Consider the following 47,303-nt stretch of genomic DNA (forward strand, 5'->3'; position numbering starts at 1 on the left):
CTTCTTCTTGAAGATAAAAGCGGCTTTCCCCGGAAAGCCGCGATGAACCTTTTTTTTGCCTTCAAACACACATCTTCTTTGTAATTGGTAAGTTTAGCCAACCTATCCATTCTTACCAATATTTATATACAATTCATAGCGATAGCGTGACTAAAACACAGCTCTCGTTCAATCTTATGGGTATTCATCCCACTGAGATTCATCGTTCTTCATCCTGCCCCTGTCTTTTATCACGATAGCGCTCCATTGCCATCATTATTTTTCTAGTTTCAACTATACGCTCAACGCTTGTTTATACTCGAAACACGTTAATGCACCAAAATTCGTCAATGGTTCGAGCGATGCCATTATTGCAATAATCGTATCAAGGCATAGAAACACACCAACCCTTTCAGGTGCTGAATTAGATCAACATTGCTGTATATGACAAACGTATTAATCTTGTTTAACGCCACCAAATATCCATACAATAATTGTGCAATTTTGAGAGTTCCAGTCACAGTTACGACGAAAAAAGCAAAAACTTGACCTAAAACAATAGCGGAACTGGATAACTTATTTTATAATGCGAATTAATGTTTCAGAACACTATAAAATTTTATTTCTAGGGGCAAAATCAATGAGACTTATTCCATTAAGCAACAAAGCTAAAGTAGGTAAATGGGCTGCTCGTCATATCGCAGATTCAATCAACAAGTTCGCTCCAACGGCTGAGCGTCCATTTGTACTAGGTCTTCCTACTGGTAGCACACCTCTAACTACTTACGCTGAGCTAATTGAACTTTACAAAGCTGGCGAAGTTAGCTTCAAGCACGTTGTAACATTCAACATGGATGAGTACGTTGGCATCGACCCTAACCACCCAGAGTCTTACCGCACATTCATGCACGAGAACTTCTTCAACCACGTTGATATCCAAGCAGAAAACATCAACCTGCTAGACGGCAAAGCTGAAGATATCGATGCTCACTGTGCAGCATACGAAGAGAAAATCCGTTCATACGGCAAAATCAACCTGTTCATGGGCGGCGTAGGCATCGACGGTCACATCGCATTCAACGAACCAGGTTCTTCTCTATCTTCACGCACTCGTATCAAAACGTTGACTGAAGACACTCGTATCGCGAACTCTCGTTTCTTCGATGGCGACATCAACCAAGTTCCTAAATACGCACTAACTATCGGTGTTGCGACTCTTCTAGATGCAGAAGAAGTGATGATCCTTTCTCTAGGCCACAACAAAGCTCAAGCGCTTCAAATGGCTATCGAAGGTTCTGTAAACCACATGTGGACTGTTACAGCTCTACAGATGCACCGTAAAGCTATCATCGTTGCTGATGAGCCAGCTCAACAAGAGCTAAAAGTTAAGACTCTACGCTACTTCCAAGAGCTAGAAGCTGAGAACATCCAAGACCTATAATTCCTATAGTCTTGAATAGCAGGGCGTTTTTATAAAGAGAGCGTCTTGAATAGAAAAAGCCACTGAATGTGGCTTTTTTTGTGCCTGCTGCTTTTGTATTTAATGGGAAGATATTTCGGATATTTTTTAGAAGCACAAAAACAACAAAGCGATTTCTCCAACGAGAGAAACCGCCATCATTTTAATCTTTGTATTGAAACGAACGAACAGCTACAAGTTATGTAGGATGTGAAACAAGATAAGCAGAGCTGCAAACTAGAGCTAAGAGCTCAGCGCGTTATCTCGGCATAGGGTAGTGATAATGTCAGTGATAGCTAATACGATCGTCGACTTCACCTTTTGATTATGTCGCCCCAAGAACATTTCAAGCATTGGGCCAGACATCGTTTCCACCATCTCCGCGTCATATTCGATAGGCATAATACGCTGAATCGCGTGCACCTTGTTGAGCTCAAATATCACATCAACTTCTGTAAAGCTGGTGTCTTCACCCTGTATTTTCGCCCACTCTTTCAAGGTAACGAAAACCTCTAGATCGTCGTAGAGTTCTTTACTGATCACGCCAAGTCCGAGTAGCAACTTAGCACGAATCATGATCTCGCCTAACGGCCCACCACTGTTGAGAAGTGGCTCGACAACGAACTTAATTGCAGTGTCGTCTTTCTTAAAGATGTTTTTTAATACGGCATCTACCGTGTCGTCCAATGCATCATAAGCAGCCATTAGGCAGGCGCTAGCACTCTCAGCTTCCGAAAGGGCTTCGAGTAATTCAGTTTCATGGCTTGTTTGTATTGGCATAACGGCTCGACAATAAGAAAGTGCCACTGGTGTGGCACTTTGATGGTTTATCATTTCAATGCTAGATAAGCTTCTTCCGCTAGTTTAACAACTTCTGAGTCACTATTCAGCTCAGAATAATGCGCTAATGTCTCAGCAAAGCCTTTTTCTGCGAACATTGCTTGAAGTTCAACCGCTTGTGGGTCGTCTTCGTTCTTGTAATGGAACGCAGCAGCGATTGCTTTTACTAGGTGAGCATTCGGTAGGCCGTACTCTAATGTACCGTTTAGAGGCTTAACTAGGCGGTCTTGCGGGCTCAGTTTACGAATTGGCTGACGACCAACGCGGTCTACTTCATCACGTAGGAACGGGTTAGCAAAACGACCTAGAATCTTTTGGATGTAAGCAGCGTGTGCTTCTGGATCAAAGCCGTAACGCTTAATCAGAACCGCACCACTCTCTTCCATCGTCGCTGTTACTTCAGCGCGGATTACGTCATCTTCGATAGAGTCTTTAATAGTCTCATGACCTGCAAGCACACCAAGGTATGCCGTTACCAAGTGACCTGTGTTTAGCGTGAACAGTTTACGCTCAACGAAAGCCATTAGGTTATCAGTGCATTCCATTCCTGGGATGTTTGGAATCTCACCTTTGAATTGTGTTTGATCTACGATCCACTCGCTGAACGTTTCAACCGTTACCGCTAGAGGATCTGTTTCGCCCGCTTCTGCCGGTGGAACAATACGGTCAACCGCAGAATCAACAAAGCCAATGTGCTCTTCAGTGAACGCTTTCATTTCATCAGAAAGGTGCTCTAACACGGCTGCTTTTAATTGGCTAGTACCGCGAACCATGTTCTCTGCCGCGATGATGTTCATTGGTGCAGTGTTGTTTGCTGCTGCACGCTTTTCAATGCCTTGAGCGATAGACTTAGAGATGATTTTAAGAACCGTAGGGCCCACTGCAGTCGTCACAAGATCAGACTCAGCAATGCAATCTACTACTGCGCTTGTCGCTGAGTTTACTGCTGTCACGTTCTTAACAACTTCGACAACACACTCTTCGCCAACAATCTTAACTGGGTATTCTTGGCGTTCAATTAACGCATTTACAACCGTTTCATTTACGTCAGCAAACGTAACCTTCATACCAGCATCAGAAAGAAGCTTACCAATGAAACCACGACCGATATTACCTGCACCAAAATGTAACGCTTTCATAATTTTGACCTTATAAATATTTGAATCTAGATAGCTAACTGCTCAACAACATGCCTTGACGATGTGCCCTAGGCATTAAGCAGTAAGCTATTCAGACTGAATCTTGTTAGAAAGATTAAGACCGAAAATGAGGCCAGTAGGGGGATACCGGCCTCCTTCACTCAGGAGCTTGACTAGAGCTTTTTAGTTTCCGTTGAGAATACGTAGAACATCAGCAGGGTTTGTTGTGTTCTGTAGGCATTCCACAGCTTCTTCATCATCGAGTGAATTGGTAATAGCCATCAGCACCATGTTGTGCTCATCGCCTTGTGCGGCAATACCGATAACCATCTTCGCGATATCATCTTCATCTTCGCCCCACTGAATACCTTCAGGGTACTGACAGAAAACGATGCCGGTTTTTTGTACGTACTGTTTCGCTTCGATTGTGCCGTGTGGTACTGCGATAGACTCACCTAGGTAAGTAGACACAAGCTCTTCACGAGCAAACATGCCATCTACGTATTCTGGTGATACGTTGCCAAGTTTTACTAATTGTTCGCCAGCAAACTTGATTGCGTCTTCTTTTTGAGTCGCTTTAAGGCCAAGGAAGATGCTGTCGTCAGTGAGTGCAAGCTTGTTGCCTTCTTGCGCTGGAGCTGCTGCAGGAGCCGGAGCTTCTACTTTCGCTTCACCACTTTGAGCATCGACAAGCTCGGCAACTAGTTGGTCGTATACGCCGCCGTCTAGGAAGTTGCTTAGAGACATATGCATCGCACCTGGCACAGTGCTACGAGCACGGTCTGTTAGGTCTTTATGCGTAATAACGATTTGCGAATCAGCCGGTAGGTTGTTGATTGCGTAGTTGGTTACTTCAATGTCTAGGCCAGCTGTTGCTACTTTCTTACGTAGTAGACCTGCACCCATTGCACTTGAACCCATACCCGCATCACACGCTACATAAACTGCTTTTACATCCGCTAGGTTTACGTTTGCTTCTGCTGCTGCACCTTTAGAAGACGCTTTCATGTCTTTCATTTGTGCAGAAGCTTTCTCTAGTGAATCTTCCTCATCATCTTGCGCTGATGTTTTAAGAAGGATTGACGCTACAACAAACGATACTGCCGTTGCTGCGATAACAGATAGAATCACGCCGATGTAAGAGCCTTTTGGCGTCATCAGTAAGACTGCGAAGATAGAACCTGGAGATGCTGGAGAGATAAGGCCAGAATCGAACATTACGTTAGTGAATACACCCGCCATACCACCTGCGATTACCGCAAGAATTAGACGTGGGTTCATTAGAACGTAAGGGAAGTAAATTTCGTGGATACCCCCTAGGAAGTGGATGATAGATGCACCAGCAGCAGATTGCTTCGCGCTACCTTTACCAAACACCATGTAAGCAAGTAGAAGACCAAAACCAGGACCTGGGTTTGCTTCGATTAAGAAGAAGATTGAACGACCAATCTCTTCAGATTGCTGGATACCTAGTGGAGAGAAGATACCGTGGTTGATTGCGTTATTTAGGAATAGAATTTTCGCAGGTTCAACAAAAATAGATGCTAGAGGTAATGCACCGGCTTCTACCATTGCGTTTACGCCAGCAGCAAGTCCGCCAGATAGAATCTTAACCGCAGGACCAATCACGATGAACGCGATGATCGCACAGATCATGCCGATGATACCCGCAGAGAAGTTATTCACTAGCATTTCGAAACCACTCTTCACTTTACCGTGAACAGCTTCATCGAATTTTTTAATTGCGATACCACCTAGTGGACCCACAATCATTGCACCCATGAACATTGGGATATCAGTACCAACGATAACACCCATTGTCGTGATGGCACCTACTACCGCACCGCGGTCACCACCAACCATTTTACCACCGGTGTAACCAATCAATAGTGGCAATAGGTATGTAATCATAGGGCCAACCATTGATGCTAACGTTTCGTTAGGCCACCAACCGGTTGGGATGAATAGTGCAGTAATGAAACCCCACGCAATAAATGCGCCGATGTTTGGCATTACCATATTGGATAAGAAACGACCAAAGTTTTGAACCTTAATCTTTGCTTCTGGTGATAACATAGGTAGAACCCCGTAATGTATTGGTTGGTCAAATGACCGAAAGTGTGTACTCAAAAGTCGATTAAAATGTATCACAACATTTCTAAAATGCACCTTAGCCCAACTTTCGTGACAACCATCACACACGAAAAACACTTTAGGGTTAACAAGAGCACTTTAGATCACAAAAATACCATGAATTAAAATTACAAAGCCAAATTAATGAGAATAAATATCATTAACGCAAGATCTAGATCACGCTTTATCTTGTAATACTTAAAAATAAATAGTGATCAAAATCACACTTAATAAAATATAGTATCTAAGATCTATATAAACCGTATAAAAGAACATCGTGTCACGTATAGAAAATATGCACCCAGATGAGCAGAATCGCTAATCATGTAATTTAATTACAGAAAGAACCACATTTCCCACAAAATCAAAATCAGACATGACTTTCTACTAAAAACATAGACCAGTGAGCAGCAGTTGGCATTAGTAGATGTGATATGGTACTCGCCTGTGCTATCACATCATGTATCTCACCAAAACCCATCAGCGGATCACTCTGCTATTTGAGAAAAGACTATGTCAGACAAAATTTCCACATCCGCACTCGCTAAACAAAAAGGCATAGAAGCTAAAACTTTATTTAGCGATCTAAAAACAGCGGGTTATATCGTGCGCTCACAAGAGCGTTGGATTCTCACAGAACGGGGAGAAAGCTTTGGTGGGGAATATGTCGAACACAAGAAGTTTGGTGTCTTTATTGTCTGGCCAGAGAAACTGCTTATCGATTTGGACTCATTCTCAGGAAAAACACTCACCGCCACCCAGCTTGGCAGTGCCTTTCAACTCAGCGCAAAGAAAATCAACTTACTGCTCAACGAGCTTGGTTGGATAACAAAAGAAGAAGACGGTTGGCATGTCACCTCTACAGGCTTAAAAGCCGGAGGTGAACAAAGAGAAGACAAAGCGACTCAAAACTTATTCGTGGTATGGCACGACTCATTGGTTCGCAATAAACGTTTAAAGCAGTCTGTTGTTGAATTCCTAGGGCATGATGCTGAAAGCCACTCGACCGATGTGTCATTCTCCAGTTTTCGTCAGAAATTTGAGGCGAAGCACCGAAGCTTAGACGGGCATTATGTTCGATCAAAGGGAGAGCTGATCATTGATAACTGGCTTTATATGGCAGGAGTGGTCCATGCGTACGAGCGTCCGCTTCCGATATCAAAAGAAGTGATCAGCGATTTTTATCTACCAAGTGGCAAAGTATACATCCAGTTCTGGGGAACTGATTCTGCGCCAATCGCCGAAAATAAACGTGAAGCTACGAGAAAAATCTATGAAGAGCATGGTTTTGGTTTAATCGAAATCACGCCAGAAGATATCCCCAACCTAGACAGCGTACTTCCGCCATTATTGCGCCAATATGGTATCAAAGCGTACTAAGCTACTGAATCTAGAGATTCCACCTCCATTAAGATCACACTTATTGAATCATTATGGACATTATTAACCATAGTGATTTGATATGTTCGCTATTTTTCCCGAGTCATTCTTCTATTATCTTACACCCATCGACTTGAGCTACCGCAGATACTCGATTTATTGGGGCATGTTCGATAACTATTTAGACGTTCAATCTATTGAGATTCGTTTAAATTGGTTATCCGTTTATTGTTGACGTAACTGAACATAAAACCCTACAACATTTATTATTGATAGATATTAGGATTCAACATGACTCATCCAATCATTACTGATCTAAACACTCGTTACACAGCTAAAAAATACGATGCAGAAAAACGCATCTCTGCGGAAGACATGGAAGTAATCAAAGAAGCACTTCGCTTGTCAGCTTCTTCTATCAACTCTCAGCCTTGGAAATTCATCATCATTGAGAGTGACGCAGCAAAACAACGCTTCCACAATACTTTCGAAAACATGTTCCAGTTTAACCAACCACATGCGAAAGAAGCGTCACACACGATCCTGTTTGCTCACGATCCTAAGTACACTAAAGAGAAATTCGCGAAGCGTGCTGATACAGAAGTAAGCTCTGGTCACTTACCAGCTGAAATGTACGAGCAATTCTTAGGTGCTTACGCATTCGCAGAAATGAACACAGACGAAACAGGTTTCAACGGTAACTGGACTAAGTCTCAAGTTTACATCGCACTAGGTAACACACTGCACACACTAGCTCGTCTAGGTATCGCTTCAACACCTATGGAAGGTGTAGATGCAGCTATGATCAGCGAAGAGTTTGCTGACGAACTAGAAGGTCACGTTGTTGATGTAGCGCTAGCTATCGGCTACCACAAAGACGGCGAAGACTACAACTACGGCAAACCAAAAGCGCGCCTAGCTCTTGATGAAGTCGTTACAACACTTTAGGGCGTGTTGACCTTTCGTGGTTAAATTTTGTTCGGATGGGGACGCCTAGTCAAAAGCGTTTTAATCGCGGCGAGGGAGAAGTAGCCTAGTCATTCTAAGCAAACCTCCCTCAACAAAGAGTAAAACGCTTTTTGCGGTGGCGCCCAGCCCGAACCCTTCGGGCAGCGTTTGCTGGTCATTTCTACTGCGTTATCGGCTTCTCATGTAGGCTAGCTACACATCGATGCCTCTGCCTTGTATAAATACCCAGCAACTCACTGCAAAAATCAGCTCGAAAGATCAACACGCCCTAGTTATTGATGTGACAGAGCCCTAACCGCAGGGGTATCAGGCAAGAAAACCTCGATAAACAAGAACAAAAAAAGCCAGTCAACAGACTGGCTTTCTTGTATTCATCTTAGTGCGATAAGCACATTGCGTTTAAGTAAAGGCGAACATTAACCGATAAACGAGATGTAACCCTGAAGGATAATCAGGTTAACGATATCGATAAAGAAGGCACCAACAATTGGCACCACCATGAACGCCTGTGGTGAAGGACCAAAACGGTTCACCAAAGAGCCCATGTTCATTACCGCTGTTGGTGTTGCACCTAGGCCGAAACCACAGTGACCACCTGCCATAACCGCTGCGTCGTAGTTAGAACCCATTACTTTGAACGTCACAAAGTAAGAGAAGATACCTAACACAACCGCCTGAACCGCCAGGATAACCAAGAACGGAATCGCAAGGTCAAATATGTTCCAAAGCTTAAGGCTCATTAGCGCCATTGCTAGGAACAGTGACAATGACACCGTACCAAGAATATCGACCGTTTCGCTGTCAGTCTTATGCAGCTTAGTCACTTCAAACACGTTAGTGATGAAAACACCGATAAACAACGCGTAAACGAAGTCAGGAATCATCAACCAAGAAATTTCAAAAGTCGCCACCCACTGCTCTAGGTACTTCGCACCCGTGATACAGATAAGAAGGATGAACAACACTTCAATCACCTTCTTCGCCGTCACTTTGTCTTCTTCATACTCGTTGTAAGTAACAAGTTCAGGGAAGCGTTCATGTGTTTGCGTGCCAGTGCCGTACTCAGATTCAAGCTGGTTTTTATCAATCAGCTTTTGCGCCACTGGGCTACCGATAATACCACCGATGATCAAACCAAAGGTCGCTGAAGCCATCGCGATTTCTAGCGTATTTGCAATGCCAAACGTGTCTGCAAAAGTTTGAGACCAAGCCGCGCCTGTGCCGTGACCGCCCGAAAGGGTGATAGAGCCAGCAATCAAACCCATCAAGGGTTCAAGGCCTAGTGCCGTAGCTAAGGTTACGCCTACACCGTTTTGGATAATGATGTAAACCGACGCTACCCCTAAGAATAGGAATACCTTAGCACCACCTTTTATCAGCTGCGTGTAGTTCGCCGCAAGACCGACCGTTGCAAAGAACATCAACATAAACGTGTTCTGCAGGGGCAAGGAAAACTCAAGATCAAGGCCGTTAAAGTGCAGGGCTGTAATAGCAAAAGCGACAATCAAGCCGCCAACAATGGGCTCTGGAATGTTGTACTTTTTGAGAATCGGAAGCTTTGCATTGACGAAATGACCTAGAAACAAAACACTAATCGCGATTAGGAAGGATTCTAGTGGTCCAATTGAAATTAATTGATTCATATAACCTCTATTTTTTTACGTTCTCATCTTCCCTAATGAGTCTAGTTTTATCTGTAATTATTTGTGCTGCTCTACCTATATTTATACAAACTGGAGAGAAAGTGTGGATTCGAAAAGCGAACACATTACTGCGATCGCTTAGTACCATGTTAGTAGCACGTTAACTTTTATAGGAGATAAAAGGATTTGTGACAACAGTCACCTCCTAAAAGTTGAAAACGGCGTGAGTATCTATGCCGCTGACTCTGCTTTCTTAATACCTAAAAAAGCAAAAGGAGCTATTTCTAGCTCCTCTTTCATCACCATCGCTGGTAATTAGAATTTTTTCGGTGCGTAACCAGTCATAACCTCAATGCGAAGTTCTTTACCGATCTTCGTCATTGGGTGAACAATTACGAGTCCTTTAACAGACTTTTTAAGTTTACCCATATCCGCTTGCTCAGCCTTAGTGATCTCACGGCTAAATGGCATATCAACCAGAGACTTACGCTCTTGGTTCACATCATAGCTTTCTTTGTGTTTAAGCTGGGCAATTTTCTTAGTTAGCTTCTTAATCTCTTCCTCGAACTGACGAACAACAGGACGATCATTACGAGTTTTAGCAGCATCTAACTTGTGGCGACACTTGTCTAGACGGTTGTTAATTTGTTGAAGTTCGTTTTTAACACTCATAATAATTTCCTAAGATTAAACAAGCCAATTCGGATTGGGGCGCGGAGTATAGCACAAGGGTTGTGTTGAACCGAAATTTATCTGTTAATTACCAATAGAAACGAATCACATCGACACCACTCATTCAGCTTACTTATTCTTTGTGGCGAATCTCTAAGCGGATTATTCATTGATAGGATAGCGCCTACTTCAAAAATTGCAGTCCTCGATGCATCAAAATTCCGTCTAAACTTATACTCTAACGCAATAACTAAATCAGGGTACACAGCTTGGAGTTGTTACCCCCAGCACGACTCTGAATCGCAACGTAATCACAAGGATAGCCGATGACATTATTGAAACGAACATTGACCTGCAGCCTAGCCCTGAGTGCAATGTTTGCCACAACTTATGCATCTAGTGAACAAGCCACCCAAAGTAACCTAATCGTCGAGTACTCTACACCGCAAAATACCGAAGAAGAGCAGCTCAAACGAGAGATTCAAAGCAGTGGCGTTAATGACACCGTGGTCGACCTATCAAACCAACTCTTCATGTTTGAGAAGCCATTAACCATTCAATATGGCGGGGAAGAAGGACCACTCTACGATCCACAAACCCATCAAGTACTGATCCCTTACAGTTTTTACGCTGAGTCACTCAATTACTTTGAGAAGAACCAATACGAAAAAGAGTATGGGAAATCTGCGCAAACCGGCGCTATTGATACCTTGCTGCACACCCTGCTACACGAGACTGGGCATGCGTATATCGAAGATCAGAACATTGCCATATTGGGTAAAGAAGAAGATGCGGTTGATAACCTAGCAACCGTGCTACTGCTTAACTACGTAGAGCATGGGGCCGACGCTGCTATCAGCGCTGCAGACATGTTCGCTTTCGAGTCAGAAGACCGCCCAGAGTATTACGACTTGGGGGAATACATCGACGAGCACAGTTTCGACCTGCAGCGTTACTTCTCCACGTTATGCTTGGTGTATGGCAGCGATCCCGATGCCTATAAGAACTTGCTCGATGAAGTGGAAAACGACTATTTGAAAGACAGAAAAGAATTCTGCGTTGAGCACTTTGACGTGATCAATGAAAATTGGCATCAGTATTTAAAAAAGAGTGACGATGCTTAGATGCTTAAAGGTTAGTGTCGAGAACTAGGAAAACGGCTTTGGCATCAAATTCCAAAGCCGTCACTCGATAGATTGGCTTAAGTCTTACGTGTTAAGAGTTAAGAGTTAAGAGTTAAGAGCTTAAACCCTAGACCTTCACTTTATACTTCAGATCTTGAGCTTCATCGCCGGTCATGCCTCGAAATCCCCAGCAGTGCGATGGCTGTTCCTTAATGGTGATTTCAATATCAATTGGAGAGATAGCTAACTGCTTCTCTATCTCAGAAAATATCTTCTTAATTAAGCGCTTTTTGGTGTTTACCGCTCGACCTTCCATCATGTTGATCTCAATGACGGTATAGGCTTCTGTTCTTCCTTCCGGGTAAAAGAAGTCATCTCGTTCCAATGGCACAAACCGATGTGCTCGCTTGTCATCGGGTAAACCCATTTCACTGTTTAAGCACTGCTGCAACACATTAGAGAGCTGCAACTTAATTGGATTTAAGCACTCTTTGATACCATAAATAACAATCATGACCATTCCTTTGATGCGATGTTAGGTATAGAAGAACGTCAGATAGAAGCATCGCCTGGCGACTACCTATTCGCTTACTATTTGTACACATATTACCTAATGACGCGTATGGGAAAAGGTAAAAACAATGAATTTATGAACAGGTGCAACAAAATACTTATCCCTTTGCCAACATAAGCCGAAGCGAATTGATCGAACACCACCCTCCCCGCGTATATCTTCTCAAATCACATTTGAACTAAGGAGTGCTATGTGCCGAATTCACCTAGGAAGACCACGCGGACAGACGCCGAACCAGAAACACCCGTAGAGTCTTCTCTGAAGCTTGCTGTGTTTCCTCTCCCTATCTTTCTTTTACCGGGAGGCAGGCAAAGACTGCGCATTTTTGAGCCAAAGTATCTCGCGATGGTTGCTCACGCAGCGCAGGGCGATGGTTTCATTATCGCCACTCAAGACAACACTAACTCTGATCATCTCAGTTCTTGGGGAACAAAGGTGACCATCGTAGACTTCAATATGTCGGAAGACCAAATATTAGAAATTGATGTTGAAGGCGAAAAGTTGGTGCAATTGCATGGGTCGTTTCGAGACGATGATGACCTGATTAAAAGTAAGTTCAGATCGTTGCCACACTGGCCTACCGATGAATATAAAGTGCCTAACGTGTTTACCGCTTTTTTGGTTCAGTTGTTTCGCGACCACGATTCGATAAGAACACTCTATCCCACTCCTGATTTTGAGAGCCCACAATGGATCTGTGCGCGATTGCTCGAAATGATGCCTATCCCACTGGAAAAGAAAACAGAATTTACTGAGCCAGCCAGTTTTCCGTCTCTAGTTCCTTTTTTGAATCAAATCATTACGGGGCAATAAGCACTTTTCTTCACTATAATTTTGTATAGTAGAAATTAATTTAAATTAAAGTGATCCCGACTTTCTCCTTTCACGTAGTGCCCATCAAATTCGCATGATGGTTAGTTACTATGCAAGTGGAAAGCAGAAGTTCAGGGAACGGCAAGGAGCATGTCATTATTCCCGATAACAAAGTACCTACAGACAACAAAGTACCGACAGAGCTCTCGAGCTGGCTGGTGTTGGTTGGTACAGACCGAGACAAGCAGGCGTTCACCTGTTTGTTCAAGTTCTTCGCTCCTAAGATCAAGCGTTTTGGTATCAGTAAGTTGGGTGGCGAAGCTGCTGCAAACGAGCTAGTTCAAGACACGATGACTAATGTTTGGAAGAAAGCACATCTCTACAATGTAGATAAAGGCGCTGCGACCACTTGGGTCTACACGGTAATGCGTAATGCAGCATTCGACATGTTGCGCAAAGTGAAAGCGAAAGCCGAACAAACGATAGCCGACGATATCTGGCCAATCGATGCGATGGTAGCCGAGTCTCAAAGCGAAGATTTGCCATTCGGTGACCATTTGATGAGCCGACACGTAATGACTCAAATAGAAAAGTTGCCTCTCGCTCAGAAAACCATCGTCAAAGGCGTTTACTTTCAAGAGCTCTCTCAAGAGCAACTCGCTCAGCAACTTGGCGTCCCACTTGGAACAGTGAAATCACGTCTGAGACTCGCTTTAGCCAAATTAAAAGTTCACATGGGGGAACAAGACCATGATTAAACATCACCCAAACGCGGCAATCTTGAAAGACTTCGTCGATGGCACGTTGGCTGATTCAGTTTCTTTGATTGTTTCTAGCCATGTAGAGCTGTGTGAACACTGCCAACAACAAGTCAAGCAGCTTACAGCTGTAGCAGCGAATAATGCTTTTGACGCAGAGCCAGTATTCTCAAATGAAGATCTAGACAGCTTCTCAATGGACGACATGGACTTTGATTTTGACGCGATAGAGCAAATCACAGCTGATACTTCTCAGTCTGTTGAAGTGACTCCAGAGGTTCAGAAAGTAACTGTTGCTGACACGACATTCACAATCCCTCGCGCTCTAAACTCAGTAGCGAGAAAGGACTGGATGAACCTAGGCAAAATTTCACGAGCAAGACTCGATTTTGCTGACGAAGCACACCACACCAGCTTGTTGCACATCGACAAAGATGGACAAGTGCCTTGCCACACCCACAAAGGCTTCGAGATCACGCTTCTTCTAGAAGGTAGTTTCGAAGACGAAATGGGCGTTTACAACAAAGGTGACTTCATCTGGTTGGATGGCAATCACACTCATCAACCTGCAACAAAAGAAGGTTGTGTCTGTTTAACCGTTTCAAGTGATGCGCTTTACTTCACAAAAGGTGTGAGCCAATTATTCAATCCACTTGGAAAATATATCTATTAACCCAGTTGCACGCTATAAATATACAGGATGGCATGAAGCTATCCTGTATATCGTCAATACATCTGAATAAAAACAACTACGGTGTCAAAGTAAAAACACACCCAGCTCTGTAAGTACGATTAGCAATGTTGAACTATAAGAAAAAGCTCAGAGCAAGAGCAAAGGAGTTGGCCAATGGAAAAGAAAATCAAAATCGGTATCAGTGCATGTGTTGCTGGACACAAAGTACGTTTCGACACAGGTCATAAACGCTCTCGTTTTTGTACAGACGACCTAGCAGACTACGTGGAATTGGAACCTGTTTGCCCAGAGATGGCTGTTGGTCTTCCAACCCCTCGTCCAACCATTCGTCAAACAAGAATGCTAGATGACATCATCCATGTTTCTCGCCCTGATGGCTCAGGTGATGTGACCAACGAACTGATCGAGTTCGGTCAAAACTACTCAAAGAAAAACCAACACATTGCTGGCTTTATTGTGTGTCAAAAAAGCCCAACCTGCGGTATGGAGCGCGTGAAGGTGTACCACCACCATGGTCGCGGCTCTGAATCGACAGGCGTAGGCATGTTCACCCAACAAATTATGGACGGTAACCCGTTACTCCCCGTTGAAGAAAACGGCCGCCTTAACGATCCCATTTTGCGTGAAAACTTCATGACTCGAGTGTTCACATACCAAAAATGGCTCGATCTTGTGGATGAAGGTGTGACCAAACACAAACTGATTCAGTTCCACAGCGCCCACAAGTACCTCGTCATGTGTCACCACGTTGAGGGTTACAAAAGCTTAGGCAAACTGCTAGCGGGTAATGACTTAGAAATCGACGAATTGGCGGCTCAATACATCGAGGGCTTGATGACAGCATTGTCACATCACGCGAATCGAGGGAGTCACGCCAATACGCTGCATCATTTGCAGGGTTACTTTAAGAAACAACTGAGTAGCGCCCACAAACAAGAGTTGACCAACCAAATTGCAGCTTTTCGAGAAGGTGTTATCCCACTGTTAGTGCCGCTGACACTGATAAATCACTACCTGATGGAATACCCGAACGAATACCTAGAATCACAGGTTTACCTAAACCCGCACCCTCAAGAACTTAAACTGAGATACGGATATTGAGCGACATACTATGGATACGACGAGACCTGCGGATTCACGATAACCCAGCGCTCGTCTCGGCAGTTGAAAACGGCGTAACAATCGCCGTTTTCATTTCAACTCCTCAAACGTGGCAGCAGCACCACCTTGCGCCAATCAAAGCTGATTTCATCTATCGTCATCTAAAACAACTCGATTCCCAGCTCGCTGAATTCGGGATAACGTTGCTTCACCTAAAAGCGACCGATTTTGACGACCAATCCAATCAACTCATCGATCTATGCCAGCAGCTTGATGCCAAGTGCGTCTACGCTAACTCTGAACCAGAGGTCGATGAACAAGCTCGCGATAAAAAGCTGATTTCAAGCGGCCTAAACCTGAAGATCAGCGATTGTGACGTTATGCTGCCACTCGGTAGCGTTCTCAACAAACAAGGCGAGATGTTCAAAGTCTTTACGCCCTTTAAGAACGCTTGGTTAAAAGAAGTTCAGGTGAAAGGCATCATCTGCAGTCCAGCTCCTGTCGAGTCAGCTGAACGTTCACAAACACAGCTTCCTGACGACTTACAAGCCTTAACCATCTCTGCTGACTATGATTTCGATTTTCCGCGTGTTGATTCGAGTCGCTGGCCATTAAGCCAAGATGTATTGGGCAATGTGATCCCCAATTTCTTAGGCAATAAAGTCAACGACTACGCACGTCTGAGAGATATTCCCTCAGTTAAAGGAACATCGGGGCTATCACCTTATTTAGCGATTGGCGCCGTGAGCCCACGTTGGTTAGCGATTCAATTGATTCAGCAGCAACCCGATCTGTTATTTGATACGCAATTACCGGCCTTTTGTTGGCTCAATGAATTGATTTGGCGAGATTTTTATAAGCATTTGATGTTCCACCACCCTAAACTGGTCAAAGGTGCTAACTTTCAGCAAAAATACAATGGTTTAGATTGGTATCACGATCATCCTAGCTTCAAAGCTTGGTGCGAAGGAAAAACAGGATATCCATTGGTTGATGCCGCAATGCGTCAACTGGTTGAAACGGGCTGGATGCACAACAGACTAAGAATGGTGGTGGCAAGCTTCCTAACCAAGCACCTGCTTATTGACTGGCGTTGGGGCGAGCGTTTCTTTATGTCGCACCTTATCGACGGAGACTTTAGCGCCAACAATGGTGGCTGGCAGTGGGCTTCAAGTACTGGCTGTGATGCTCAACCTTACTTCCGAATTTTCAATCCAATCACTCAGAGTGAAAAGTTTGATCCAAAAGGAATTTTTATTCGTAAGTACATACCAGAGCTGCAAAATATCCCAGATAAGCATGTACATTTCCCACATGACTTTATCGCTAAAAACGGAATAGACAGCGAATACTGGCAACCCATCGTTGAGCATAAAGAAGCACGATTGAGAGCCTTAGCCTTCTTCAAATAATTAGAGTGAATATTATGGATAACTCTCTATGGCTTGATAACTTTCTCAACATGTATCGAGAACTCGGAACCGACAATTTCGACGTGCTTAAGACGGTTTATCACCCTGATATTGAATTCCAAGATCCGCTGCATCATGTCAGCGGTATTTCGGCGCTTACGCACTACTTCGAGAACCTCTACACCCAAGTAACCAGCTGTTACTTTCATATCGAACACACTTTCGAAGCGAACGACGAAGCTTCCGTTTACTGGACGATGCAGTTTGCTCACAAGCAATTAAATGGGCAAAAGCCAATCGAAGTACAAGGACACAGCCATCTCAAGATGCTCGACGGTCAAGTGATTTACCACAGAGACTACCTCGACGTCGGTTCTATGTTGTATGAACACATTCCAGTACTGGGCTGCGCGATAAAATCCATCAAAAAGAGAGCGAGTCGATAATGCATATTATGATTACAGGCGCGACCTCAGGTATCGGCCAATCCCTAGCTAAAGATTACGCTCAGCAAGGGCATCAGGTGATTGCTTGTGGCCGCAATCCAGACAAACTGCAAGCCTTAGTTGATTCTCACGATACAGACATCGCGCATTCATCAATTACACCGCTCTGTTTCGATCTGACTGATTACCACAACTTTCCAGAACTCGACCAAGACAAGCCGCTCGATCTGCTGATTTTAAATGCGGGTGATTGTGAGTACATCGACGACCCAGTGAATTTTGATGCCGAGCTTTTTGAGCGCGTCATCAACATAAACCTAATTTCAATTGGCTACGCCCTTAAAGCTTGGTTAAAAAACATCAAGCCCGGCGGCCGTTTGGTTTTAGTCAGCTCCAGCGCCAGCTTTTTACCTTTGCCAAGAGCCGAGGCTTATGGCGCTTCAAAGGCAGCCCTCACCTACTTAGGCAGAACACTTTCGGTTGATCTGGCAACGCACAACATTCATGTCTCAATTGTGCACCCTGGCTTTGTTGAAACGCCATTAACCGAGCGAAATACGTTCTCTATGCCTATGATTATTAGTAGTGAGGCCGCAACTCAGCGAATCGTAAATGGTATCGCTCAAGGAAAGAGTGAAATTGATTTCCCAAGACGATTCATCATGTTGATGAAGCTACTAAGAATGCTTCCAACTCCAGTTTGGCAAAAACTCGCTTCAAGGATGGTATAACAATGAAGAAAATCGCCATTATTGGTTCAGGTATCTCTGGACTCACTTGCGCGCATATATTAGATAAGCACCACGACGTAACAGTATTCGAAAAGAACGATTACGTTGGGGGCCACACCGCGACCGTTGATATTGAACATCAAGGCTCGGCGTTTTCGATAGATACAGGTTTCATCGTATTCAACGATCGAACCTACCCGAATTTCAATCAGCTTCTAGAACAACTCGGTGTCGAAAGGCAACCGACTGAGATGAGCTTCAGCGTCCACAACACCACCACTAAGTTCGAGTACAACGGCCACAGCATTAATTCGTTGTTCGCGCAGAGGAGCAACATCTTCAAACCTCAGTTCTGGTCTTTAGTGTCTGACATTCTCAAGTTCAACAAGCTGTGTAAGGCTCAGTTTGAAAGCAATGAATTCACACCAGACGTTACCCTCGGCAGCTTCCTACGCGATAATCAATTTTCCGACTTTTTCAGTCAGCACTATATCCTACCGATGGGCGCGGCGATTTGGTCGACAAGCTTGGAAGAGATGGAAGAGTTTGAGCTCAAGTTCTTCATCCAGTTTTTCTACAACCACGGATTGCTCGATATCGCGAACCGTCCTCAGTGGTATGTGATTCCAAAGGGATCGCGTTCTTATGTTGAAATCATCCTTTCACGCTTAAACAAACCCGTTGCACTCAATACATCGATTAAACAAGTGACTCGCCAAGAAACAGGCGTCACGATTGAATTTGAAGATGGCAGCGCACAAGACTTCGACGAAGTAATCTTTGCTTGCCACTCAGACCAAGCCTTACGCTTGCTTGGTGATGCAACAGAACAAGAGCAACAGGTACTGGGCGAGATCCCATACAGCCGCAATGAAGTGGTTCTGCACACCGATACTCGCTTGTTACCAGACAGAAAACTGGCTTGGGCAAGCTGGAACTACATGTTAGATGGCGACAGTAAACGACCTGCCTGTGTCACGTACAACATGAACATTCTGCAAGGCATCGAAAGCCAAGACACCTTCTGTGTCACCTTGAATCAAAGCGAAGCCATCGACCCAGAAAAAATTATTCGCAGCTTTGTTTATCATCACCCGGTACTTAATTCGAACACGGTCGAAGCTCAGCACAAGCGTGAGCAAATCTGTGGCAAAAACCAGACGCACTTTGCTGGCGCTTATTGGTATAACGGCTTCCATGAAGACGGTGTCCACAGTGCACTCGATGTGACCAAACGCTTCGGTTTAGATTTGAGTACGAGTTCCGCGCTATGAACAGTCAAACCCTGACACCCGAGATGGGGATCGCATCCGAAAAGAGTGAAGAGCTCAGCGGTATCTATTGGGGTAACGTCAGACATCGCCGCTTTGGCGACATCACTCATGAGTTCAGCTATCAGCTGTATATGATGGGGTTAGATCTTGATGAGCTGCCCCAAACCACAGCGCGCAGTGCGCTGTTCGGAACTCGTTGGTACAACCCGATTCGCTTTGTCGAATCGGATTATCTCGCTGAAAAAAAAGAAAATGTCACCACGGATGAACCAAAATCACTTAAGCAACGTATAGCTTCCAAAGTGCAACAACTTGGTGGGGTTTGGTCTGATTCAAACCGTGTGACGATGCTGGCTCAGTGCCGCTGTTTAGGCATCTACTTCAGCCCAATCAACTGTTTCTTCTGTTATGACGAAACTGGAGACTGTAAGTACATGTTGGCTGAGGTGAGTAACACGCCTTGGCGAGAAAGACACTACTATCTCATCGACATGCACCAAGAATTGAAGGTAAAAAAAGAGTTTCACGTTTCGCCGTTCATGGATTTGAACATGACTTATTTTTGGAAGATTAAGCCACCAGCGAAACGCACGTTAGTTCACATCGAAAGCCGCCGAGACGACAAGCTTTTCGATGCGACACTGGCTCTGACGAAGCAGTCAGTAACCAAGACAAACATTAGACGAACGGTATTCAAGATTCCGGCGATGACGATAAAAGTCGTGATGGGAATTTATTATCAGGCTCTCAAATTATTCCTGAAAAAAGTACCGTTTGTGGCGCATCCAGACTCAACGTCTTAAGCGCACATGAAAGAACTCAATTGAAGCTTGGGTTCGCTCCAATCAAGGAGCAGAACTCAGCTTAGTTGGCACAAAATATTAGAATGAGTTATCAGCGAGGTTTACATGGAACAGCTTGCCAAACAAAACAACAATATTGAACAACAAGCTAAAGCCGTTGCTGTTTCAAGCAACTGTAAATATCGAGCTTTAATCTTCAAGGTGTTAGAAAGCCTGCAATTCGCGACGCTCGAGATCATTGAGCGCGACCAGCATTCGGTGTTCGGTGATCGAGAAGCAGACTTGAAAGGTCGAATCGTGATTCATGATGCGACCTTTTTTAGAGATGTGGTCATCAACGGCAGTATCGGCGCATCTGAAGCATACATCGATGGTAAATGGACCAGCCCAAACCTCACGCGTGTGATTCAAATCATGGCTCGTAACCAAGCCCAATTGGATGAGCTTGATGACAAGACACAATGGATTTCTCGCATCAAAAACCTATTGCTGCGCCGTAAGAATGCCAACACCGAGCAAGGCTCTAAGCGCAACATTCTCGCCCACTACGATATTGGCAACGAGCTGTATGAGCGCTTCTTAGACAGCTCAATGCAATACTCTTCCGCAATCTACAGCGAAGACGCAGAAACCTTGTCGAAGGCTCAACAAAACAAAATGAAAACCATCTGTGAGCGACTAGAACTGTCTGAGAAAGATAGCGTGGTCGAGATAGGCACAGGGTGGGGCGGCTTAGCCATCTTCATGGCGCAACACTACGGTTGCCACGTCACCACTACCACGATCTCAGATGCCCAACATGCACTTGCTGAACAGAGAGTAAAAGCGCTTGGTTTAACCGACAAAATCACCCTGCTCAAAGAGGATTATCGCAATCTCACTGGTGAGTATGACAAGTTGGTTTCGATCGAGATGATAGAGGCGGTCGGACATGAGTATCTACAAACCTTCTTTGAAAAATGTTCCTCGCTACTTAAGCCCTCAGGCAAGATGCTGATTCAAGCAATTACTATTGCTGACAGCCGTTACGACAAATACCGTAAAGGTGTCGACTTTATTCAGAAGTACATCTTCCCCGGCGGTTGCCTACCTTCTGTTTCAGTGATGACCCAACACCTTGCGACCAGCACCGACCTTGTGGTTCAAGAAATTGATGACATTGGCCTGCACTACGCTCGAACGCTGAATGATTGGAACATCGCCTTTGAAAATAGTTGGGAAGAGCTAGAGTCTCTCGGCTATTCAGAAGAGTTTAAACGCTTATGGACCTTCTACTTCTGCTACTGTGAAGGCGCCTTCAAAGAGCGCGTGATTAGCACTCATCATGTAGTCGCAAGAAAACCTCGTTACTTTGGAGAAAAAGATGAAGCGGTTTTGGATTATTAATCTCGTACTGTTTCAAGCGACCTGGGTTTGCAGTGCTTTCTTTACCGCGCAAGCCCCGTTCGTCACACCACTGATTGTAGTGGTTCACTTCCTTCTATCACCGACTCGCAGTAGCGATTTGAAGATACTCATTTTATTACCATTGGGGCTATTGCTTGATAGCCTCTTACTCCACTTCGGCGTGTTTGCCGTCGACTCTGAAATTGCGAATCAATCGTGGTTCCCGGTGTGGCTTGTCTGCCTGTGGATCATGTTCTTAATCAGTTTTAACCACAGCCTAAATTGGCTTTTAAAATGCTCGAAAGTGATCTTGTTTGTCATAGGGTTCGTAGCAGGTACTAGTAGTTATTGGGGAGGCATCAAAGCAGGTGCTCTTCTTACTACTTGGCCAGATGCATCGGTAGTTGCTGCCCTTGCAATAAGTTGGGGGATTTTGTTGCCCTTACTGGTGGCCGCCTACTCCAACTTAATACAACCTAAAATGGCAATAACGAGGTGACTTATGGCTTATCCACGCAACCCGACACAAACGTTCAAACCTGAGCGAGGTATTGTTCGCGCTCATCAGCAAGCAAAAAACACACTTCTAAGCTTTATTACTCTCCCGTTAATCTTTGCTGCGCTGTTATTTGCCGGACACGCTAGAGCCTCTGCTGTCGATGATCTGACCAAACGTGGTGAGGGTGAAATGAGTTACCTGTTTTGGACTCTCTACTCGGCAGAATTCTACGCGACTCCAACCAATTCCGAACGAGCTTTGAAGCTTGAGTATTACCGCTCTATCGATAGCAAAGACCTCGTAGACGCTACCGAAGATCAGTGGAACAAGCTTGGCTACTCTGACAGCAACATTCAACGTTGGTTGAAACCCTTGTACGCGATGTGGCCGAACGTGGAAGAAGGAAGCACACTCACGATTCGTGTCGCTGAAGATAACGTAAGTCGTTTTTATTTCGATGAACAACCGATCGGCACCATCCAAGACAAGCAATTTGGTGAAGCCTTTCTAGCGATTTGGTTGTCTGAAAACACCTCTGAACCCGGTCTTCGTAAACAACTTTTAGGTTTGAACAAATGAATCCAAAAACAACAATAATAAAATTTGCTCTGGCATTTTTTTCACTCACTTGGCTAGTGGGCTGTGGCTCTGCAAGTTTAGAAGACCATGTCGACACAACGCCAGAGCTCAAGCTTGAAACCTTTTTTAATGGCGAGCTAATGGCCTACGGCATGGTGCTAGACCGCTCTGGTAACTTACTGCGCCGCTTTGATGCCAAACTGATCGCGACTTGGGACGGTGACAACGGAGAAATAAAAGAGTGGTTCTCTTTTGCTGATGGCGAGCGCTCAACTCGCGTTTGGAATCTGATCAAAACGGGCGAAAACACCTATTCTGGGACTGCCAACGATGTCGTCGGAACCGCTTATGGTGAAACCCAAGGTTCTGCGCTGTATTGGAAATATGATCTAGAAATTGAAGTAGACGGCAGCACCTATGAAGTGGTGCTCGATGATTGGATGTTCTTAATGGACGATAAACGCTTGTTCAACAAGACTGAGATGTCTAAGTTTGGCTTTAAAGTCGGAGAGGTCATCTTATACATCGAGAAGATTTGATGTAACTGCCGTTTCTGATTCTTAGTTTTAAAACGATGACTACATCTACAGTACGTAACAAAACAGCCCACAACGAAAATTGTGGGCTGTTTTGTTTGATCCCTCGAATAGCATACCTGCATGCTCAAGCCATTGTGCTAAGATGCGCCACCAGCATACAAATGGACTAGACTGACACTAAGCAGTCCCCATTTGTTTCGCTAAGCGTAGATTCCCTACCATGAATAATTGAAAAGGCTTTAAAGCATGAGCAAGTTGACCTCAGCGGAGCGTAAAGCTCGCGACAATGAACGTTTCTCACAACGCGTAAACGACCGCAGAGAAAAAGGTGAAGACGTAGTTGCTTACGCACTGACCAACAAAAAAGCTGTAAAATTCCTGACTAAGTCAGAGAAAAAACGTTTCAACGAAACGAGAGCGACTCTGCAAGAAGAGAAGCGAGTGAAAGAACAAGAAGAGCTTAACCGAATCGAAGACGCGTTCACGATCAAACAGTTCGACGACGAATAATCACTTATGATTACTCAAAAGCGCTGGCTCTATGCCGGCGCTTTTACTTGTTAGTTCTGCTACTTTTTGGCTGTGTTATTTCTGACCAAACCCGTCGATTCTTAACGGCTTTCCCCCACTTTCTTAGCTCAGCCTTACCGCTCGACCGATCACCCAAGCTATTAACCTATCAACCTATCAACCTATCAACCTATCAACCTATCAACCTATCAACCAGGCTATCGATCAACTTTAGCCATAGATCTCAGAAAATCTTAGCCTAGCCCCTTACTATCTCGAATCAACTCTACAAATTGAAGACAGTATGATTTTAATTACCGGATCAAGCAGCGGTTTAGGCGCAGCTCTCGCGAAACAATATGCTAACGCCGACGCTCAGCGCGTAGCCATTACAGGTCGCAATGCACAACGTTTAGCAGAAGTGGCGCAAGGCCTACCGGCGAATACCATTAGCCAAGCGTGTGATCTCTGTGACCCGCACTCAGTGAGCGAGTTATTGGATGCGTTACCTGAAATGCCGAAGCTGGTGATCCACAGCGTTGGCAGTGGGTACTTCGGTAAGATAGAACAGCAAGATCCAACCATCATCAGCGACATGCTGAAGAACAATATTGAGTCTTCGATCTTTTTGATTCGCGAGCTTGTGCAGCGCTACAAAGATCAATCGGTCACCATTGCAGTGGTGATGTCGACGGCGGCCCAAGGTGCTAAAGCGGAAGAGTCCACCTACTGCGCGGCAAAATGGGCCGTGAAAGGCTTTATCGAATCGGTGAGGTTGGAGCTAAAAGGTCACCCGATGAAAATCGTGGCGGTTTACCCTGGAGGAATGGCGACCGAGTTTTGGAATACAAGCGGTAAAGACATGGATACCTCGAGCTTTATGACCGCGCAAGAAGCCGCTCAGATGCTACAACAGGCGTTGACCAGCACAGAGCATGGCTTCGTATCAGACATCACGATAAACCGCGGCTAGTGCTTAGATAGAGCTACAAGGAAATAGAGCCGCGAGACAATTATTTGTGAGGGTGAGCATGAAAGTGTGCGACAATGCTCGGCGTAAATTCATATTCAAGGTTTATTATGAAACTTCTAGTTCGTAACCTATCGCGCTCTACCTCTGAGCAAGACATCCGTGTGCTATTTTCTGAGTTTGGCTCAGTAAAAGAGTGCAGCCTAGTTTTAGACCAAGAAACTGGCGACTCAAAAGGCTTCGCTTTTGTTGAAATGCCAGAGCAAGAAGAAGCTAAAGCGGCACTAAACAAGCTGAACTTGTCAAAGCTTGGCAAAAACACGATTCGTGTAAAAGTAGCGAACTCTTAATCGATTCAATGCTTCATCAGCCGCATGGCTTAGCTTAACAGCAGCACAGATGATAAAGCCCGTAACGATATGACGTTTTCCAGCGCAATATCGTTACGGGCTTTTTGCTGCTCGCAATTCTCTTTTCACACGATTTGAATACGCCTACAGACCTTCATGTTCATCAATAGCACGTCTTGCTTCGGCCATTGAACATCCAGATTCCATCACCAGCTGAGCCACAGTCATTGAAGGTGTAGCGGCCAACAGAGATGCCAAACACACCACGGGTTTAGGCAGCACTTTGTCGATTGCAATTGCTATCCAACCGTCTTTTTCATGGGTTAACATCGTTTTAAATTCAACGAGTTGATACTCTTGAGCGACCAACAGCCAATTACGCGAACGACGAACTCGTTTCAACTGACATCCACATTCCGCAGCATTCACCATCACTTGGCTTTTATCACTCACACGATGTACAAAACTATTCAATGGGACGCTAAACATAACTCTCTGCTAATCAATCTATTCCTACCATTCAAGAGCTCTCTACCTATCTCTCAAAACTTTCTAACTGTCACTCAATTAAAACCGTACGTAGGATTACACAGACACAAAAAAACCGCCAGTGATGCACTAAGCAACCTCGCGGTTTTTGGATGTTAACGTGTGTGGTTTACGCTTTAGTTTCTACCACAATGTCCGTTTTTACCGAGTTCGCGATAAAGCAGTTTTTGTGCGCCAAGTGGTGCAGTTTGTCGAGCTGCTTGGCGGTGGGCTTTTTGGTACCTAAAAACACAATTTTAGGGCGCAGAGTCACCTTAGTGACCGATGAGCGGCCAGATTCATCTTCTTCCAACACACCAATCGCATCATCGACATAGGAGTCGATCACGTACTTCTGCTTTGCGGCAATGCCCAAAAACGTCAGCATATGGCAGCTAGAAAGTGCCGCGATAAACGCTTCTTCTGGATCAACATTCGCTTCCACCGAAAACGGCAGTGGCACAACATGTGGAGAGGACGAAGCAGGCACAGTGACACCACCATCGAACTCCCACGTATGACCTCGACTGTATTGATTGTCGCTAAAGACTTCATCTTCTGCTTTTTTCCAGCGAATGATCGCTCCGTATTCAGACATAATTCCTTCCTTTTTTATGCTCAATAAATTAACGATCAGCTGGATGATTGACACCATCGTTGGTCACCACATCACCAATATCAAAAGGGTTTACCCCTTCCAAACAGCCGATGTTAAAACCGTATTCATTTGGGCTAGAACGGCGTTGATGATGGGTATAGATGCCGCAGTTTGAGCAGAAATAATGCTTTGCGGTGTTGGTATTGAATTGATAAAGCTTGAGATGCTCCGCACCTTTGAGGATCTTGATGCCGTCCAGTGCAACAGAGCCCACAATCGCTCCCCTGCGACGACAGATAGAGCAATCACAGCGGCGTGGTTTTTCTATCCCGTTAGGTAAGCTGAACTCTAGTTCAACCGCACCGCAATGGCAGGTTGCCTTGAGAAAAGGTTGGATAACCGTATCTCCGACGACTTTCATTTTTCTCTCCAATCACATCCTTATGTTGGTCGTATCATAACCAGTTCAATGTTCTCTGTCCGTACCCGGGTGTTGAGTTCGAGAGATCTGTCATGCGCTGCTTCTCGGCTAATCTAACTAGACTTTTCAACCAAATCGCCAAACCGCTCAAACAAGAAATCAAGAAACAACCGGATACGCTTGGGCTGATATTTCTTGCTGATGTACACCACATTCAAATCGGCACTCGACACCGACATCGTGGTGTTGAAGTTCTTCATGTAGCCATTAAGCAGCGTCACAAGGCGCTGGTTATTGATGTCGCCTTGCACATCCAGTACCGATTTAAGAGCAATGCCCTCGCCTTTTAATGCCCAGTAGCGAATCACTTCGCCATCGTCTGAAAATCGCTTTGGAACAACAGTAATCGACTTCTTCATATCATGATCTTGGAAGTGCCATGTCTTGAGCTCTTCATTGCTGCGCAGCATAGCTAAACAATCGTGATCAACCAAATCTTGTGGTGTTAACGGTGTCCCATGCTTGGCAAGATATCCAGGAGAAGCACACAGCACACGTCGGCTTGGTGACAAGCGTCTGGATATCAAACTGCTGTCGACCAATTCACCATAACGGACCACGATATCCATGCCAGATTCAGCAATGTTCGAGAGGTTATCGTTCAAGTAGAGGTAAGGGATCACGTCGGGATATTGCTGACAGAACTCAGAGAGAATCGGAAGAATGTACTGCTTTCCGATGTCTTTCGGCGCGGCGATTTTGAGTGGACCTTTGACCTCTTTGACGCCATTTTGGATCAGGTTTTCGGCCTCACTGACATTATCCAATATCTCCAGACACGCCTTGTGATACAGCTCGCCAGAGTCGGTTAAAGACACATGGCGCGTACTTCGATTCAACAACTTCACACCATATCGCTCTTCCAGCGCTTGAAGCCTTGCTGTCATGGTCGCAGGTGATAAACCCAGTTCGCGCCCAGCCGCCGCTAACCCGTGATGCTTAACAATACTGACGAACATCGCCATATCTGAAAACTTATCCATACGATTCTCGCTTCCGTCTCTTCGTCTTACTTCTCGATCTTAATGCTCGATCTGAATACTCAGCGACACTATTCAGATTAACCGAATAATGAATTTATATTTTAACCAATTATCAAATTTAGTCGAATAAATATAATGACAAACATCAACAGAACAACGCAGGAATTCAGAGCATGACTAACGAATCGACTAAACAAGAGAAACACACTTTCGTCATCATTGGTGGCACATCAGGTATCGGCAAGGCACTCGCGATGAAATTGAGAAACGAAAACAACACAGTGCACGTCGCTAGCCGACATACAGGCCTTAATATCAGCAATGAAAAGTCAATTTGTGAATACTTCGAATCGATTGGCGTGTTTGACCACTTAGTCGTAACGGCTGGCTCATCCGCTCCCGCAGGAAAAGTAACAGACGTAGCAACCGCAGACGCTAAGACAGCTTTTGACACTAAGTTTTGGGGCAGCTTAAACGTAGCAAAACATGCCTCACGCTACATGACGCCAAACGGCTCTATCACCTTCACAACTGGCATGTTGTCACGCAAAGTTGTTGCTGGTACTTACGTAAAAACCGCCATCAACGCCGCACTAGAAAGCGTAACCAAAATACTGGCGAAAGAGCTATCACCCATTCGAGTCAATGCCGTTAGCCCGGGTTTAACCATGACGGAAGCCTACAAAAACATGGACGATTCCGCTCGTACAAGCATGTACGACAACGCCAAAAACAACCTACCCGCAGGCAAGGTTGGCGAGCCTTCAGAGATAGCCATGGGTTACCTGTTCGCAATTAATAACCCATACGTCACAGGGTCAATCATCGACATCGATGGCGGCGCTCTACTCGGCTAACACTCCGCAAAGAAGCAAAGACATAAAGAACAATCGTTAGGGCGTGTATCTCACGTCCTAACAAACAAGAATTTACATAGGTAGATCATCATGAAACAAGAAACCGTCAACCAAGAAACTATCCATAAAGAAACTACCCATAAAGAAAAGATTCCATTCCAAGTTTGGATACTGACACTCGCTGCATTTGCAATCGGCACGGCTGAGTTTGTTATCGCAGGCATTCTTCCACAGATCGCCACATCACTTTCAATCACAGAAGGTCAAGCTGGCTACCTTATCAGTGCTTACGCGTTGGCTATCGTTATCGGCGGCCCGATCTTAACAATCTACCTTGCGCGCTTTAATAAGAAGATAGTGCTGATTGGCTTAATGGCACTGTTCATTATTGGCAACGTGTTATCCGCCTTAGCGCCAAGCTATCCACTTCTACTGGCAAGCCGTGTGATCGCAGGCTTAGTGCAAGGCCCTTTCTATGGCATCGGTGCGGTTGTCGCAACCAACTTAGTGTCTGAAAAAATGGCAGGTCGTGCCGTTGGCCAAATGTTCGCAGGCCTAACAGTCGCTAACGTTCTTGGCGTTCCAGCGGGAACTTGGGTTAGCTTGCAATTCGGCTGGCACACCACTTTCTTTACCGTGGCTGCACTTGGCACGATTGCGATGATTTCTATTCTAACGTCAATCAAATCGACTGGTCACAGTGAAGCAAAAGACATCAAAACTCAGCTGTTAGCGTTCAAAAACCCAATGCTGCTGATCAGCTTGGCAATCACTGCTTTTGCTTGGTCTGGCTTCATGACGCTTTACGGATACCTTGCGCCAATCGCTATGCACATCACCGGCTACGGTCAAGAATCTGTTACTTGGATCTTAGTGATTGTGGGTGTCGGCTTAATCATCGGTAACACCTTGGGCGGACGCTCTTCAGATAAAAACCTAGGCAAAGCTTCAATGTTTTGGGCCGTCGCAATGATCGTGTCATTGGCTGTAGTTGGCCTTGTGGTAGACAACAAAATCCTATTCGTTGCAGCGGCATTTGTCTTTGGTATTGCATCATTTGCGAACGTTCCAGCCATGCAACTTCGAGTGATGAACAACGGTGGCGAAGGCCAAGAGCTAGCAGCAACCGCGAATATCTCAGCGTTTAATTTAGCCAATGCCTTTGGTGGATTCCTTGGTGGCATGGTACTCGACAGCCAGTTAGGCGCTGGAATGATTCCATTCGCAGCCGTTGTTGTCCCTGTCATTGGCTTGCTACTTATCGCCAAAGCTAACCGAGCTGAAAAGCCACAGAGCAACTCTATTTTCAGCCCAGCAGAAAGCAAATAACGCGACTTATAGCCCCAATACAAAAAGAAAGATCACAGCATTAAAACAAGGTAGAAACCATGAACAAATTATTCGAAGCATCAGAACTGAAAGGCCTAGCACTACAAAACCGCGTGGTTATGGCACCCATGACACGCGCTCGTACTAGCCAACCTGGAAACGTGCCAAACGACATGATGGCAACCTATTACCAACAACGCGCAAGTGCAGGGCTGATCATCACGGAAGCAACGCAGATCTCTGATGACTCTCAAGGTTACTCATTCACACCCGGCGTTTATACCGATGCACAAATCGAAGGTTGGAAGTCAGTAACAACAGCAGCAAAAGCACAAGGTGCCGCGATATTCTGCCAGCTATGGCATGTAGGCCGAGTATCACACCCTACCTTTCAAAAAGGCGAGTTACCGATTGCACCTTCTGCATTAGCTCCAATAGAAACGCAGGTTTGGATCTCTGATGAGAATGGTAACGGCAACATGGTGGATTGCATCCAACCAAGAGAGATGACCCAAGCAGACATCGATCGTGTTGTTCAAGATTTTGCTAACTCAGCGAAAAAAGCTGTCGAGGCAGGGTTCAACGGAGTGGAAATCCACGGTGGTAATGGCTACCTCATCGATCAATTCCTAAGAACCAATTCAAATAAGCGCACCGACAACTATGGTGGCAGTCGTGAGAACCGACTTCGCTTTCTAATTGAAGTCGTGGATGCGGTAATTGATGCGATTGGTGCCGATAAGGTGGGTGTTCGTTTAGCTCCGTTCATCACCTTCAAAGACATGAACTGCCCAGACATCGTGCCAACGATTTTAGAAGCATCAAAGGCGCTGCAAGCGCGTGACATCGCTTACTTGCACCTATCAGAAGCCGACTGGGATGATGCACCGATTATCCCTGAAAGCTTCCGTGTCGAGCTAAGAGCCTTGTTCTCTAACACCATCATCGTTGCCGGCAGCTACACACCAGAACGCGCCGAAGAAGTGTTAAGCAAAGGCTACGCTGACCTTGTCGCATTTGGTCGCCCATTCGTAGCTAACCCAGATCTCGTATCACGCCTACAAAACGGCAACGAACTATCCGATCTCGACGGCGCCACTCTGTTCGGCGGCAACGAAAAAGGCTATACCGATTACCCAGCATTGTAGTGAATTTGGAGGAAATGTTTCTAATCACTAGAAACATTTCCTTCAGGCAAAAGAAAGGCTCGCGTGACTAGTGCGAGCCTTATGCAGTTTAGGGGGTAAACCACAATCTGATATTAATCTGGGACTAATTATTTAACTTATGAGCCATTATGCACTTGTGCGCATTGATATTCTATTTTTAAATGATTCACTGCAATTAATCAATCGATAAAAGTTAGCGTTTGGTCAATTTAAACCACATAGGTAACAGTGATTTAGTGAGTGATGTCTAGAAAACCATCATAAAACCCATAAAAATCAGATCTATAAACTTCTCATTTGCCAGTAACCTTCACCATTAGTCGCGAGTTGGCTGTGTAAATAATCGAGCGTATCTGCGACCGTTCCCGCAATGCCTTGTGGTGGATTGAACAACAGCAAACCACTGCCGATCAGGCGATCATCACCCTTGGGATCTCGAAGGCGAAGTTCCGACTTGATCGGACTTGGTAGCAAACCATCTTTCACCGCTGTCACGCAGTGGTTCAAAATCAGTGAGCTCTTATCATCCGTGTAAAGCGGGTACCAAATTAATGCTGATACCTTCTCAGATTGCTGATACGCCTTAACTAAGGCATCAATCACCGCGAGATATTCTGAATCGGTTTCATAGGGTGGATCGATAACAATCAGATGGTGGCTGTCATGTTTAGCTACGTCATCAGGTAACGCTTTAAGCCCATCACCTGCGCTAATCGTAAGCTTGCTTGAAATATCCAGGTTACATTGTAACTTCTCAATATTGGTTTGCAGTAAATCAGCTTCATCTTGCTGAATGTCTGAAAAATAAAAACTATCTTGGCTGCGACCTTGTTGGTAAGTGATGGCGGCAGAACCCGGATACAAAGAGATAAGTTGATTCGGATTGTAGTATTCCAGTACCGACATAAAAGAAGCGAATGCCGGAGGAAGATAAGCCTTATTGCGCCACAAGTACCCGACCCCCTCAGCAAACTCACCAGCATGATTACTGGGTGCAGTAGTGAGGTCATAACACCCTGTACCAGAGTGCGTGTCGATAACATTGAGGCGTGAATGTTGCTGCATTAATGACTGAACAAGTGCACTCAATACTGGATGCTTTAGCGCATCACCATGGTCGCCTACATGACATTGATGTCGATATTCCATTCCCTTGCCTCATTTCTACGAACGTCATCTAAACATACTTCATATCATGAGGGCTTGCCTGCTCAATCCATCGTTTTTTGAAATAGGCTCTCTTTTCTGTAACTGTTTGACTCTTATAAAAAATAAAGCCCCTCGTTTTGTTATAAACGAAGGGCTTATTGACGTTACTGACTAAGTCGTACTGTTAACCAATAGATAACCTAACGGTACTCGCCCTCAACTTCTACCGGCGCTTTCACTTGGTAGTGACAAGGCTGTAGACCAAGTAACTTAGGCAGTGTGATACCTACTGAAACTGAAGACCACGTACCGCTGACAATACCTACAACCAGTGCAATCGCGAAACCTTGCAGCGCAGCGCCACCAAGTAGCCAAAGCGCAGATACGGTGATTAGGGTTGTACCTGAGGTCACCATGGTGCGTGAGAAGGTCGCTTTAACCGATTCGTTAAGCAGGTTATCAGTGTCACCATTTGGATTACCACGCAGCATTTCACGAACACGGTCGGCAATGATGATCGAGTCATTCAATGAATAACCTAAAATCGCCAACACAGCCGCTAACACAGTCAGGTTGAACTCGAACTGAGTAAAAGCGAACAGACCCAAGATAAGCGTCACGTCATAGATGATTGCGGCTAGGGCGCCGAGTGCTAAACGCCATTCAAAACGTACACTCAGGTACAGCATGATCATTAGGAAACACACCAATACCGCTAAGCCACCTTGGTCAACCATGTCTTGACCGACTTGAGGGCCAACCACACTGCTGTTAAGCACTTTTACTTGGTCGCTGACAGAAGACAAAGCATCCACTAAGTTTGGCTGTGGGGCATCTGTCAGTTGGCTATAACGGATTGTCCAGCGATCCTGTTCTGCCATACCAACCACTTGCACATCTTGTTGGAAGGCCGTATCAAGTTTTGTTTTTAACGCATCTTTGGTGACTTGATCAGAGAGCTGAACCTCGGCAACCACACCACCTGTGAAGTCCAAGCCCCAGTTAAAACCTTTCACCGCCACCAGCATCACAGAGCTCATGAACAGCACAATAGATATCGCAGACATCACCTTACGAAGGCGAGTCATATTCTTATCCGAAATATAGCTATTTGAAAAATAGCGGTCTGAAATAGTCATTTTTGAAGTACTCATGCTTAAATCCTTACATCGTGGCGTTGGTCACGCCCCCAAACCAAATTGATGATCGCTCGTGAAGCAAAAATGCCCGTGAACATACTGGTTAGAAGACCTAAGCCTAGAGTTAGAGCGAAGCCCTGAATCGGTCCATTACCAATGGTGTATAGAGCCACAGCAACGATCATGGTGGTGACGTTAGCATCGAAAATTGACGAGAATGCGCTATCGAAACCACGATCGATAGAGCTAGCAAAGCTGCGCCCTTCTTTCATCTTGTCTCGAATACGCTCGAAGATAAGCACGTTAGTGTCTACCGCCATACCGACGGTCAGTACCAAGCCCGCAATACCCGGCAGAGTTAACACCGCACCCGGTAGCAAGGCAATCAAACCAAACAACGTGGTCATGTTAACTACCAATGCACAGTTCGCGACCCAACCAAGGCGGCGGTACCATAGCGCCATAAACGTGAGAGTCAGACCAAGGCCAAGAGCCAAAGCAGCAAAGCCATTCGTTACGTTTTCAGCACCCAGAGATGGGCCAATGGTACGCTCTTCAATGATGGTAACAGGCGCAGTTAATGAACCTGCACGTAGCAGTAGAGCAAGCTCTTGTGCTTCTGCCATGCTGCCTGCACCTGTGATTCTGAAACGGCTACCCAGTTGAGATTGGATGTTCGCCACACTGATCACTTCACTGGTTTTTTCGCTGTTACCGGCTCTGTCACGGCTGTATTCGCTGTAAACGGTCGCCATTGGCTTGCCGATGTTATGGCGAGAAAACTCAGACATTTTCTTACCACCAGAAGAATCAAGCGTGATGTTTACTTCTGCACTGCCCATTTCACCAATGCCACTGCGTGCATCGATAATGTGTTCACCGCTCAGCACTGCTTTGCGAGCAACCACTACGCGATTACCATCTGAATCTTTCAGAGTTTGAGTATTGCGCGTTGCGTTGTCGTACACAGAGTAGAACGCTAATGAAGCCGTAGCACCAATCACGTCTTTCGCAGCTGCAGGGTCTTGTACACCCGGTAATTCGATACGGATACGGCTTTCTCCTTGGCGTTGAATCGATGCCTCAGTGATGCCTAGCTCTTCAATACGGCTGCGCATGATCTGTAGGTTTTGTTGAACCGTTAGGTTGCGTAGCGTTCTTTGTTCTTCTTCAGACTGAGTTAACGTTAGCGATTTATCTGAACGGTCACGTTGCCATTGTGGGAACTCTTCACGAATCAGTTTTTGTGCTTTCTCGAAATCGGCATCAGTACGGAAGTTAAATTCAACTTGGTTATTCACCACTTTACCGCGTGCATAACGCACTTGGCTGGTGATTTCATCGACCACAGATTGCGCTTGGGCGTGGTAAACCGGTTCCATGTCCACTTCTAACAGGAACTGCACACCACCACGTAAGTCAAGGCCTAGCTGAATAGGTGCAAAGCCCATATCAGTCAGCCATTTAGGTGCTGCTGGCTCCATCGCTAGTGCAACCGTCGCGTTATCCAATAGGCGCTCATTCAGCACCTCTTTGGCTTTCGCTTGTTGTTCAGCATCTTCTAAGATCACGACTAAACGTTTGTCTTTTTGAAATGCAGATTTGGCTTGGATGCCTTCGCTCGCAAGGTATTGGGTAATTTGACTCGCGTCGATACTCTGTTCAGAACGATTGTTAATTTGAACCGATGCATCTTCGCCATACCAAGACGGTAAAGCACTCAGAACCATGATGATGATAGTGGCGATAAGTACCACGTATTTCCACTTTGAGTAGTGGTTAATTTGTTTTCTTGGAATGCGTTTTTTCACAGTCAAGATCTCTTATTTCTACCAATCACCGTAAATACGTGCTCAAAAATAGCACCAGAAAAAAGCAGTGATCGAGCGCTTTAACCAGCTAGGGTGACCAGTTATTTACTACGATTGGTATAGCTAATATTTTGCGAACACGAGCGATGGCTAATCACGACCAGAACAAGCTGATTGAAAGATAGTGATGCTAAAGCTGATGTCGCTATGTTTGTTTTGATTAACTGGCGAGTTCAACGGGCACAAGTGACCATCGATACGACCAATTTAGGGTCAAACGATTAGCTAAGAAGTTCTCGGAAATGCGAGTATTGGATGTTGCCCTCTTTCCACCCAGCAAGCCGGGAGGACGGAGAACTCACAATGCTGGTCCAGTGCTGCTTGGAATCCAACAATGGTGTGTTGAAAAGCAGAGAAGCCAGTAATGAAGGGGGAGAGAAGTCGATCAGTAGGTGATAAGCAGGCTCAAGATCGGCCACGCTTTCTTGCTCATTACTGAGCATACGTCTGAAGTTTGCTGCTTGAAGGCTTGATTCGGTGTCGTGATAGTTAGAACTGTCACCAGAAGGCACGGTGCCAAACTGAGCCTTATCGCACTCTAAGTAGCTCGACGGATTATCCGTATCAGCTTGTTTACAAAGATCATTCTGTGAAGATTGCTCTTGAGCCGAGTATATTTGAAATGGCTTAGAAGGAAACGAATAGCCGTTAGAATTCACTAAGCCAAAGCTCAGTAAAAACAACATTAAGACTAATCGGGTACCCAGTTTAAGCAATCTAATATCCAAACAACATTCTCGTAGATCGTCAATCTACAATACAAATGAAACGCTGTCTTGATTTAAAACATTTTTTTAGAAAATGATACGATGCAACCGATTAAGCGATCTCAAAATTTAGATTTACATAGATCTAAAACGGCTTAACAACAGGTGAGGCATAGACGTTATGAATGGTGGGAAAACAAGAAAGCCAAGCGGTGCTCGCTTGGCTTTGAGTTGTCTCTTTCTGTTGGTTTCAAGCTTTAGGCTTTAGGCTTTAGGACGCATGATGTTCTTAACCTTACGGCTATCTTCACCAAAGATGCGTTGGACAAGTTGATTCATGTCTTCCGCAGTAATCGACCTCGCCACTCGCTCAACTTGAGACAAAGCTTCGATATCGTAACCATGAAGTAAATAACGAGACAGATACCATGCTTGGTCAATAGAGCTCGTCTCGAGAGGCGTGAAGTCCGCTTCAAACTGTTTCACGACTGCGTGCATTTCCTTTTCAGAGACGCCTTGTAAAAGGTCTGCAATCACTTTATCGATCGCCACTTCGACTTGGTCAACGTTCTCCGGCGCTACCATCGCCCCGATAACCCACTCACCACTCAGCTCACTATCTGCGGATGCTGAATACGCATATGGCGAGTAATCTAAGCTCAACTCTTCACGAATATAGGTATCTAAACGAGTCGCCAGCAAGCGCTGCAGCAAGTCTTCCATGAAAACATCTTTTGCCGACATTTTAACTTCAACGCTAGGCTCAGAGATAACTCGTAGGATGTACTCTGCACTATTCACATTGTTGATCGCTAAATCAATGCGTGATTCAGATGGCTGCTTGTAAGCCACCTTAAATTCAGGAACCTCAGCTTTTTCTAATGGAATCGAAGCCAAGTATTGCTCAACCAAAGGCTTTAATTCACTTGGGTCGATGTCACCCACGATCACCAATTGGTTATGCCTCATTTGACCAAACAATTGCTGATGAAGATTAGCGACGTCTTCCACAGAAACCGCTTCAACACGTTCTTTATCAACAAAGAGGTGGCCACTGTCTTGACGATAGATATTCTGGTTTCTTGCGCGCTCAAACTGACCGACAGGGCTGCTCAAGAAAGATTCTTGACCTTGTACAAACTCCTGTTTCACTGCCTCTAACTGCTCGGGAACAATTTTAGGCGCAGTTATGAAGGTATAAAGCGCAGCAAACGTATCTTTAAGTCCGTCTTTATTGATATTAAATTCAATACCATGACGAGTATTACCAATGAAAGAATCGGCGCTAATATTTTCACGATCAAAGTACGCTAAAAGCTCAGAGCCCGTAAACTCACCGACACCACTTCGAGCGAAGGTAGGTAACGCAACCTCAACAGCTGGGTACAAGCTCGGATCCAAAGCGGCTTTTCCGCCGAGGCTCATGTACATCACCCCAACATCATCACCTGCCTCATAATCACGCAGGTACCACATGTCGATGCCATTGCTTAACGTCCACTTTTGGATGTATGGGTCAATAGACATTTGTTCAGCAAGTACAACCTCGCCTTGCGAGCTAGGTACAGCAAAAGCGCTGGCTGTTCCAATCGCAAGCGGCGCAACTCCCGCCTCGCTATACGTGGCTTTTAAACTATCGAGAGAGTTGATGATCGCGGTTCTGTCTTCGGAGTCATCCATCCCAATAACAATAAAGTAATCATCAGAAAGTAGATTCTTGATGTTGTCGTTAATCACTTCAAGGCTCAAGTTAGCGATGAAAGCTTCCAAGCTTGCTTGATAATCTTTCTGTGATTGGACTATTCGATCATTGACTAACGCACTCACTTTGTAATTCGCGTGTTCAACACTGTCCATTTTATCCCAGTTATGCTCGATGTTATCCAGCAAGTCTTGGTAGTAGTACAGTTCGCCAGCAATATCCGTTTCCGAAACACCAAAATCACGCAATGATGCCAATGTAGAAAGCAGATCTTGTTGGATAACTTCACGGTCTCCAGCCGGAAACCCAACACTTATTGACGAATAGTAAAAAGCGCCCATTCGATAACTATCAGATGCAATCCATTGAGTCGGGAACGCGGCATCATTGAACACCGCTTCTAATCGTCGTTGAATCAATTGCTGAGCGGTTTCATCTAACCTGCGTTGATTCTGCTGAGCATGATTTTCAACTATATTTGAACCGCGGTTAAACGTCAGAGTGATGCTTGGCGCTTCTCTTCCTGCGTACTCAACATAATCATCTTCATTGAATGAGGTCGTTTTCTGTTTCTCTGGTCTCGGCGTATCGCCACGCTCCCAGCTAGAAAACTTTTCTTCAATAAGTGGAATCACAGTTTTGATGTCCACATCACCAGAAACGACCAGCTCAACTATTTGAGGTTGATACCAAGTCTGATAAAAGTTGGTGATGCCTTGAGGAGTAGCATTCACGATCGACGATTTAGTCCCTAATGCATCTTGCGATTCGTACGGGCCGCCTTCAACGAAGTAATCATAATATATATCTCCGAATGACTTATCATCGAGGCGAGCCATACGGAACTCACCAAGAACCACGCCTTTTTCTTTTTCGACTTCTGAACTTGATAGATCCAGGCCATCACCAATGTCACGCATCCACGTCAAAGCAGACTGCAATTGGATGTTATCTGGCAAATCTAACTGGTAGACCGTCTCTTCATAAGAAGTGTAGGCATTAATATCAGCACCAAAGCTAGCGCCTGCGTCTTCGAATAGACGAATCACATCGTTCTGAGAGAAGTTTTTACTGCCATTGAATGCCATGTGTTCCAAGAAGTGCGCGTAGCCTTCTTGTTGAGAAGTCTCTTGAATCGAACCGGCGTGCACGACTAAACGAACAGATACGGATTCTTCATGATCTGGATAAACATGATAAGTAAGGCCATTTTCTAGTTGGCCTGAAGTCCATGCCGGATCCGGCTGGATTGGCGTTTCGGTAGTTTTTGATGTTGAGCTACAGCCAACTAAGGTGAGGCATAGAGCCGTCGCTAAATAATATGTTTTCATAACAACCTCTTAATGTCATTCATCGACAATATACAGATTGAGCTAACGATTATTATTTAATATTGAACCTGATGAGTATCTTTGTGATCTAGATCTTTATTTTATAAACCACCAATCGTTATGTAAGATCGCTGTGCTCATTTAAATAGGCATTTAGATAAGAGCCTATTAAATCGATTTTAGACTCGCTAACTACATCTATTTAAAATCAATAAGCTACATAAATTTCAGCCAGTTCTCTACATACCCTTAAACAACGCTTGCGAGGCACGGCTGATCGGTAGCTTTTCCCCTGACACATACGCCGACATCTGACCTGAGAGCCCTTTCTTCACCTTATCAATGGCCGACACTTTAACCACCACCGAGCGATGGATCTGCCAAAACTCATCAGGATTGAGTTGCGCTATCAACTCTTTTAGTGACACGCGAAGAATATACTCCTCTAGCGATCCCCCTTGACCCTTCTTAAATATAGACACGTACTTGTCTTCTGCTTTGAAGTAAGCGACATCATCGACGGCGATTAGGTGAATGTCTTCTCCGACACTGGCTTTGAGCCACGTGAGATACTGGTGCTTGTTTTGTTGGGAAGACGATTGTGATAGCTGTTGAAGCTGAGCCATTAACGCTGTGATATCGGGCTGTACTGAGGTGTCACCAGGCTGTTTTTGACGGCTTAACAAACGCGCTTGCACCTTCTGACATGTGGCCAGTAAGCGCTCTTCATTGATTGGCTTCAGCAGGTAATCCATCGCATTGTGTTCAAAGGCTTTAACTGCGTATTCGTCATAAGCCGTAATAAACACAATCAATGGCGGTGAATCTAGCTTGTTGAGTTGCTTCGCCAGCGAGATTCCATCCAGCTCTGGCATACGAATATCGAGAAAAGCCACGTCGGGCTTAAGCTGCTGAATACTTTGCATCGCCTCCAAACCGTTTTGTGCCTTACTGACGATCTCCAGCTCAGGCCAAACCTCAGCAAGGCTCTTGTCTAAGTGATGCCTTAACAGTGCTTCATCGTCTGCGATAATCGCCGTTACGCTCGGCTGTATTGCTGGGTTATTCATGGTTAGTCCTTTAAATTCACACTGTAAATCGTCTATTTTTCGTCACTGTTCTGTGCTTTCTGGTCTGCAATTCTAGACAACTGCATCAGTCAGCGGTAACAAGATCGTCGACACGACCCCGCCTTCAGCGTGTTCAGTAATCGTTAGGCTCGCCTTATCACCATAAAGGGTTTCGATTCTTTGACGAATATTGCTTAACCCAACACCGTGACCCGTATTCGCAGAAGGCGTTTTCAGCCCTGCGCCATTATCAGCCACTTCAATTTTTAGCTGCTCGGCTTGTTGAGTAATACGAATATTCACTTGGCCACCCGCCGCTTTGGGTTCGATACCGTGCGTAAGTGCATTCTCGACCAAAGGTTGAATCAAGAACGGTGGAATCACCTGCAAATCGCTAATCTCGTGTGTTTCAATCGAGAACGCTAAGCGCTCCCCCAAGCGTATCTTCTGAATATTAAGATAAGCGTCTAACAAGTCGACCTCTTGTGCGATGGTCGATTGCTCGGTGCGGCTGTTTTTCAAAGTCACGCGCAATAAGTCAGTCAGTTTTTCGAGCATCAACTTGGCTTTCGCGCTATCACTCTCAATCAACACATTGATGGTCGCAAGTGTGTTGAACAAGAAGTGCGGTTCAATTTGGCTTTGCAGTTGCTTAAGCTGACTCAGCACCACGACCTTTTCTTGATCGGCCTGACGACGCTTAGCCACTTCCAATTCGTTATCAGCGCGTAGTTGTTGCTCTCGGGTGTAGAAATAGTAATAGCAAACCGAACAGAAGATCACACCGAGCAAGACTACAGATTTAAGGTCCGAGATATTGGCCCCGAAATATCCGTTCAACCAATAGTGCGCGTTCAAGGTACCAAAGGTCATCGCAATCACCATTGAGATCCCGACATCAAACACCTTTGATTTCCTCTTAAACACCTCAACTAAGATAAAAGAAGAACCCACCGCGCTGTAGCCAAAACCAAGGCTTATCGCGAGATTGACCACAAGATCGCCGCCCCAAATCGTTTGAGTGGTGATGGCGATAACGAAACAAAACAGAGTGGTCAGCGTAAAGCTTTTAATCCATGGAAACTTACTGTTTGAAAAAGTGTTCATTAAAATCGTCCTTTGATATTTAAAAGAATCATATGACTATCCGGTAAGTTGGCGTAAGCAGAATCACTTTTACCGCCTAGAAAGCGTGCAGCAAGTTCCAATTCCAACGATGAATCGCCATTATCGAAAGCCTGATAATTGAGCCACTGCGTAGCAATAAAGCCACCGTCTTGTGGAGATAGCATGACATCAAATGTTGGCGTGATATCTTCAAGCCAGCCATGTGTCGAGTCCAAAGACCAGTGAAACATGAGGTTGTGTTGAACCAAATTGGCGTGTTGATAGCCTTGAGCGTAAGAACCAGCCAGTGATGCAGTCATAGGATTAACCGACAAAGACTCGGCACTTTCTATGGCACTTTGCCATTCAGAATTGCTCCAAGCGCGGCTATCAAACCAGTATTCCAAGACCACATTGTGGCCAGTATCATTGGCCCATGTTAATCCGGCTAACGCTTGATAGGCCTCGCCCTGCTCTTCGAGATACACAGGTTTAAGCATGGAATCAGGCTGGCTGTAGCCAAGGCTTTGTCGCTGATAAACCATCGAACCGTGAAACTCCCACGCGAGATTTAATACCGACACCAAGCTCGCCCCAAGTAAGCCATGGCGTACATCATCGTAATAAGCGACCCATTGATATTCGTGGTCGCCAATCAGATTGTAACGACGTAAGCCAACGCCTTGTTGTTGGTTCTGCTTTTCGAACTCATTCACGTCTTGAGAAGTCCATGATGAATCGCTGTAAAGCAGTGTCCACTCGCCCGTCATATCGAACAGTGACGCCGATGCCACACCCGCGCCCTCCTCTGCGACAATGCCTACTGGGTTTTGGCGATAAGGTTTGATGATGTCTAACGGTCGATAGCCATAGCCCACGCCCCAATCCAAACGAACCTTGCCAAGCGTGACATCAAGATAGTGGTCACCGAACGCTGAATTCGACAGCTCGACACCACCTTGCCAAAACAACTCTCGCACAATAAATTCCGATTCAAAGCTCGCGTCTTGGTCTTGAGGAGTATTAGTCAAAATATCATTGGCTTTCACGGCAAACAGGCCAAGCCAATTGCCATATCCAACTTCAAGATCCAACAAACCATTGAGTGACTGACGATTATCAGATGCAAAAGGGCTAAATGGCGACTCTCGCGATTCAACGGCTTCAGCACTCAGTTGCCAGTCCCACGCTAGGCTCAGATCGTCCGCTTGAGTCGTGTTACTCACACAAGACAATGCAAGAAAGCTAGCGATTAAAGGCTTAATGTGGAATCGGCAATTGGAAGCTTTCATGACGCTCACCTACAGCCCAGACACGCTGTTACGCGATAAGTAAGCAGGGTTGTAGTATTTGTCAGCCAAGGCTTGTTCACTCACCTCGCGGTACTCAATCACGGTTTTCTTACTCGGCTGAATCTTATCGAGCAAGGTCATCGACACCACTGTTGGTAATCCATCACGCACGCCTTCAGTAAACCAAGCTTGTTTCGCCAGTTTTCCAGAACGCAGATACAGATCCGCTTTAACTGGGAATGCACGGTCTGCTGTTAACCACAGATCAATCGACTGGTAACTCGCCCCCTTGGTTTTCGCCGCGAGCTTTAAGTGATGGGTATCGAGTGTCTCGCCAGTCGGCATCTCAACTTGTTGCTCGGCAACCCACTCACCTTGGTAATCTTCACTCCACGTCAGCGTTGAAATATCGCCTACCGAGGCTTCACCCAATAGCTTTTGCATCGGTGTAATACGAATTGGTCGACGAGATTTCGGCATCAACAGCCAATAGTTATCTTCAATCATCAGCATCTTTTGACCTGCCTCAACGGCTGATTTAAAGACCACTAATGACTCTCGATTTGGTCTTGTGTAGACGTTGTATTCACGGGTTTTGTCCAGTTGCTCGTCTTGATATAGCGCCACCAGAGACACTACCTTAGAGGCTTGTGCGCTGTTCAAGCGATAGCTATCCGCCTTGGCGATCATCTCTGTGACTTGTTGTGAATCGACTGCCCAGCTTGGTGTCGATGCTAGAACCAAAACCAATACAGAACCTAAAACAGTGAGTGAACGAGTAAATTTATACATAAACCAGCGCCTCCGTGATTGGCTTATTCACGCCTTTGCGAGCAGAAAAATAAGCAGCTAGCAAACATATCGTCAACACACCTAAAGTGGCGTAACCAACTAATTCCAATGAGAAGTAAATGTTGAGTGGGTAACCCTCGGTTCTGCCGGGAGGTGGTGGCATTTGGATATCCACCACCAGCAATAACACCGACACGAAGCCACTCACTAACGCGCCGATCGCGCTGCCAATCACAGCCAACAATCCCGCCTCTTTTAAGAAACCTGCGACGATTTCAGACGGGTAACAGCCTAGTGCCGACAAGGTGCCAATTTCACGAGTACGCTCGGTCACCGACATGGTCATGGTGTTAAACAACGACACAAACACTACCAATGCCATAACTGCGCCCATGATGCCGAAGATCCGGTCGTAAAGATCTTTAACCTTGGTGTAGAAAAACGCGCGATCTTGCCACGGGGTGATCTCGATCTCTGTGCCTTGATCGCTTTGGCTCGCACTATTTCGATCTAAAGCTGTTTGGATACGCTGTTGAACGGTCGAGGTCTTGCTTGTTTCAAATAGAAACACCGACAAGGTACTGACTTTGTCTGACGCTAAAAGCTCTTGGGCAGTGGTGATGTGTACGTATAACTGACGCTTATCCAGCTCAGGCACTCCTGTCGAGTAAATACCCTGCACCTTAAAATCAAAAGCGTTCAATGCGCCGTCACTGGTAGTCGCGAGCAGTGTCACCCAATCGCCAACGGCAACTTTGAGATTACGAGCAAGGTCAGTTCCCAGCATCACTTGTGGCTCTTGGCTGTCGTATCTTGGCGATTTCACATCCGAGAGGGTCTGACCGCTGCGCACATCTAAGAAAGGACCTTTCATGTCGAACTCACGCTCATTGACACCCGTTCCCATAAAAATGGTCGATTTGCTGCCGTTAGAAACCAAGCCGCTAAAATAGACCCTAGGCTGCACACCACGCACGTCGCTGTCGCCAATAATGCTCTTGGTTAGGGCTTGAACATTGTCTAGACCATTACTCAGCGGCATGTCTTCATCTTGCTCAAAATATCCCGGCGTACTCAAAGTAAGATGACCAGTATCGCGCGCGGTCGATTCACGCAGAGATTCATAGGTATAAAGCCCATAACCTCCAGCCGAGGTCAGCGCAAATACGGCAATTGCGATGATCAATACCGAAAGCAGACTACGGCGACCGTTTCTCAATAAATTAAGCCACGCCAAACGCACCGAGGTAGGAAGCAAAAAAGTGCTCATTCTTTGTGTTAACTTGCCCATGAGATTGCCTCCATTGCTGTGGCTTGTAGTGCCAGTTGACCATCGATAAGTTCAATGACTCGGTCACAACGCTGCGCCATTCTTGGGTCATGCGTTGCGACAATAAAGGTGGTGCCCATTTCATGGCCGAGCTCTTTCATAATGTCGATCACAAGGTTGGCGGTGTGACTGTCTAAGCTAGCGGTCGGCTCATCGGCAATGACTAAGCTTGGGTTGTGGATTAGCGCTCTGGCTATCGCGACACGTTGCTGCTGGCCGCCTGAAAGATTGTCTGGGCGATGATGTACATATTCGCCTAGCCCAACACGCTCCAACATCTCTTGTGCTCTGGTCTGCTGTTCTTGTTTCGAACATTGGTTCAACATCAATGGGTAGGCCACGTTCTCAAGTGCTGTCATCACTGGAACCAGATTGAAGCGCTGAAACACAAAACCCAGCGACTGACGACGAAAACGCGCAGCGGCGATTTGCTCAGTCGGATACGGTTGGCCATCAATATTGATCTGTCCTCGATAGTCCATATCCAACAAACCCAAAATATTCAAAAGTGTGCTTTTCCCTGAACCAGAAGGGCCACACAACGCCACCATTTCACCGCGCCGGATATGTCCATCGACCCCGCTTAATGCATCAACACGTTGACCGCCCGTGACATATGCTTTGCAGATATCTTTAAATTCAATCATTCCTTTGTCCTCCGCTGACCCATAATTTTTAAGCGTTCGCAGTTGTTAATGAGCTTTAGTAAACCGCTATTTGGCTTTCGCTATTAGGGCTTTCGCCGTCATTGTCTCGATGTTGCCAGCATCGGTGTTTTCCATCTTTTCAAGCCACACCTGTGCTTGCTCGAAGTCCTCAGCACGAATCGATGCAGTAATGGCGTAACGGTAAATCCACGATGTCGCAGCGAAATGTTGCTGTTGGAAATCATCTTCCGCGAGTAACGCGAGGAACAGGTCATAACCACGATCAAAATGGTTAAACATGCCTGGTAGCGAGGTGTAAGTCACCGCGGCCATTGCGCGAGTTAGGTAAGAATCTGGCAGCCCTTGAACACGGGGTTGTTCATGAATTGGTTGGTCTTCGTCTTTCAGCAGCACCAGTGATTTATCAATGGTTGATAAGCCTCTCTCCACATACTTCATCTTGTTCCAAGGTAAGAACGCATCACGCCCCATCAGGGTTTCTGTGCTTCCTAAATAAACTAAAGTCAGTGGCGTAGCGCCGTCTTGTTGCAGCGTGTCATTAAGGCGTTCATAAGCCACCTCAACCAAGTCTTCATTGCCTTGCGCCGCTTGGTTGTAGATATCGAGCACGTCTGAACTCGGGTTCGCTAAAGCTAACGACGGTGCAAACGAAACAAGAGCAATCAGCAATGAACGCTTAAGCACAGAAGTTGTAGAGCCTGAATTAAATGAGTGTGAAGTAGTCATGATTTCTAATCCCTTTCAAATGTTGACGTTGAAAGGTTAACTAGAATTTGTCGTGCAGTTTTACCAATGCGACGAATGGTAATTATAAGGAGTGAATGGTTGAGAGGCGGTGTGAGTGGGGTCTCAACCTTATAGGAACTAGACGAACACTATTCGCATAATTAGCCATAGTTACCTCCCCCTCTAACTCCCCCTCAATCTGGGTTCATCAATATCTCTAGATCTTTAGCAGAGGGGGAGAACTTTCTTTAGCACTGAACATACATCGACACTTTTAACGATCGATGTTCTATTCCTCCCCTCTCCACGATCAGCAAGGGATCTACATATGAATCAAGGGGAGGCTAGGAGGGGATTTATTTTGGATTAACACACTCGGCAGAGCTCAAACCAAAAAAATAGCCGCTAATCCGCGGCTATTTTTAGTTATCTAAACGAAGTTCCTATTACTTCGATCTTTCTACTTCTTTGTCTCTTCAACCACGGCTTTCATCAATACTGATGTATCCATGCGGCCTTGTCCTTCGGCAGACAGTGCCTTGTAGGCGTTGTTGGTCTTTTCAGTCAGTGGAAGCTGGATGCCTTGGCGCTCAGCTTCATCTAGACAGAAACCTAAGTCTTTGATCATCCAATCAATTGCAAAGCCAAAATCGAACTTGTCTTGTGCCATTGTGGTAGCACGGTTTTCCATCTGCCATGAGCCAGCAGCGCCGTTTTTAAGGCAATCAACCAGAGTTGGGATATCCAAACCTGATTTTTCAGCAAGCACTAAGCCTTCAGATAAGCCATTCAACACTCCTGCAATGCAGATCTGGTTAACCATTTTCGCGCGTTGGCCTTGGCCGACTTTACCCATAAGAACTGACGACTTACCGTAAGCTTCGAACACAGGTTGAAGGTCGTTGAAAAGCGCTTGTTCGCCACCACACATGATGGTTAGCACGCCATTTTCTGCGCCCGCTTGGCCACCAGATACAGGTGCATCCATAAAGCGAATACCGGCTTGCTTCGCTGCCACTTCAAGCTCTTCAGACAGAACTGCAGACGTTGTAGTGTGATCGACAAGAATCGCGTTTGGCTTCATCGCTGCCAATGCGCCTGTTTCGCTGGTTGTCATGCTGCGTACGTCGTCATCGTTGCCCACACAAACCAATACCACGTCAGCTTCCGCTACACATTCAGCCACAGATTCTGCCGCTTTACCTTGGTGTTTATCAGCCCAGTCTAGCGCTTTACTGTGAGTGCGGTTAAATACCGTTACTTCAAAACCGGCTTTGACTAGATGGCCTGCCATTGGGAAACCCATAACGCCTAGCCCGATAAAACTTACTTTCATTTCTTTCTCCTTTTATTTGACCAAACCATCGCTATGAAAAGATCGAACACTCTCAATCAGTGCATCAATAAGCAGGGTCAAAGCCTTTGGCTGATATTTTCTTTCTTTGTACACTAAATACGCTTGGCGATCACCCCGATGATACTCAGGGAGTACTTAAATCAGATTCATGTCGGGATAAGACGAACAATATAATGAAGTTCAGCGATAAATCGCGACCAGAGAACGCTTTGTCAGCCGTACATTATGGAACGATGATCAAGGAAAATCAGGTATAACGTTCATAAAAAAACCGAGCACTAGGCTCTAATGCCGATCAGTTAAAGCCAAAGCGATCGGTTGAAGGATCCTTCAGAGCTGT

Annotated in this window: 46 protein-coding genes and 1 pseudogene; 23 read left to right on the forward strand and 24 right to left on the reverse strand. The window is 45.4% G+C overall.

Annotated elements, in window-relative coordinates; all coding sequences use genetic code 11:
- The first annotated feature begins 619 nt into the window (after window positions 1–619).
- Entirely contained in the window at window positions 620–1,420 is an 801-nt protein-coding gene (nagB, locus tag AB6E78_RS14685; protein ID WP_017057618.1) for a glucosamine-6-phosphate deaminase, read from the forward strand.
- Between the two features lie 261 nt (window positions 1,421–1,681).
- Here nagB and AB6E78_RS14690 read toward each other — a convergent pair whose 3' ends face one another.
- From AB6E78_RS14690 to AB6E78_RS14700, 3 genes are all read right to left on the reverse strand, one after another.
- The gene (locus AB6E78_RS14690; protein WP_198592367.1) at window positions 1,682–2,218 is read right to left on the reverse strand and encodes an MltR family transcriptional regulator; all 537 of its coding nucleotides are present in this window, start codon (window positions 2,216–2,218) and stop codon (window positions 1,682–1,684) included.
- Window positions 2,219–2,268: 50 nt separating this feature from the next.
- The gene (locus AB6E78_RS14695) at window positions 2,269–3,417 is read right to left on the reverse strand and encodes a mannitol-1-phosphate 5-dehydrogenase (RefSeq protein ID WP_009846102.1); all 1,149 of its coding nucleotides are present in this window, start codon (window positions 3,415–3,417) and stop codon (window positions 2,269–2,271) included.
- Window positions 3,418–3,600: 183 nt separating this feature from the next.
- Window positions 3,601–5,493 carry a PTS mannitol transporter subunit IICBA gene (locus AB6E78_RS14700; RefSeq protein WP_136974018.1) on the reverse strand — a complete coding sequence of 631 codons (1,893 nt, stop codon included), beginning with the start codon at window positions 5,491–5,493 and terminating at the stop codon, window positions 3,601–3,603.
- 570 nt (window positions 5,494–6,063) lie between these two features.
- On the opposite strand from AB6E78_RS14700, the gene AB6E78_RS14705 reads away from it, so the two are divergent.
- Both AB6E78_RS14705 and AB6E78_RS14710 read left to right on the forward strand, forming a co-directional pair.
- Entirely contained in the window at window positions 6,064–6,930 is an 867-nt protein-coding gene (locus AB6E78_RS14705; protein WP_017061512.1) for a hypothetical protein, read from the forward strand.
- 291 nt (window positions 6,931–7,221) lie between these two features.
- Window positions 7,222–7,878 carry an NAD(P)H-dependent oxidoreductase gene (locus AB6E78_RS14710; protein WP_017061511.1) on the forward strand — a complete coding sequence of 219 codons (657 nt, stop codon included), beginning with the start codon at window positions 7,222–7,224 and terminating at the stop codon, window positions 7,876–7,878.
- 437 nt (window positions 7,879–8,315) lie between these two features.
- Here AB6E78_RS14710 and gltS read toward each other — a convergent pair whose 3' ends face one another.
- Both gltS and AB6E78_RS14720 read right to left on the reverse strand, forming a co-directional pair.
- Window positions 8,316–9,542: a sodium/glutamate symporter gene (gltS, locus tag AB6E78_RS14715; RefSeq protein ID WP_017060972.1), complete on the reverse strand. Its 1,227-nt coding sequence runs from the start codon at window positions 9,540–9,542 to the stop codon at window positions 8,316–8,318.
- 315 nt (window positions 9,543–9,857) lie between these two features.
- Window positions 9,858–10,214 (reverse strand): YibL family ribosome-associated protein, encoded by a 357-nt coding sequence (locus AB6E78_RS14720; RefSeq protein ID WP_017060971.1) that lies wholly within the window; start codon window positions 10,212–10,214, stop codon window positions 9,858–9,860.
- 326 nt (window positions 10,215–10,540) lie between these two features.
- On the opposite strand from AB6E78_RS14720, the gene AB6E78_RS14725 reads away from it, so the two are divergent.
- On the forward strand, window positions 10,541–11,338 hold the full coding sequence (locus AB6E78_RS14725; RefSeq protein WP_017060970.1) for a DUF4344 domain-containing metallopeptidase: 798 nt from the start codon (window positions 10,541–10,543) through the stop codon (window positions 11,336–11,338).
- Between the two features lie 127 nt (window positions 11,339–11,465).
- Here the strand turns inward: AB6E78_RS14725 and AB6E78_RS14730 are convergent, their stop codons facing one another.
- Window positions 11,466–11,852 carry a tautomerase family protein gene (locus AB6E78_RS14730; protein ID WP_017070218.1) on the reverse strand — a complete coding sequence of 129 codons (387 nt, stop codon included), beginning with the start codon at window positions 11,850–11,852 and terminating at the stop codon, window positions 11,466–11,468.
- A 252-nt stretch (window positions 11,853–12,104) separates the two neighbouring features.
- On the opposite strand from AB6E78_RS14730, the gene AB6E78_RS14735 reads away from it, so the two are divergent.
- From AB6E78_RS14735 to AB6E78_RS14810, 16 genes are all read left to right on the forward strand, one after another.
- Entirely contained in the window at window positions 12,105–12,725 is a 621-nt protein-coding gene (locus AB6E78_RS14735) for an LON peptidase substrate-binding domain-containing protein (RefSeq protein ID WP_372083731.1), read from the forward strand.
- Window positions 12,726–12,835: 110 nt separating this feature from the next.
- Entirely contained in the window at window positions 12,836–13,483 is a 648-nt protein-coding gene (locus AB6E78_RS14740) for a sigma-70 family RNA polymerase sigma factor (protein ID WP_017060967.1), read from the forward strand.
- Window positions 13,476–14,156, forward strand: coding sequence for a ChrR family anti-sigma-E factor (locus AB6E78_RS14745; protein ID WP_017060966.1), 681 nt, complete (start codon window positions 13,476–13,478; stop codon window positions 14,154–14,156). The genes AB6E78_RS14740 and AB6E78_RS14745 overlap by 8 nt, the downstream gene beginning before the upstream one ends.
- A 174-nt stretch (window positions 14,157–14,330) precedes the next feature.
- Complete coding sequence (locus AB6E78_RS14750; protein ID WP_017070215.1) at window positions 14,331–15,278, forward strand: DUF523 and DUF1722 domain-containing protein; 948 nt, start codon at window positions 14,331–14,333, stop codon at window positions 15,276–15,278.
- Window positions 15,275–16,690 carry a deoxyribodipyrimidine photo-lyase gene (gene phrB, locus AB6E78_RS14755; RefSeq protein ID WP_372133870.1) on the forward strand — a complete coding sequence of 472 codons (1,416 nt, stop codon included), beginning with the start codon at window positions 15,275–15,277 and terminating at the stop codon, window positions 16,688–16,690. The genes AB6E78_RS14750 and phrB overlap by 4 nt, the downstream gene beginning before the upstream one ends.
- A 14-nt stretch (window positions 16,691–16,704) precedes the next feature.
- A complete protein-coding gene (locus AB6E78_RS14760) occupies window positions 16,705–17,136 on the forward strand; it encodes a nuclear transport factor 2 family protein (protein ID WP_050647550.1) in 432 nt (143 codons plus the stop codon).
- Window positions 17,136–17,867, forward strand: a complete 732-nt coding sequence (locus AB6E78_RS14765; protein WP_136974016.1) for an SDR family NAD(P)-dependent oxidoreductase — start codon at window positions 17,136–17,138, stop codon at window positions 17,865–17,867. The genes AB6E78_RS14760 and AB6E78_RS14765 overlap by 1 nt, the downstream gene beginning before the upstream one ends.
- Before the next feature lie 2 nt (window positions 17,868–17,869).
- On the forward strand, window positions 17,870–19,141 hold the full coding sequence (locus tag AB6E78_RS14770; RefSeq protein WP_017065088.1) for an NAD(P)/FAD-dependent oxidoreductase: 1,272 nt from the start codon (window positions 17,870–17,872) through the stop codon (window positions 19,139–19,141).
- Window positions 19,138–19,944, forward strand: coding sequence for a DUF1365 domain-containing protein (locus AB6E78_RS14775; protein WP_017061280.1), 807 nt, complete (start codon window positions 19,138–19,140; stop codon window positions 19,942–19,944). Before AB6E78_RS14770 ends, AB6E78_RS14775 begins: the two co-directional genes overlap by 4 nt.
- A gap of 105 nt (window positions 19,945–20,049) precedes the next feature.
- The gene (locus AB6E78_RS14780; RefSeq protein ID WP_017061279.1) at window positions 20,050–21,330 is read left to right on the forward strand and encodes a cyclopropane-fatty-acyl-phospholipid synthase family protein; all 1,281 of its coding nucleotides are present in this window, start codon (window positions 20,050–20,052) and stop codon (window positions 21,328–21,330) included.
- The gene (locus AB6E78_RS14785) at window positions 21,308–21,829 is read left to right on the forward strand and encodes a DUF2878 domain-containing protein (RefSeq protein ID WP_017061278.1); all 522 of its coding nucleotides are present in this window, start codon (window positions 21,308–21,310) and stop codon (window positions 21,827–21,829) included. Before AB6E78_RS14780 ends, AB6E78_RS14785 begins: the two co-directional genes overlap by 23 nt.
- A gap of 3 nt (window positions 21,830–21,832) precedes the next feature.
- On the forward strand, window positions 21,833–22,408 hold the full coding sequence (locus AB6E78_RS14790; RefSeq protein WP_372073645.1) for a chalcone isomerase family protein: 576 nt from the start codon (window positions 21,833–21,835) through the stop codon (window positions 22,406–22,408).
- The gene (locus tag AB6E78_RS14795) at window positions 22,405–22,947 is read left to right on the forward strand and encodes a DUF3833 domain-containing protein (RefSeq protein WP_017061276.1); all 543 of its coding nucleotides are present in this window, start codon (window positions 22,405–22,407) and stop codon (window positions 22,945–22,947) included. Before AB6E78_RS14790 ends, AB6E78_RS14795 begins: the two co-directional genes overlap by 4 nt.
- A 246-nt stretch (window positions 22,948–23,193) precedes the next feature.
- On the forward strand, window positions 23,194–23,457 hold the full coding sequence (locus AB6E78_RS14800) for a hypothetical protein (protein ID WP_017061275.1): 264 nt from the start codon (window positions 23,194–23,196) through the stop codon (window positions 23,455–23,457).
- 304 nt (window positions 23,458–23,761) lie between these two features.
- Entirely contained in the window at window positions 23,762–24,430 is a 669-nt protein-coding gene (locus tag AB6E78_RS14805) for an SDR family NAD(P)-dependent oxidoreductase (protein ID WP_372133871.1), read from the forward strand.
- 107 nt (window positions 24,431–24,537) lie between these two features.
- The gene (locus AB6E78_RS14810) at window positions 24,538–24,777 is read left to right on the forward strand and encodes an RNA-binding protein (protein ID WP_017061273.1); all 240 of its coding nucleotides are present in this window, start codon (window positions 24,538–24,540) and stop codon (window positions 24,775–24,777) included.
- Between the two features lie 144 nt (window positions 24,778–24,921).
- On the opposite strand, the gene AB6E78_RS14815 is transcribed toward AB6E78_RS14810, so the two are convergent.
- The 4 genes from AB6E78_RS14815 to AB6E78_RS14830 form a co-directional block, all read right to left on the reverse strand.
- The gene (locus tag AB6E78_RS14815; protein ID WP_017061272.1) at window positions 24,922–25,266 is read right to left on the reverse strand and encodes a ribosome recycling factor family protein; all 345 of its coding nucleotides are present in this window, start codon (window positions 25,264–25,266) and stop codon (window positions 24,922–24,924) included.
- 169 nt (window positions 25,267–25,435) lie between these two features.
- Window positions 25,436–25,903: an OsmC family protein gene (locus AB6E78_RS14820; RefSeq protein WP_017065091.1), complete on the reverse strand. Its 468-nt coding sequence runs from the start codon at window positions 25,901–25,903 to the stop codon at window positions 25,436–25,438.
- Between the two features lie 28 nt (window positions 25,904–25,931).
- Window positions 25,932–26,324: a GFA family protein gene (locus AB6E78_RS14825; protein WP_372133872.1), complete on the reverse strand. Its 393-nt coding sequence runs from the start codon at window positions 26,322–26,324 to the stop codon at window positions 25,932–25,934.
- Window positions 26,325–26,437: 113 nt separating this feature from the next.
- Complete coding sequence (locus AB6E78_RS14830; RefSeq protein ID WP_372133873.1) at window positions 26,438–27,367, reverse strand: LysR family transcriptional regulator; 930 nt, start codon at window positions 27,365–27,367, stop codon at window positions 26,438–26,440.
- Window positions 27,368–27,540: 173 nt separating this feature from the next.
- Between AB6E78_RS14830 and AB6E78_RS14835 the strand changes: the two genes are divergently transcribed.
- The 3 genes from AB6E78_RS14835 (at window position 27,541) to AB6E78_RS14845 (ending at window position 30,701) form a co-directional block, all read left to right on the forward strand.
- Window positions 27,541–28,224 (forward strand): SDR family oxidoreductase, encoded by a 684-nt coding sequence (locus AB6E78_RS14835; RefSeq protein WP_372133874.1) that lies wholly within the window; start codon window positions 27,541–27,543, stop codon window positions 28,222–28,224.
- A 90-nt stretch (window positions 28,225–28,314) separates the two neighbouring features.
- Window positions 28,315–29,553: an MFS transporter gene (locus AB6E78_RS14840; RefSeq protein ID WP_372133875.1), complete on the forward strand. Its 1,239-nt coding sequence runs from the start codon at window positions 28,315–28,317 to the stop codon at window positions 29,551–29,553.
- 59 nt (window positions 29,554–29,612) lie between these two features.
- Window positions 29,613–30,701 carry an alkene reductase gene (locus AB6E78_RS14845; protein WP_372133876.1) on the forward strand — a complete coding sequence of 363 codons (1,089 nt, stop codon included), beginning with the start codon at window positions 29,613–29,615 and terminating at the stop codon, window positions 30,699–30,701.
- A 303-nt stretch (window positions 30,702–31,004) separates the two neighbouring features.
- On the opposite strand, the gene rlmJ is transcribed toward AB6E78_RS14845, so the two are convergent.
- The 14 genes and pseudogenes from rlmJ to AB6E78_RS14915 all read right to left on the reverse strand — a co-directional run.
- Window positions 31,005–31,871: a 23S rRNA (adenine(2030)-N(6))-methyltransferase RlmJ gene (rlmJ, locus tag AB6E78_RS14850; RefSeq protein ID WP_122053278.1), complete on the reverse strand. Its 867-nt coding sequence runs from the start codon at window positions 31,869–31,871 to the stop codon at window positions 31,005–31,007.
- A 200-nt stretch (window positions 31,872–32,071) separates the two neighbouring features.
- On the reverse strand, window positions 32,072–33,025 hold the full coding sequence (gene secF, locus AB6E78_RS14855; RefSeq protein ID WP_102320394.1) for a protein translocase subunit SecF: 954 nt from the start codon (window positions 33,023–33,025) through the stop codon (window positions 32,072–32,074).
- 2 nt (window positions 33,026–33,027) lie between these two features.
- On the reverse strand, window positions 33,028–34,827 hold the full coding sequence (gene secD, locus AB6E78_RS14860; protein WP_372133877.1) for a protein translocase subunit SecD: 1,800 nt from the start codon (window positions 34,825–34,827) through the stop codon (window positions 33,028–33,030).
- 275 nt (window positions 34,828–35,102) lie between these two features.
- On the reverse strand, window positions 35,103–35,567 hold the full coding sequence (locus AB6E78_RS14865) for a hypothetical protein (RefSeq protein ID WP_029235281.1): 465 nt from the start codon (window positions 35,565–35,567) through the stop codon (window positions 35,103–35,105).
- Between the two features lie 285 nt (window positions 35,568–35,852).
- Window positions 35,853–38,621 carry a M16 family metallopeptidase gene (locus AB6E78_RS14870; protein ID WP_372133878.1) on the reverse strand — a complete coding sequence of 923 codons (2,769 nt, stop codon included), beginning with the start codon at window positions 38,619–38,621 and terminating at the stop codon, window positions 35,853–35,855.
- A gap of 239 nt (window positions 38,622–38,860) precedes the next feature.
- Window positions 38,861–39,691, reverse strand: coding sequence for a LytTR family DNA-binding domain-containing protein (locus tag AB6E78_RS14875; RefSeq protein WP_136977938.1), 831 nt, complete (start codon window positions 39,689–39,691; stop codon window positions 38,861–38,863).
- 72 nt (window positions 39,692–39,763) lie between these two features.
- Window positions 39,764–40,798: a sensor histidine kinase gene (locus AB6E78_RS14880; protein WP_136977939.1), complete on the reverse strand. Its 1,035-nt coding sequence runs from the start codon at window positions 40,796–40,798 to the stop codon at window positions 39,764–39,766.
- Window positions 40,798–42,090, reverse strand: coding sequence for a hypothetical protein (locus AB6E78_RS14885; RefSeq protein WP_136977940.1), 1,293 nt, complete (start codon window positions 42,088–42,090; stop codon window positions 40,798–40,800). The genes AB6E78_RS14880 and AB6E78_RS14885 overlap by 1 nt, the downstream gene beginning before the upstream one ends.
- Window positions 42,091–42,099: 9 nt before the next feature.
- On the reverse strand, window positions 42,100–42,882 hold the full coding sequence (locus tag AB6E78_RS14890) for an outer membrane lipoprotein-sorting protein (protein ID WP_372112044.1): 783 nt from the start codon (window positions 42,880–42,882) through the stop codon (window positions 42,100–42,102).
- The gene (locus AB6E78_RS14895) at window positions 42,875–44,173 is read right to left on the reverse strand and encodes an ABC transporter permease (RefSeq protein WP_372112042.1); all 1,299 of its coding nucleotides are present in this window, start codon (window positions 44,171–44,173) and stop codon (window positions 42,875–42,877) included. The genes AB6E78_RS14890 and AB6E78_RS14895 overlap by 8 nt, the downstream gene beginning before the upstream one ends.
- Window positions 44,161–44,859 carry an ABC transporter ATP-binding protein gene (locus AB6E78_RS14900; RefSeq protein ID WP_372073623.1) on the reverse strand — a complete coding sequence of 233 codons (699 nt, stop codon included), beginning with the start codon at window positions 44,857–44,859 and terminating at the stop codon, window positions 44,161–44,163. The genes AB6E78_RS14895 and AB6E78_RS14900 overlap by 13 nt, the downstream gene beginning before the upstream one ends.
- A 66-nt stretch (window positions 44,860–44,925) precedes the next feature.
- A complete protein-coding gene (locus AB6E78_RS14905) occupies window positions 44,926–45,606 on the reverse strand; it encodes a hypothetical protein (protein ID WP_372112040.1) in 681 nt (226 codons plus the stop codon).
- A 460-nt stretch (window positions 45,607–46,066) separates the two neighbouring features.
- Window positions 46,067–46,942 carry an NAD(P)-dependent oxidoreductase gene (locus tag AB6E78_RS14910; protein WP_017070192.1) on the reverse strand — a complete coding sequence of 292 codons (876 nt, stop codon included), beginning with the start codon at window positions 46,940–46,942 and terminating at the stop codon, window positions 46,067–46,069.
- Window positions 46,943–46,954: 12 nt separating this feature from the next.
- Window positions 46,955–47,119: pseudogene (locus AB6E78_RS14915) on the reverse strand (LysR family transcriptional regulator); the annotation flags it as partial.
- Window positions 47,120–47,303: the final 184 nt, after the last annotated feature.

It is taken from the genome of Vibrio sp. 10N.247.310.98, from assembly GCF_041467395.1.
Taxonomy (GTDB): domain Bacteria; phylum Pseudomonadota; class Gammaproteobacteria; order Enterobacterales; family Vibrionaceae; genus Vibrio; species Vibrio crassostreae_C.

Excerpts from the sequence above, each read along its gene's own strand:
- secF (WP_102320394.1), bottom strand. The coding sequence starts at position 33,025 with ATGAGTACTTCAAAAATGACTATTTCAGACCGCTATTTTTCAAATAGC.
- AB6E78_RS14795 (WP_017061276.1), top strand. The coding sequence starts at position 22,405 with ATGAATCCAAAAACAACAATAATAAAATTTGCTCTGGCATTTTTTTCA.
- AB6E78_RS14760 (WP_050647550.1), top strand. The coding sequence starts at position 16,705 with ATGGATAACTCTCTATGGCTTGATAACTTTCTCAACATGTATCGAGAA.
- AB6E78_RS14745 (WP_017060966.1), top strand. The coding sequence starts at position 13,476 with ATGATTAAACATCACCCAAACGCGGCAATCTTGAAAGACTTCGTCGAT.
- AB6E78_RS14910 (WP_017070192.1), bottom strand. The coding sequence starts at position 46,942 with ATGAAAGTAAGTTTTATCGGGCTAGGCGTTATGGGTTTCCCAATGGCA.
- AB6E78_RS14810 (WP_017061273.1), top strand. The coding sequence starts at position 24,538 with ATGAAACTTCTAGTTCGTAACCTATCGCGCTCTACCTCTGAGCAAGAC.
- AB6E78_RS14705 (WP_017061512.1), top strand. The coding sequence starts at position 6,064 with ATGTCAGACAAAATTTCCACATCCGCACTCGCTAAACAAAAAGGCATA.
- AB6E78_RS14825 (WP_372133872.1), bottom strand. The coding sequence starts at position 26,324 with ATGAAAGTCGTCGGAGATACGGTTATCCAACCTTTTCTCAAGGCAACC.
- AB6E78_RS14775 (WP_017061280.1), top strand. The coding sequence starts at position 19,138 with ATGAACAGTCAAACCCTGACACCCGAGATGGGGATCGCATCCGAAAAG.
- AB6E78_RS14790 (WP_372073645.1), top strand. The coding sequence starts at position 21,833 with ATGGCTTATCCACGCAACCCGACACAAACGTTCAAACCTGAGCGAGGT.
- AB6E78_RS14815 (WP_017061272.1), bottom strand. The coding sequence starts at position 25,266 with ATGTTTAGCGTCCCATTGAATAGTTTTGTACATCGTGTGAGTGATAAA.
- AB6E78_RS14875 (WP_136977938.1), bottom strand. The coding sequence starts at position 39,691 with ATGAATAACCCAGCAATACAGCCGAGCGTAACGGCGATTATCGCAGAC.
- AB6E78_RS14830 (WP_372133873.1), bottom strand. The coding sequence starts at position 27,367 with ATGGATAAGTTTTCAGATATGGCGATGTTCGTCAGTATTGTTAAGCAT.
- AB6E78_RS14740 (WP_017060967.1), top strand. The coding sequence starts at position 12,836 with ATGCAAGTGGAAAGCAGAAGTTCAGGGAACGGCAAGGAGCATGTCATT.
- AB6E78_RS14870 (WP_372133878.1), bottom strand. The coding sequence starts at position 38,621 with ATGAAAACATATTATTTAGCGACGGCTCTATGCCTCACCTTAGTTGGC.
- AB6E78_RS14805 (WP_372133871.1), top strand. The coding sequence starts at position 23,762 with ATGATTTTAATTACCGGATCAAGCAGCGGTTTAGGCGCAGCTCTCGCG.
- AB6E78_RS14885 (WP_136977940.1), bottom strand. The coding sequence starts at position 42,090 with ATGAAAGCTTCCAATTGCCGATTCCACATTAAGCCTTTAATCGCTAGC.
- gltS (WP_017060972.1), bottom strand. The coding sequence starts at position 9,542 with ATGAATCAATTAATTTCAATTGGACCACTAGAATCCTTCCTAATCGCG.
- AB6E78_RS14765 (WP_136974016.1), top strand. The coding sequence starts at position 17,136 with ATGCATATTATGATTACAGGCGCGACCTCAGGTATCGGCCAATCCCTA.
- AB6E78_RS14695 (WP_009846102.1), bottom strand. The coding sequence starts at position 3,417 with ATGAAAGCGTTACATTTTGGTGCAGGTAATATCGGTCGTGGTTTCATT.
- AB6E78_RS14730 (WP_017070218.1), bottom strand. The coding sequence starts at position 11,852 with ATGATTGTTATTTATGGTATCAAAGAGTGCTTAAATCCAATTAAGTTG.
- AB6E78_RS14900 (WP_372073623.1), bottom strand. The coding sequence starts at position 44,859 with ATGATTGAATTTAAAGATATCTGCAAAGCATATGTCACGGGCGGTCAA.
- rlmJ (WP_122053278.1), bottom strand. The coding sequence starts at position 31,871 with ATGGAATATCGACATCAATGTCATGTAGGCGACCATGGTGATGCGCTA.
- AB6E78_RS14725 (WP_017060970.1), top strand. The coding sequence starts at position 10,541 with ATGACATTATTGAAACGAACATTGACCTGCAGCCTAGCCCTGAGTGCA.
- AB6E78_RS14780 (WP_017061279.1), top strand. The coding sequence starts at position 20,050 with ATGGAACAGCTTGCCAAACAAAACAACAATATTGAACAACAAGCTAAA.
- AB6E78_RS14770 (WP_017065088.1), top strand. The coding sequence starts at position 17,870 with ATGAAGAAAATCGCCATTATTGGTTCAGGTATCTCTGGACTCACTTGC.
- AB6E78_RS14835 (WP_372133874.1), top strand. The coding sequence starts at position 27,541 with ATGACTAACGAATCGACTAAACAAGAGAAACACACTTTCGTCATCATT.
- AB6E78_RS14820 (WP_017065091.1), bottom strand. The coding sequence starts at position 25,903 with ATGTCTGAATACGGAGCGATCATTCGCTGGAAAAAAGCAGAAGATGAA.
- AB6E78_RS14700 (WP_136974018.1), bottom strand. The coding sequence starts at position 5,493 with ATGTTATCACCAGAAGCAAAGATTAAGGTTCAAAACTTTGGTCGTTTC.
- AB6E78_RS14785 (WP_017061278.1), top strand. The coding sequence starts at position 21,308 with ATGAAGCGGTTTTGGATTATTAATCTCGTACTGTTTCAAGCGACCTGG.
- nagB (WP_017057618.1), top strand. The coding sequence starts at position 620 with ATGAGACTTATTCCATTAAGCAACAAAGCTAAAGTAGGTAAATGGGCT.
- AB6E78_RS14865 (WP_029235281.1), bottom strand. The coding sequence starts at position 35,567 with ATGTTGTTTTTACTGAGCTTTGGCTTAGTGAATTCTAACGGCTATTCG.
- AB6E78_RS14720 (WP_017060971.1), bottom strand. The coding sequence starts at position 10,214 with ATGAGTGTTAAAAACGAACTTCAACAAATTAACAACCGTCTAGACAAG.
- AB6E78_RS14895 (WP_372112042.1), bottom strand. The coding sequence starts at position 44,173 with ATGGGCAAGTTAACACAAAGAATGAGCACTTTTTTGCTTCCTACCTCG.
- AB6E78_RS14800 (WP_017061275.1), top strand. The coding sequence starts at position 23,194 with ATGAGCAAGTTGACCTCAGCGGAGCGTAAAGCTCGCGACAATGAACGT.
- AB6E78_RS14750 (WP_017070215.1), top strand. The coding sequence starts at position 14,331 with ATGGAAAAGAAAATCAAAATCGGTATCAGTGCATGTGTTGCTGGACAC.
- AB6E78_RS14690 (WP_198592367.1), bottom strand. The coding sequence starts at position 2,218 with ATGCCAATACAAACAAGCCATGAAACTGAATTACTCGAAGCCCTTTCG.
- AB6E78_RS14905 (WP_372112040.1), bottom strand. The coding sequence starts at position 45,606 with ATGACTACTTCACACTCATTTAATTCAGGCTCTACAACTTCTGTGCTT.
- AB6E78_RS14840 (WP_372133875.1), top strand. The coding sequence starts at position 28,315 with ATGAAACAAGAAACCGTCAACCAAGAAACTATCCATAAAGAAACTACC.
- AB6E78_RS14880 (WP_136977939.1), bottom strand. The coding sequence starts at position 40,798 with ATGAACACTTTTTCAAACAGTAAGTTTCCATGGATTAAAAGCTTTACG.
- AB6E78_RS14890 (WP_372112044.1), bottom strand. The coding sequence starts at position 42,882 with ATGTATAAATTTACTCGTTCACTCACTGTTTTAGGTTCTGTATTGGTT.
- AB6E78_RS14710 (WP_017061511.1), top strand. The coding sequence starts at position 7,222 with ATGACTCATCCAATCATTACTGATCTAAACACTCGTTACACAGCTAAA.
- AB6E78_RS14845 (WP_372133876.1), top strand. The coding sequence starts at position 29,613 with ATGAACAAATTATTCGAAGCATCAGAACTGAAAGGCCTAGCACTACAA.